This window comes from Frankia umida (genome assembly GCF_023242945.1).
Classification (GTDB): domain Bacteria; phylum Actinomycetota; class Actinomycetes; order Frankiales; family Frankiaceae; genus Frankia; species Frankia umida.
Map to the genome: position 1 here is coordinate 115,343 of NZ_JALKFT010000011.1, position 57,671 is coordinate 173,013.

Below are 57,671 nucleotides of genomic sequence, written 5' to 3' on the forward strand. Positions count from 1 at the left end.
GGTGGCCGCCGGCCTCGACGTGGATACCGTGCGGGCTGATCGACAGCGCGGGTCGGCGCAACCCGTACCGTAGCCGCCACCAGGCCATCGGCATGGCGATCAGGCTGGCGATCAGCACGATGCCGGCGCCGACGACCCGGTTGGCCACGGCCTGATCGTCGACGGTGCTCTGCTGGGCCTGCCGCATGCCCTCGGATGCGGCGGTGGCGATGGTCGACACCGCCCAGGCGGCCAGGCCCACACTCGTCACGGCCAGGATCAGGCCCACGATCAGGAACAGCTGCCAGCGGCCGGCGAACACCGCCGCCGGCGGCCGCGGCGGCGTCGGCTGCGGCGGTGGGGTTGGCCGCGGTGGTGGGGTGGGCCGGGGCGGCGGGGTCGGTCCGGGTGGCGGGGTTGGCCGCGGCGGGAAGGGGGGCGGTGTGGGAACGGGGTGGGCGTTGGCCTCGGCGGCGCGCTGGTCGAGCAGGCGGGTGACGCCGGCGGGCCAGCTGGGGCCGGCGAGGGGGACGTCGGTGGCGAGCCAGGCGAGCAGGGACTCGGGGGCGGGGCGGTCGGCGGCGTCCTTGGCCAGGCAGGACTGGACGAAACCGTGCAGGTCAGGGGGGACACCGGTGAGGTCGGGGTCGGCGTGCACGACGCGGTACAGGACACTCGCGGGGGAGCCGCGGCCGAACGGGCTGCGGGCGGTCGCGGCGAAGACCAGGACGGCGCCGAAGGCGAAGACGTCGCTGGCGGGGCTCGCCGGGTCGCCGCTGGCCTGCTCGGGCGACATGTACGCGGCGGTGCCGACGATGTCGCCGGAGCGGGTCAGTTCGGTGTGGTCGGCGGCGCGGGCGATCCCGAAGTCGATCAGGCGGGGGCCGTCCGCGGCGAGCAGGACGTTGCTCGGTTTGAGATCGCGGTGGACCAGGCCGGCGCGGTGGACGTTGATGAGCGCCTCGAGCAGGCCGGCGCCCAGACGGCGCAGTACCCGCGCCGAGAACGGGCCGCTGTGCGCCACGGCCTCGTGTAACGACGGTCCGGGGACGTACTGGGTGGCCAGCCACGGGGTGGGGCTGTCGGGGTCGGCGTCCACGACGGGGGCGGTGAACGCGCCGGAGACCAGCCGCGCCGCGGCGACCTCACGGCGGAAACGATCGCGGAAGACGTCGTCGGCGGCGAGTTCGGGCCGGATCAGTTTGACGGCGGTCAACCGCCCGGAGGCGGAGTGTGCCAGGTAGACCCGGCCCATACCGCCCTCGCCGAGGCGCGCCCGCAGGATGTACGGGCCTACCGCGCGCGGATCGCCCGGCTCAAGATCCCGCATGCCCGGCCGGACGATGGTCGACAGACATCATGCTCCGGGCGGGTAGGCGACGGTGGCAGCGGAGGATCTGCCGCAGACTAGTACAGAGTGCCACCGCGCGACGACCCAGGGGGGTGTGTGCGGCGGCCGGTTCGGCGTCGCCGGGGTTGGGGCCGGTTCAGTATCGCAGCAGCTGGAACAGGAGGCCGGCCAGTGCGGGGTAGGCGCGGGGCAGGGCACGGGCGGTGAGGTCGGCGATCCGCGCGTCCAGGCCGATGAGGACGCGGGGATGGTCGGCCTCGACACCGCGGACGATGGCCTGGGCGGCCTGGCGGGGGGACAGCCGCAGCAGGTGGTCGTTGTAGAAGCGGATGCGCGCCTCGTACTCGTCGGTGATCGGCTCGCCGCGTCCGCGGGCCTCGGCCAGGGCGGCGCTGGCGATGTTGGTGCGGACCCCGCCGGGGTGCACGAGGGTGACCCGCACCGGATGGCCGGCCTGCAGCATCTCCAGTCGCAGGGTCTCGGTGAAGCCGCGGACGGCGAACTTCGACGTGCAGTACGGGGCGAGTTCGGGCTGGGCGAGCAGACCGTTGAGGCTGGAGATGTTGATGACGTGGCCGTCGCCGGAGGCGACCAGATGCGGCAGGAACGCGCGGGTGCCGTGCAGGACGCCCCACAGGTTCACCGCCAGCACCCGGTCGTAGATCTCCCAGTCGGCGTCCAGGATGGTGGCGCCGCCACCGGCGATGCCGGCGTTGTTGTAGAGCTGGTGGACCTGACCGAAGTGGGCGTGGACGTCGGCGGCGTGGGCCCGCACGGCGGCGCGGTCGGCGACGTCCACCCGGCTGGTGTGCACCTCGGCGCCGATGGCCCGGGCCAGCGCGGCGGTGTCGGCCAGACCCCGCTCGTCGACGTCGGACAGGGCCAGCCGGCCGCCGCGGCGGGCGACGTCGAGGGCGAGCGCACGGCCGATCCCGCCGGCCGCCCCGGTGATGACGACGACCTTGTCCCGAACGGTGCTCATGGCGGGATTCCTCTCAGCCGCCCAGCAGTCTGGGGCGTCCGGACACCGGCCGTCCAGTACGGGCGGATCACGGTTTAACGGGTGGTGGGTCCGGGCGATGTTCTGGGGTATGACAGCACCGACGCCACCAACGCCAGAACCCGCGCTGCCAGAGGGACCGGAGATCGCGAGGCTCGCTGATGGGACCCCGTCGGAGCGTAGCGTGCGGGTCGCCCGGGCCGCAGGGTTGTCACCGGAGGCGGTGGCCGACCCGGGCGCGCTGCCCGCGGCGGCACGCAGCGCCATCCCCCTGCAACAGGACGGCGGCGCCGAGCACGGCGACAGCGTTCTGACGGTCGCGATCGCCTTCGTGGCCAATCTGGTGATCGCGATCGCGAAGTCGGGGGCGGCACTGCTCACCGGGTCGGCGTCGATGGTCGCCGAGGCGGCGCACTCGTGGGCCGACACCGGCAACGAGGTCTTCCTGGTGGTGGCGCAGCGGCGGTCGCGGCGTCCACCGGAGCCGGGCCATCCGCTCGGGTTCGGCCGGGAGGCGTACATCTGGTCGCTGTTCGCGGCGATGGGCCTGTTCGTGGCGGGCGGTGCGGTGTCGATCACCCACGGGGTGCAGGAACTGTTCGCCGAGAAGGGCGAGGGTGGTGACTACCTGATCGGCTACATCGTGCTGGCGGTGTCGTTCGTGCTGGAGGGCACCTCGTTCCTGCAGTCGGCCCGGCAGGCCCGCAAGGAGGCCGCGTCGATGGACCGTGACCTCATCGAACACGTCCTGGACACCTCCGATCCGACCCTGCGGGCCGTGTTCGCCGAGGACTCCGCGGCGCTGGTGGGCATCGTGATCGCCGCCCTGGGGCTCGCGCTGCACCAGATCACCGGTGAGGCGGCGTTCGACGCGATCGGATCGATCCTGGTCGGGGTGCTGCTGGGGCTGGTCGCGCTCGTGCTGATCGGACGCAACCGGCAGTTCCTCATCGGCCAGGAGGCCGACCCGCGGGTGCGTTCGGCGACGATTCGGGCCCTGCTGGCGCTGCCCGAGGTCGATCGGGTCACCAAGCTGCGGGTCGAGGTGGTCGGTCCGCGGATGGTCACCGTCGTCGGTGACGTCGACATCGTCGGGGACGAGAGCGAGTCGCGGGTCGCGGTCCGGCTGCGCGCGGTCGAGGCGAAACTGATGGCCTCGCCGGCGGTCGTGCACGCGGTGCTGAGCCTGTCCGCTCCCGACGAGGTGTCGATCGAGCCGTCCGGTGAACCGGAGACGTCGCAGCCGGTGTGAGCCGGGCACGGAGGGGACGGCGACCAGCCCATCATGTTCGAACATGTGTTTGGTACGATGGTTCTCGTGGGAGTCGCACCGTTCCAGTCCTCGCTGCTTGACGGCGCCGCGGAGGTGTCGCTGCGGCCGCTGGGGGCCGCCGTGCGCCGGCACCCGTTGTCCCACGGCGCGTGGGTGGATGTGCGCCGCGGCTGGGTCGAAGGTGCCGATCTGCTGTTCACCCGGTTGGAGGCCGAGGTGCCCTGGCGGGCGGAGCAGCGCCCGATGTACGACCGGGTGGTCGCCGTGCCACGCCTGTTGGCCTGGTACGGCGAGGGAGCGGGCCTGCCCGATCCGGTGCTCGCGCAGGCCCGCGGAGCTCTCGGGGAGCACTACCGCGAGGAGCTCGCGGAGCCGTTCGTCACCGCCGGGCTCTGCCTCTACCGCGACGGGCAGGACAGCGTGGCCTGGCACGGTGACCGCATCGGCCGGGGCGCGCGGGTCGACACGATGGTCGCGATCGTGGTGCTGGGCAATCCACGTCCGTTGCTGCTGCGCCCGCGTGGCGGCGGGCCCGCCCTGCGCTACGAACTCGGCCACGGCGATCTGCTCGTCATGGGCGGCAGCTGCCAGCGCACCTGGGATCACGCGGTCCCCAAGACCACCCGCCCGATCGGCCCCCGGGTCAGTGTCCAGTTCCGCCCGCGGGATGTCCGATGACCAGCCCTTCGCCGCTGCCTCGACGCCGTGGTGAGCCGCCGGCTCGAAGCCGAAACGGCCGTGGTACGCCGGGGCGGCGGGGGAGTCAGGCGGCGTAGGGCTCGATCTCGCGGGCGTCGCGCAGGGCACGACCCCACCAGGCGAGCTGGTCGAGCAGGGCGCGGGCGGCGACGGCGACCTGCGGGTCGGCCGCGACCCGGCCACCCGCGGCGAAGTCCGCGGCCTGGACGCCGTGCAGACTCACACCGTCGCGGACACCGACGGAGTGCAGCTCGGCGAACACGCCACGCAGGTGTTCGACGGCGCGCAGGCCACCGCTCATCCCACCGTAGGACACGAAACCGACGGGCTTGGCGAACCACTCGCGTCGATACGAGTCGAGGATGTGCTTGAGCGCGGCCGGATAGGAGTGGTTGTACTCGGGCGTGATCACGATGAAGGCGTCCGCCGCGGCGAGGCGCTCGCCGAGGTCGGCTCGGGCGACGGCGACGCCGGGATCCGCCGGGTCGGCGCCCGGGTGGTCCAGGGGTGTCGAGGCCGGGTCGACCAGGGTGAGGCGCAGGTCGTCGCGTCCCGCCGCCTGGTCGGTGAACCAGGCGCCCACGGTCGGCGCGAGCCGTCCCGGCCGGACACTGCTGAGCAGAACGGCGACCTCCAGCGTGCGGGAGCGCCCCGCCAGCCGGGACACGTCCGGGGTCGGGGCTGCGCTCGGGGGCGTGGTCGGTGCGGTGAGCTGTGCCAACGCGGGCTCCTACGAGATGATCGGGGCGAACTCCCAGGCGGAGTCCGGCGTTGGACCGAGCATCGGAGATGAAGTCAACTTCATGTCAAGCGACGTGTAACCCGGCGCGGTTACGATGCCGCCAGGCTGGGCCGGGAGGAGGCACGGTGGTCGGACGGGGTGGAATCCTGCTGTCGGCCAGCGCCGCGGGTGGCGGCGCCGTGGTCGGCGCGGGAGTGGGACTGTGGCGGCTCGCACTGGTGCAGGGCACAGCGGCGGATCGCAAGGTCAGACCGCTGACCACGCCCGCCCCGCCGGTGCGTGAGTTCTACGGCAATCCGACGGATGCGCCGTTCGTGCTGGCCATGGTCGGTGACTCCAGCGCCCAGGGCACGGGCGTGCACCACTACGACGACACCCTCGGCGGCTGGCTCGCGAGCAGCCTCGCGGCGACCGGTCGGCATGTGCGGGTCGTGAGCACCGCCGTCGACGGTGCGCGGGCCGAACATCTGGACGCACAGATCGCCGGGATCGCCCGGGCCACGTCCGCACCGCCCGACCTGGTCGTGATCTCCATCGGCGTGAACGACATCCGGGCCCGCACGCCCGCCGCGACGGCCGCCCGCCAGCTGGGTGCGGCCGTCGCCGAGCTGCGCCGCGGCGGGTCCACGGTGCTCGTGGGCACCACACCGGATCTCAGTGTCATCGCGGCGGTGCGGGCCCCGCTGCGGCAGGTGGTGTGGCTGCTGAGCTGGCAGCTGGAACGCGCGCAGACCCCGGCGGTGCGCGCGGCGGGTGGCACCCCGGTGCGGATGCGCACGTCCATCTCGCAGGCGTTCGCCGCCGATCCGGCCCTGTTCGCCGCGGACGGCCTGCATGCCTCGTCCTACGGCAACGCCTGTATCGGTGCCGCGATGTTCGACACCTACCAGCGTGAACTGGCCGCCCGGGCGGAGCAGATCGCCGCTCAGGCCGATCCGGCGGTCCACGGTGGCCCGGCGGCCCAGCCCGACCAGCCCGACCTCGCCGACCTCGGTGGGCTGGCGGTCCACGGTGGGCTGGCCGTCTCGACGGAGCTGGCCGTCCACCAGGGGAGCGGGCGGGCCGTGCGCCGTCAGCGGGCCGGCCAGGCCAAGGGAGCCGAGGGAGCCGTCCAGGACGGGCAGGACGGGCAGGACGGGCAGGACGGGCAGGACGGGCAGGACGACGGTGAGCAGATGCGGGGCGGGGCCGGTCAGGGGGCGAGGTCGGCGAGGCAGATCCGGATGAGGTGGCGGGGTTGGACGTCAGGACCCGCGACAACCGGCGATGTGGACTGGCTCATGCGCACCCCGGACTGGCGACATCCCGACGGATGATGCGTGCCGACCGGACGTCTCGCGTGGACGTCGGCGAGGACCGCGCGGGCCGGACCGGGGCCGGCGCGGATCGTTTCGACGGGCGATGCCCGCGGCAACTGAGCCCGCAGTGAACCATGGCCGTCCGCCGGGACGCGTGCGAGATTCCGTTACCTCGAGGTAAACCCTCAGAGGGGGAGCGCGAGGACGATCACGTTGTCGCGGTAGCTGTGGGTCGTCCGGTTGAACGAGCCGCCGCAGGTGATCAGAGCGAGGCGGGGCGGTCCGTCGGTGCGGAACACCCCGGTGTCGGCCAGTGACGTCTTCGCCACGTGCCGGCGGGTGACGACCTGGTAGCGATGGGTCGTGCCATCGGCGCTGGTCACGGTCACCACACTGGACGTCGGGAGTTCCGCCAGGGAGAACAGTGCGCCGGGCCGTCCGTCGTAGTCGACATGCCCGGCCAGCACGACCGTTCCGGTGGCGCTGCCCGGGGCGGCGCCACCCGCCCACCAGCCGACGATCGCCGGATCACGCGGCACGTCGAGGGCACCGCCGCTGTCGACGAGACTTGTCACCACAGGTGCGGCGATGTGCTCGTCCGCGATGGCCACCGCCGTCGGTCGACGTTCCGCGTTCAGCGCGGCCTGGTCGGCGGCGGCGGCGGGGGCCTGGCTGGGGCCGGGGGTGGGACCGCTGGTCTGGCCGGCCGCCGTGGCCCCCGGGGACACGGATGTCCCCGGGGACCCGGTAGCCGATGTGCCGGCGTCGAACGAGCCGACGTCCGCGGGTGGCCGGGAGGTCATCCAACCGGCCAGCCCCGTGACTCCCACGACACCTGAGAGCACCGCCGTGGCGATCACCATGTGCCGTCCGACGCGTAGCAACCGGACCCGCATGCTCCGATGCGGACGCCGGTGCGCGCCCGCCTGGGACGTCTGCGGCTCCCGGTCGGACTCCGCGTGGCCGGTGTGGTTCTCGTCGTCGGACTCCACGGCGGTTTCCCCGCCCGTTCCCCGATGTCCGCCCTCGGGCCGCTCGGGGTGTTCGGGCCGCTCGGGGTGTCCTGGGATGTCTGCTCGCTCCGCGCCTGGCATCATCCCCGGCGGCGGGCCAAGGACGTCCGACGACGCTGCAGACCGAGCAGCGCGCCCGCGGTTCCGAGGGAGATACCCAACGCGCTCAGCGGGATGATCGGGAACCGGTCACCGGCCACGAGCAAACCACTGTTACCGGCGTTCACCGCGGTCGGCACGCCCACGGCGGGCGCAGCGCCGAGCGAGGCCGGCTGCGGGCTTCCCGCACCCGGCGCAGCCGGCGCACCCGCACCGGGAGCACCCGCACCGGGAGTGCCGCCACCTGGGGCGCCGCCACCGGGAGTGCCCCCACCGGGAACGCCGCCACCTGGGACGCCGCCACCGGGAACGCCCCCACCGGGAACGCCGCCACCCGGAGTGCCGCCACCTGGGGCGCCGCCACCGGGAGTGCCCCCACCGGGAACGCCGCCACCTGGGACGCCCCCACCGGGAGTGCCGCCACCTGGGACGCCACCGCCCGGGGTGCCCCCGCCGGGAACGCCGCCACCCGGAGTGGGAGTGCCAGTGCCGGGAACGCCGCCACCGGGAACGCCACCACCGGGCGTGCTACCGCCGGGAACGCCGCCACCCGGTGTGTTGGTACCGCCGGGAACGCCGCCACCTGGGACGCCGCCACCGGTGGTGCCCCCGCCGGGAACGCCGCCGACACAGGTCGGGTTGTCCTTGGTGGGGATGTTGTCCTTGCACTCGGTGGGCGCCGGCGCGGGAACGCCGCCGACGCAGGTCTCACCGTCCTTGATGGGAACACCGTCCTTGCACGGGACCGGCCCGGGTCCCGGAATGACGATGGGGCCGACGATCGGCCACGGGATGATGATCGGGCCGACGATCGGGCCGGTCCCCACGATCGGGGCCGGCGTCGGGCAGGGCTGGCCGTCCTTGTCAGGCTGGCCGTCCTTGATGGGCTGGCCGTCCTTACAGGGCAGGGCCACCGAACCGTCGGCGATGGCGGCACTGGCACTGGGTGTGCTGGTGGCTTCGGGGGTGGTGCCGATCCGAGGCCGTCCCGCCTCGTCGACAGCCGAAGCGATAATGCCTCGGATCACATCCTGTTGTTCGGGGGTTATGGTCGCTGTGGCTGCTGCAGCAATGCCCGAGGATGTGGGCGCGACACCAACATCCTGTCCCGGTACGGACGCTGACGCCATGCCGGCCATGCCCAGTGACAGGGCCACCGTTGCCGTCGCCGCGCCGATCGTTCGGGCGCCCGCTTTCGGGAGAGAGCGCGTAGTCCGTTGCATTTTCGTAGGAGCTCCCGGCACGTTATCCAGATAGCTGGTCGTTCGCACCATACAGCGGGCCCCGGGAAGTCAAGATAGTCGCGACCGGGACCTCTTCCCATGATTGTTGCCCCGCACACATATGGCCGGTTGCCACGAGAGTGCCGGCGACATGGGCAACGATGTCACAAGCAGCCGGACAGTCCCGCAGCTCCGCGCCCTGCAAGCGGCCTGAACTGGCACTTTCTGGCGAGATGCGGCGGGTCGGGTGGGCCGATACGGCGCCGCGGGCGGACTCCCTCACCGCAGATTTCGACCACGCCACCCATGGTGGGGGGTCGGGGACGGATATCAGCGCAGGTCAGGAGTCGTAGGGCCGGACCGACCTGGTCCATTCGGCTCGGAAAGACAGACTGAGTTTCGATTAACCAATCGCCGGACGGTGCCGCGCACCCATTGCCGGCCCGCCGGACGTCGGCCACCGAGCGCCGCCAGCCGCGGACAAGGCGCCGGTGGAACACCCCCGGAAAATGAGTAGCCTGTTCGCGCCGAATCTATGAGGACGATGGCGCGCGCAGCCGGCCGTGCGCCGTCGCACGCGCGACGTCGCCGGGACATTCAGGCATTGCCCGCACAGGGCTTGGATACCGAAAATGGCACTCCCAGGTGGCCGCCCGGTTCGTCCGACGGCCATTCGGCCGCGAGGGGGGCTGGCACCTCCGGGCCTGGTGGGGTGCCCGCCGGCGTAACCACGTCAGAGGATCCCCGCCCGCGGCGCCACCAGCGGCGCGACCCGCGGCCCCGCGATCTATGCCGACCGGATGCCGAGGTCTCCGTCCGGCCAGCCGTTGCGACCGGGCGGCCCGCCCGGCTTGGACGGCCCGCCCGGCTTGGCTCGCCCGCCCTGTTCGGACGGCCCCACCTGCTTGGACGGCCTCGCCTGGCTGGATGTCCCCACCGCGGCTGGCCCGGCCGGTGTGGACGGCGCGGCCTGGACGGCGGGTTCGGGCGTCGACCGGGGTGTGCTCGCGCGGGTGCTCGGCGCCCGCGCGGAGCCGAGGGTCGATTCGGTCGCGCGTCCAGGCTCGGCGGTGTGGAACGTGCCATAGCCACCGTCGTGGTAGACGAGGGGCGCGACCGGGCGCTCGAGCTGACTGTCGAGGACCTCGGCGATCACCAGCCAGTGGTCACCGGCGGAGATCCGCTCCCGGATGCGGCAACGCAGCCAGACGGCGGCGTCCGACAGCAGCGGTTCGCCGGTCTCAAGGCGTCGCCACCGGGTGGGCGGGGCGAAACGGTCGGCGCCGGGTTCGGCGAAGCGCATCGCGAGTTCCCGCGTGTCATGGCCGAGCAGGTGCACCACGAGTGTCTGCGCGGCCAGCAGCGCCGGGACCAGCGACGAGGTGGTCGCCAGCGCCAACGACACCAGCGGCGGACGATGCGAGAGCGAGGTCACCGACGTCGCGGTGAACCCGACCGGTTCGTCGCGCCGGGTGAAGGTCACCACCGCCACACCCGCCGCGTGCCGGCGAAACGCCTGCCGCAGCCCCTCGCTCGACGCCGCCGTCCGATCCGGGCGAGCGGCCAGCACCGAAGCCGAAGCCGGGGCCGAAGCCGGGTCCTGAGTCGAAGTCCGAGCCAGGGCCGGGGCTGTGACCTGGGCCGGGGCCGCTGCCGGGGCCTGGCCCGACGGGGGCGCCGATGCCGATGCCCGGGGTATGGGCGGCGGGACGGACCTGTGCTTCGCCATGGCACCACCCTCCTGCACCGACGGGCCTGTGTACACCAAGCCGTCACCGTCGCGATCTGGATCGCGGCTCGCCGGGGCATATACCCCGCTTGGGCGGCGCACACGTCGGAGGATGGGTGCATTGCGGTGACATCTCTGAAATGAGGGGGGCAGGGCGAGTCATGCCGACACCGATCGACCGTGGCGCCAGCCAGGAGCGCAGCCTTGCCGGCCGCTACCGACTCGGGCGCATCCTCGGCCGCGGTGGCGGCGGGATCGTCCGTGAGGGCGAGGACATGCTGCTGCGCCGACAGGTGGCGATCAAGGAGCTGCGTCGCCCGCCGGCCGCCTCGGAGGCCGAGGGAGAGGTGTTCGCCCAGCGGGTGCTGCGCGAGGCCCGCGCCGCCGCCCGGCTGCGCCATCCGGGCCTGGTCACCGTCTACGACGTTCTGCACGCCGACGATCGCACCTGGATCGTGATGGAGTACGTCGACGGGGCGTCGCTGTCGGACCTGATCCGTGAGCGTGGCCGGCTGCCGGCGCTGGAGGTCGCGCGGATCGGGATCAGCCTCGCCTACGCGCTGGAGGCCGCGCACCGCTCCGGGGTGGTCCACCGCGATGTGAAACCCGGCAACGTCCTGGTCACCTCGGACGGCCACGCCCGCCTCACCGACTTCGGCATCGCCGTCACCGAAGGTGATCCGACCCTGACCGCGACCGGGATGCTCGTCGGTTCACCCGCCTACATCGCCCCCGAACGGGCCCGCGGCGCCCGGGTCGGTATCGCCGCCGACGTCTGGGGTCTGGGGGCCACGCTGTTCACCGCCGCGGAGGGCGTCCCGCCGTTCGACGGTGAGGGTCCGCTCGGTGTTCTCGCCGCCGTCGTCGCCGACCGGCGCCGTCCCTTCCGCCACAGTGGCCCGTTGCGGGGTGTCGTCACCGAGCTGCTCTCCGCGAATCCCGCGCACCGCCCGTCCCTGGCCGAGGCCCGCGGCCGGCTGCGCGAGGTCGCCGAACGTCTCGCCGACGTCCAGACCAGCCGCACCCTGCTCGACATCCTCCCGCCCGATCGGATCGGCCCCCCACCCGAACCCGACACCCCCCCGCCGGACGAGGCCAGCTCCCCACCCCTGGCCACGCCCAGCCTCCCTTCGCCGGACGAGGCCGCCCCCACCGCACCGGCCGAGCCCAGCTCCCCGTCCCCGGAGGACCCCGGCCCCCCTTCGCCGGACGAGCCCAGCCCCGCCTCCTCGCCCAGGCCCGGCACCCCACAGGTGGACGAGGACGCCTCGACCCCGCCCGATCCGACCAGCGCCTCGCTGGAGTTGGTCCCCGTCCAGGCGGACAGCGCGCCGCCACCGCCACCAACGTCAACGCCGCCACCAATGTCAACGCCGCCACCAACGCCAACGCCGCCACCAACGCCAACGCCGCCACCAATGTCAACGCCGCCACCAACGCCAACGCTGACACCGGCGCCGACCAGCCAGCTCACGGCCAACGTCGACTCGCCCGCCACCGACGCCGCACCCGTGGTGCCCACGGCGCGGCCCGAGCCCACCGTGGCAGCCGCGGTCCCGGCTGGTACCGCCGTCCCAGCTGGCGCCGGGGTCCCCTCCGAGCAGGCGCCGGATGCTGGCCCGGTCGGGGGAGGGCGGGCGCGGCACCGGGGGTGGTGGGTGCTGGCGGGTGTGTCCCTCGCGGTGCTCGTCGTCGCGGGCATCCTGTTGGGGTTGCTGTTCACCGGGGGTGACGATCCGACCCGGGGGCAGCTCGCCGCGCCGGGCCGTTCCGGCACCGTGATCGGGGCGGCCGGGGCGCCGACGCCGACGGGCACCGCCAGCGCACCCGCCTCCCACACCGGACCCGCCGCACCCGCCGGGTCCGGCGCGACCTCCCCGGGACGCGGCGGCGCGACGCCCACCGCCGCGGGTGCCTCGCCGTCCGCGGGGCGAACCGGCGCGAACGCCACCGACGACCCGGGCGGCGCCGATGACGACGGCGGTGGCTCCGCCAGCCTCGATGATCTGGGCCTTCTCGTTCCGAGCTCCACCAGGCCCGCGACCGTCCCGGCCGGCTACACCGCGCATCGGGACGGTCTCGGCTGGTCGGTCGCGCTGCCCTCGGGCTGGCGGACCTCGGGTGGCGGTGTGAGGTTCACCGCTACCGCCCCCTCGGGCTATCCGGACCTGCTCGTCGAGACCCAGACCAGGGCCGGACCCTCGTCCATCGGTGCCTGGCGTGACCTCGAACCCGCCGTGCGCACGACGACCTCCGGCTACCGGCGCCTGGCGATCGACCCGGCCGACGGCGGCACCGGCGCCACGTCCGCTGCCTGGGAGTTCACCTTCACCTCGGGTGGACGCACGATCCACGTCCTCGATCTCGGTGTGGTCCGTAACGGGCATGGCTACGCGCTGCGGTGGCGGGTGCCCGAGGATCAGTGGGCGGCCAGCGCCGCCCAGTTCCGCACCATCGTCGCATCGTTTCGACCAGGGTCCTGACCGCGACCGACAGGTCGACGCGGGGCACGGGAGCGGCCGCGGGACGCGGGGTCGGACCGGTGATCACGGCGCGTGCGGCGAGCGGCGGCCAGAATGCGGAGAGCTCGCGGCATATCGTGATACCCAGACGGACCAGACGTGAAGCGGAGTGTCGGTGACTGAGTCAACGATCGTCTATACCCTGACCGATGAGGCGCCGGCCCTGGCGACGTACTCTTTCCTGCCGGTGGTGCAGGCGTACGCGGCGGCGGCGGGTGTCCCGGTCGACAGCCGAGACATCTCGTTGGCCGGGCGGATCATCGCGAGCTTCCCCGAGCACCTCGAGCCCGCGCAGCGCATCGACGACGCGCTCGCCGAGCTCGGTGAACTGGCGAAGACGCCAGGGGCGAACATCATCAAACTGCCGAACATCTCGGCGTCGATCCCCCAGCTGCGGGCCGCTGTCGCGGAGCTGCAGGCCAAGGGCTACGCCCTGCCGGACTACCCGGATGACCCGAGCACCGACGCCGAGCGCGAGATCCGGGCCCGCTACGACCGGATCAAGGGCAGCGCCGTCAACCCGGTGCTGCGCGAGGGCAACTCCGACCGGCGCGCCCCCGCCTCGGTCAAGGCCTACGCCCGTGCGCATCCGCACCGGATGGGCGCGTGGAGCTCCGAGTCGAAGACGAACGTCGCCACCATGGGCGCCGACGACTTCCGTTCCACCGAGAAGTCGGCCATCATCGCCGCGGACGACACGCTGCGCATCGAGCACGTCGCCGCCGACGGCACCACCACGGTGCTGCTGCCGGCCCTGAAGGTGCTCGCCGGCGAGGTCGTGGACGCCTCCGTGCTGCGGGTCGCCGCGCTGCGGGAGTTCCTCACCGCGCAGATCGCCCGGGCGAAGGCCGAGGGTGTGCTGTTCTCCGTGCACCTCAAGGCCACCATGATGAAGGTCTCCGACCCGATCATCTTCGGCCATGTGGTCCGCGCGTTCTTCCCGAAGACGTTCGCCACCTACGGCGCCACCCTCGCCGCCGCCGGCCTGACCCCCAACGAGGGCCTCGGCGGCATCTTCAAGGGCCTCGAGGGCCTCGAGGGCGGTGCGGCGATCCGTGCGTCCTTCGACGCCGAACTCGCCGAGGGCCCGGCCCTGGCCATGGTCGACTCCGACCGCGGCATCACCAACCTGCACGTGCCCAGCGACGTCATCGTGGACGCGTCCATGCCCGCGATGATCCGCACCTCCGGCCACATGTGGGGCCCGGACGGCGCCGAGGGCGACACCCTCGCGGTGCTGCCCGACTCCAGCTACTCCGGCATCTACCAGGCCGCCATCGACGACTGCCGCGCCCACGGCGCCTACGACCCGGCCACCATGGGCTCGGTGCCCAACGTCGGCCTCATGGCGCAGAAGGCCGAGGAGTACGGCAGCCACGACAAGACCTTCGAGCTCGCCACGCCCGGCAGCGTCCGCGTGGTCAACACCGCCGGCGAGACCGTCCTCGAGCAGGCGGTGGCCGCCGGCGACATCTTCCGCGCCTGCCAGACCAAGGACGCGCCGATCCGCGACTGGGTGAAGCTCGCCGTCACCCGCGCCCGCGCCACCGGCGACCCGGCCATCTTCTGGCTGGACGAGACCCGCGGCCACGACGCCAAGCTCATCGAGAAAATCCGCGCCTACCTGCCCGAGTACGACACCAGCGGCCTCACGATCGAGATCAAGGCCCCGGTGGACGCGATCGCCTTCTCCCTCGAGCGCATCCGCCGCGGCGAGAACACCATCTCGGTCACCGGCAACGTGCTGCGCGACTACCTGACCGACCTGTTCCCGATCCTCGAGCTCGGCACCAGCGCCAAGATGCTCTCGGTGGTCCCGCTGATGAACGGCGGCGGCCTGTTCGAGACCGGCGCCGGCGGCTCGGCCCCCAAGCACGTCCAGCAGTTGGTCAAGGAGAACTACCTGCGCTGGGACAGCCTCGGTGAGTTCCTGGCACTCGCGGTCAGCTTCGAGCAGTTCGCCACCGTCACCGGCAACAGCCGCGCCAAGGTCCTCGCCGACACCCTCGACCGGGCCACCGCCACCTTCCTCAACGAGGACAAGTCCCCGGCCCGGCGCGTCGGTGGTATCGACAACCGCGGCAGCCACTTCTTCCTGAGCCTGTACTGGGCGCAGGAACTCGCCGCCCAGACCGACGACGCCACCCTCGCCGCCACGTTCGCCGCACTGGCGAAGACCCTGGCCGAGTCGGAGGAGGCCATCACCGCGGAACTGCTCGCCGTCCAGGGCAAGCCCGCGGATGTCGGTGGTTACTACCAGCCCGACCCGGTGAAGGCCACCGAGGTGATGCGCCCGTCGGTCACCTTCAACGAGGCCCTCACCCTCATCACCACCTGAGCCGTTTCACCCGTTTCACCCGTTTCACCCGTTTCACCCGCTCCACCGTTTCACCGTTTCGTTTCCGCCACGACGCCCCATCCGTGCCGCACGGGTGGGGCGTCGGCCTTGGCCCACGGTCTCGGTGCATCGCCGCGCTGGTCGTTGGCATGGTCCGAGGCCATCCGCCTATCGTTGCCGGCGGACCTCCGTCCTGCCATCGGCTGATCCTGATTCTGGACGGGACCGGTCAGGACTGAAAAAGAGTAGAAGAAGGCTAAACCAGGATTGCGGAAAAATGGGCGTGCGGCGGAATCGGGTGTGTGGCGCTCGCGGTCTGGTGCCGAGCGCATGGGCATGATGGGGCCGGCACCACGGGTGGCGTACCGGTTCGTCGGAAGTGGTTCTTCCGCGACCACGGCGCCCGATTGTCCGAACCGGTCGTATCAGGGCCGGTTACCTCATGACCAGAAACGGGGTTGACCGTGGGAAAAATCGCTGATGGTGTCTACCGGATCAGAATCGACGGCCGGGAGAACCTGACTCTGAGCTCGCCCGACCGGAAGAACATCTTCCTGCTGCCTGGCGAGGGTCCCGGTCAGGACTGGGAGATCAGGCAGAGCGGCGGCGGTAACAACGGCGACAGCACCTACACGATTCGCCAGGCCACCGAGCCGCTGTTCGTCGGCTTCGACGGCGAGCCGGACGTGTTCGAGCGGGTCCGTCCCCTTCCCGAGGCCCGTGAGTGGCGGATCAGCGACGGCCCACGGCCGAACACCGTCACCATCGGTGTCGTGGAGAACGAGCTCACCCTCGGCCTGCACCCGGCTCTGATCTTCCCGCCGATGGTGGCCCTGTCGCCGGTGTTCGGCGAGGACCGCGGCTGGGCGCTCGAGCCCGCGAGCTGATCTGTCCTCGGCTTGGCTGCCACCGACCGCTGGGGGCGGATCCACAGCGCCCAGCGGTCGGTCGGCGCCCGGCTGCCGGCTGGCAACCCGACTTTCGTGGCGTCTCAGGGTGCGGTGGGGTCCTGCCCCGCGGAGGGCTGGCGGGCCCGGGCGCGGCGTATCGCCTCGTCCACCAGCCGCTGGGCCAGTTGGGCGACCTTGAGATGCTGGGACCGGCTCATCGTCCGTAGCCGCTCGAACGCCTCCTCGGGGCCGCTGCCCGTGCGGCTCATGATGACCCCCAGTGCCTGGTCGATCACGGCCCGACTGGTCAGCGCCTCCTGCAGCTGGACGGCCAGCCGCTGTGACTGGGCCAGGACCTGGGCGTTGTGCGCCGAGACCGCCGCCGGCCGGGCGAACAGCTCGCCGACCCGCACCGCGTCCGGCCCGAAGGCGTTCTTGGCATGGGCGTAGACGGTCATGGCGCCCACCACCCGATCGGGTAGCAGCAACGGCAGTGACAGCACGCTGTGCACCCCCATCCGCCCCACCCGCGGGCCGAAACGTGGCCAGCGTGCCTCGCCACCGAGCGACCCGGACACCTGGGTGCACCCCGACTCGACCGCCAGCAGACACGGCCCCTCGCCCAGCCGGTACTGCACGTCGTCCACCGCCTGCACGAACTCGGCGCTGGCCACCACCGTCCGGGGCTGGTCGTCCGTCCGCATCGCAAGGCCCGCGCCCTGCGCCCCTGGAATCGCCTGCACCGCGAACTCCGCGATGTGGAGCAATGTCTCGCGTAGGGACCGGTGCCCGATCAGCAGCCCCGACAGTCCCGCCAGGCTCGCCGCCAGATCGTCGTCCGTCACCGCAGCCCCTCACCGGCCAGTGCCGAACCACGGGCCTTGACCCAGACCGTAGACCAGAGGGCGGACGGCGACGGTGTCCGATCACGCCCGCTCCTCACGGTTCGAGTGGCGGTGTGGGCGTAGAGTGAGGATGCTGAGTACCAGCCGACCCGGAGCGGGGATCGCCGCATCCATGCCGCACCCCGTGAGCATCACCGCTCACCGCCGGGTGTCCCGGTGATCTCCTCGCGGGAGCCACCCATGCCCTCCAAAGACGTGCTCGCCGAATCCCCACCGACGCCCGCTGCGGCGCCGGCCCAACCGGCAGCGAAGCTTGGCAGCTACTACGGCACCTACCAGGGCAAAGCCGCTTATGCCCGGGAGACCAGCGCCGGCAGCTGGCAGGTCAAGGTGCACGATCCGACGAACCGGCTCGCCGGCCATGACGGCTGGCTGATGCTCGGCACCGGGTGGCCGACGCTACCCGACGCCTGCGCCGCCACCGGCGTGCACTGATGCCGTCCCGCCGCCTGCGGCGGGCTGAACCCCCTGGCCGCCCACGATCACGTACGGTCCACGCCGGCCGGTAGCGTCAGCCGGAGCGCTGGACGGCCCGGCCGCCGTGGCCGGGCCGGCGGTAGGCCAGGCGGCTGCCGGGCTGGTGTCGCTTCGCGGTGTACATGGCCAGGTCGGCGGCGTTCAGCAAGGCGTCGGCGTCGTGGAGATCCCGGTCGGACAGCGCCATTCCGATGCTGCCGGTCGACACGGTTGACTGCTCGAAGAGCCGGCACGGCGTGGCGATGGCGGCCAGGACGCGGTCGGCGATCGCTTCGAGATCGGCGATGCTGGGGATGTCCTCGCACACCACGGCGAACTCGTCGCCGGCGAGTCGGCCGACCACGTCGCCGGGCCGCACGGCCGTGTTCAGTCGCGCGGCGGTCGCCCGCAGCAGCCGGTCGCCGGCCTCGTGGCCCAGGGTGTCGTTGACCTTCTTGAACCCGTCGAGGTCGATGAACAGCACCCCGATCCGCCGGTCGGTCTGGCGGGGCTGGCGCAGGGCCTGCTCGAGGTGGTCCAGCAGCGCGGTCCGGTTCGGCAGTCCGGTGAGCCCGTCGTGGAGCGACCGGTAGCGAATCTCGTCTTCCATCCGAAAGCGCAGCGCCGCGGAACCGAGCACGGCGGCCACGGACCGCGCGAACCGCTGGTCCTGCTCGGTGAAGGGTGCCGCGCCGGGCTGCCGGTGTATCTCGATCTTCGCCAGTGGGCTGGTGGGGCGCCCGATCGGCACTGTCAGACGGACGTCGGGCCGGGGTGTGTCAGTCCGCTCGGACGCCGGCTCCCGGCGCCGATCCGCCCGGGCCAGCAGGGCACTCCGGCCTTCCTGGGCGTCCAGGTCGTGGATCTCCACAAGGTCGGCCCGCAGCTGGTCGGCCAGTGCCAGCACCGCCTGGTTCCACAGCGCCGCCGGCTCCCGGGCCTCCAACGCCGACTGGCCGAGGTCCGCCACGGTCGCCTGCTCGGCCGACCGCAGACGCAGATCGGCCAGGGCCTGCTGCCACTCGGTGATGTCGGTGGCCACCGCGGCGACGGAGCCCACCTGACCGTTGGGATCCGGGATGGGCACGAGATGCAGGTCGAGGCAACGGCCGAACGTCTCGATCATCTGATCGACCCGCTCCCCGGCCAGCGCCCGTCGCACGGCTGAGGTGACCTGGGGCTGGTCGGCGAAGATCCGCAGGATGGACAGCTCCCGGGTCTCCCGCAGGCCGGCCGCGGTCTGCGGGGTCGCGGACCCCGCGCTCACCAGGACATGACCGTCCCGGTCCAGCAGGAACATCGACACCGGGGTGTTCTCCACGACCAGCCGCAGCTGGTCCTGCGCCGCGATCTCCTCGGACACATTCTGCAGATGGGTCAGGAAGTACGGCTCGCCGTCGGCGTCCGTCCTGAGCACGGAGGTGGCCACGGCATGTATGGTCGCGCCGTTGCGATGTCGCAGCCGAATCAGCCGCCGAGTCCTACCCTGCCCCTGGGCGAGGTACATCCGGGCCTGGGCGTCCATGCGTGCGTGGTCGGCCTGGAAGCAGCTGCCGCCCCAGGACCGGCCGATGAGCTCGTCCGGTGTGCTACCGGACAGCGCGCAGGCGGCCGCGTTGGCCCGCCGGACACGATGATCCAGTGCGCCCGTCTCCACGATGGCGATATCGAGAACCTCGAATATGTCTGCTTCCTCCGGCTGTGTCACTACTTCTCACCCGCCTGGACCGCGACTGGTCGATGAGCGTCCTACCCGATCGGCACATTGGTAATCAGATGACTACCTGAGGTGGAACAGCTGGTGATGTGTCCGTATTCCGGCTACAGCCTGGCAGGGTCGGGATCGCGGAAAGCGACGCGGATTGAATACTGCTGGTGCTCAGGCGGGTGGGATCTGGTCTTTGTGAAGGTCTTTCGTGAAGACGACGCGGGGTGTGTCGGGGCCGTCGTGGTCGGAATGGATCGGTGTCCCGTTTTTCGTGCTGTCGCCAGGGACGAGGGTGAATCCGTGACTGGTGTGGAAGGCGACGGAACGGGTGTTCTCGGGGCTGGTGATCGCGTGTATCCAGCGCCGCTGGTGGGCTGCGGCGTGCGCGAAGAAACAGCGGTAGAGGTGGGTGCCGAGGCCGCCGCGACGGGCGGTGGGCGCGACTCCGACGAAGTGGATGTAGGCGCTGGCCGGGTCCGTCTGCGACAGGAAACCGATCAGGAACGCGAGCAGCTCCCCGTCGTCCGACTCGACGAGGCGGCTGCTCGGGGTGAAGTGCTGGAAGAGGTAGCGGGGCAGGAGCAGTCGGCGTTCCTGCGCGCCAGCCGGCCCCTTCAGGCCTTCCCACCAGTGGTCCAGTACCGCGAGCACCCGCGGGTGGTCGCCCTCCCGCGGCTCACGGGTGTGCATCCCGGGCGGAATGTCACATGTCATGTGTCAGTACTATGCCCGGCGCGCAAGGACGGCACCTGGATATCGGCGTGGCGGGTGCGCCGATATCCAGCAGCCGCAGATCATGCGTGGGCGAGATCGGCGGCCATCGGCGCGGCGTCGGATGGCGCGTCGGTGGCACCTGCGGCCTCGGTGGGCACGGGCCCGGTCCGCGCGGGCGCGCCACCGTCGAACGGGTCGGCAGGCTGCCAGGTGCCGTCGGTCTGGGCCCAGCCGTGGGCCGCGTCGAAGGCGGCCTTCTGGTCGGCGGACAGGCGCGCACCGCGGGACGGGACGGGGGCGTCGTACTCACCGGCGTGATCGCGCAGCCAGGCGCGGACCTCGTTGGTGGAGGCGACCTGATGTGGCCGCCGGGCCTGCTCCCCAGCGGCCACCGCCGGCTTCCGTTTACGCGGGGCCCCCGAGACGGACGAGGCCGCCTCGGGGGCGTTCGCCGCGTCGTTCTCCTCGATCGCCGCCCAGGCGGTGTCGATGCGGGCGCCGCGGGCGAGTGGGGTCGCCTCGCCGAACTCGGCGTACTCACCGAGCACGGACGACAGCTCGTCGCGGCATTCGGCGCACAGGTCGAGCCGTACGAGCTGACCGTCGAACGCGAAGGCCGCGTTCGAGGTGGCCGCGGCCCGCTCATGCGGATGACGCCCGCTGTTGTCGCACCACACGTTGACGATGGAGATGACCTCTCGCGCCACTGTCGCACCCCCTGTACAGGTTGCTGTGAGTTCTCATGATCCGGCGCGGCCGAGCCTAGCGAGCGGGTCCGACATTCTCGGCGCCGGTGGCAGTGATCAGCCAGTCGGCGCCGACGCGGCGATGATCGGCGGCGGTGCGGCATTGACTCACGTCCCGTCGAGCGGGGCGGCGGCCGGCCGCCGCATGGGAGCATCGGGGCATGCCTGCGCCCGCGCTCGTCCTGTGGGACATCGACCGAACCCTGCTCAACGCCGGTGGGATCAGCCGGGAGCTCTACGTCCGGGCGTTCGAGCGGGTCGTCGGGCGTCCGCTGGACATCGAGGTGGACCTGACCGGCAGAACCGAACGGGCGAGCGTCACCGAGACGCTGCGACGCTCCGGCATCAGTGACGTCACGCCGTTGCTGGCCACGTTCTACGCCGAGATGGCGCTGGCCGCGGCTGCCCTGCGCGCGGAGATGCGTCGGCGCGGGCGAGCCCTGCCCGCGGCCCGGGAGACCCTCGCGGACCTGGCCGCCGACGGGGTGGTGCAGACGGTGGTGACCGGCAACGTCCGTCCCGTCGCCGAGATCAAACTGGCCGTGTTCGGCTTCACCCAGCATCTCGATCTCGATCTGGGGGGCTACGGGGATGTCAGCGCCGACCGGGCCGACCTGGTGCGCCGTGCCATCGGACGGGCCGAGGCCGCCCACGCGACGACCTTCGACCCGGCCCGGGTGATCGTGGTGGGCGACACCGTCCACGACGTGCGTGGCGCCCTCGACGTGGGTGTGCGCGCGGTCGGCGTCGCCTCCGGCACGACCAGCCTGGCGGAGCTCACGGCGGCCGGTGCCAGTGCCGTGCTCCCCGGGCTGACCGACCTCGCCGCCGTACGTGCTGCCCTGTTCGGCCCCCAGGCTCCGGCTGCTGGTGCCCCGGTCCCGGTCCCGGTCCGCCCGGGCGGTTAGTGCGCTGTCGACGAATGTTCGTGGACAGCGCGCTGGGCACCCCGGTACCAGCCGCTGCCGGCCGACTGCTTCGGACTGCCGCTGACTGCTGACGGGTAGGGCGTCCCGGTGGGGGTCGTGGTCGTCCGTCGGTGCGACGGTGGTGCCCTGACGCCGAGACCACATGTAAACCCGGGTGCTGGCCGCTGGTCGGTTCTCCGGCGCCCTGGGCGGGTTGCGATACTTGGCGGTCGCAGGGTCGATCGGCGGGAGAGACGTGTGGGCAGCCAGAGCCGGGAACGACGTAAGGCCAAGGAAAAGGCGCGCGCGAACCGGGCCCGTAACGCTGGGACCAAACCGGGTCCGTTCGGGCCGCCGGGTCCGTTCGGGCAGGCAGGGCCCTTCGGGCCGCCGGTGCCGCCGCGGGAGTCGCTGGCCGAACTCACCGAGAAGATCATCTCCGATGCGCTGACGGCGCTGCTCGCCGAGGACGACGCGTCGTTCATGGCGTTCCTGAGCGCCCTGGCGGACCCGCCGAACGGGCCCAGCGGGCGTCGGACCGTCAACAAGGCGCTGGTCGGCTGGTTCGACCGCGCCCTGGAGGGCCTCTGGCGGCGCGGCTGGCAGCCGGTGGACCTGCACCGGATCGTCGGCCGCCAGAGCGACCAGCGCCACGTCCGGCTGGTGCTCGACGCGATCGCCGGCCAGCTGCGCCGTTACGCCCCGGCGACCGTCGACGAGCGGTGGCCGGCCCAGCTGAGCAGCCTCGGCGCCCACGTCTGGTGGGAACACGACGACCAGTGGCTGGACGCCTGGGGCGAGCGGGAGGGACGCGTGCGGGTCATGGTCCTCAGCGACGCCATCGAACTGCTCCGGGCGCTGCACCTGCTGCCCGAGGTGGAGATGCTCGGCCCCCCACCGGGCACCGCACGGCGGGAGACCTCGTCGCGCGGCAGCGGCCCCGGCAGCGGCCCCGGGCCGGCGGGCAACGCCGCGGCGAGCACCGGTGAAGGCGCCGACACGCGCATCCTGGACAAGGTCCGCGCGCTGTTGGCGAAGGCCGAGTCGACCGAGTTCACCGACGAGGCCGAGGCGCTGACCGCCAAGGCCCAGCAGCTCATGGCACGCCACAGCATCGACGAGGCGCTGCTCGCCGCCGGCCAGGGCTCCCGGGAGCAGCCGTCCGGGCGCCGGGTCGGCATCGACAACCCCTACGAGATGGCCAAGGCCACCCTGCTGGACGTGGTCGCCGACGCGAACCGCTGCCGCACGGTGTGGTCGAAGCACCTCGGCCACTCCACGGTGGTCGGTTTCGAACCCGATCTGGACGCTGTCGAACTGCTCTACACGTCGCTGCTGCTGCAGGCGACCACGGCGATGACCCGGGCCGGCTCCCGCCAGGACCGCATCGGACGATCCCGCACCCGCTCGTTTCGCCAGTCGTTCCTCGCGTCGTTCGCGATGCGCATCGGCGAGCGTCTACGGGCCGCCTCCGAACAGGTCCGCGACGAGGCCGTGGCCGAGGCCGGTAACAGCCGACTGCTGCCGGTGCTCGCCGCCCGCACCGACTCCGTCCAGGCGGCGACCACGGCGATGTTCCCCAGGATCACCTCCCGTTCCATCCGGGCCAGTGACGGGGAGGGCTGGGCGTCGGGCCGCGCCGCCGCCGACCTCGCCTCCCTGCACACCCGCGAGGAGGTCGTCGCCGACCGTTCCAGGTGACCAGCCAGGGGCTCAGAGCGGTTCAGGGGCTCAGAGCGGTTCAGGGGCTCAGAGGGTGTCGACGGGCAGGACGTGCAGGCGGTCCTCCAGGCCACCCGAAGCACGGATCTGGACGGCCCCGAGTCACAGATCTGGAGGGGTTGTCAACTGCCGCAGTTTGAGTATGCGGTATGATGCATGAGTGAACTTGAAGCAGTGGGCTGAGCGTGAGGGCGTGCATCACGTCACCGCGTACCGCTGGTTTCGAGAAGGCAAGTTGCCGGTACCTGCCCGGCGGGTAGGTCGGTTGATCCTGGTGGAGCCGGAAGCCGTGGAACGGCCGACCGGGCTGACCGCGGTGTACGCCCGGGTGTCATCTGCCGACCAGAAATCGGATTTGGACCGGCAGGTCGCTCGGGTCGCCGCATGGGCTACCGGGCAGGGCCGGCCCGTCGACCGGGTGGTCACCGAGGTCGGTTCCGCGTTGAACGGCGACCGCCGGAAGTTCCTCGCGTTGCTACGCGACCCGGCGGTGTCCACGATCGTCGTGGAACATCGCGACCGGTTCGCCCGTTTCGGCGCCGAATATGTCGAGGCCGCGCTCGCGGCGAACGGCCGCGAACTGCTGGTTGTCGACCCCGCCGAGGGTGATGACGACCTGGTCCGGGACATGACCGAGATCCTCACGTCGATGTGCGCCCGGCTGTATGGCCGCCGGGCTGCCGCGAACCGCGCCCGGCGTGCGGTCGCCGAGGCGACGAAGGACGGCCCGGCGTGAAGACGTTGCAGGCGTACCGGTTCGCGCTCGACCCGAACGCCGCCCAAGGCGCGAACCTGCATCGCCACGCGGGGGCGGCTCGGTTCGCCTACAACTGGGGTCTGGCCCGGGTGAAGGCCGCGTTTGCCCAGCGCGACGCCGAACAGTCCTACGGGCTGGGCGGCGATGCGCTGACTCCGGTGCCGTGGACCCTGCCCGCGCTGCGGCTCGCCTGGAACGCCGCGAAGCGGGACGTCGCCCCATGGTGGGACGAGTGCTCGAAGGAGGCGTTCTCCGCCGGGCTCGACCAGCTCGCCCGCGGGTTGAAGAACGTCACCGACTCCCGCAGGGGAAAGCGGAAGGGCCAGCGGGTTGGTTTCCCCAGGTTCAAGAAGCGTGGGAAGGCCCGCGACTCGTTCCGGTACACCACCGGCGCCTATGGCCCGGCTGATGACCATCTGGTGACACTGCCTCGGATCGGCCGGGTGAAGGTCCACGAACCAATGGGTGCGCTCACCGGCCGGCTGGCCCAGGGGCGGGCCCGGCTGCTCGGCGCGACCGTGTCCCGTACCGCCGGGCGCTGGTTCGTGTCGTTCACCGTCGAGGTCGACCGGGAGATGCCTGGCGGCCCGTCGCGGCGGCAGCGCCGTGCCGGGCCGGTCGGGGTGGACCTGGGCGTGAAGCACCTTGCCGTGCTGTCTACCGGGGAGATGGTGGCGAACCCGAAGCATCTCGCCGGGTCGCTGCGCCGCCTGCGGAAAGCCTCGCGGGCCTACGCCCGGTCGAAGTCCGCCAGCGCGGGACGGCGCCAGCGTGTCGCCCGGCTCGCCCGCATCCACGCCCGCGTCGCCCACCAGCGCCACGACGGGCTGCACAAGCTCACCACCGGGCTTGCGAAGACCCACAGCGTGATCGTGGTGGAAGACCTGCACGTCGCAGGGATGGTCCGCAACCGGCGGCTTGCCCGTGCCATCGCGGATACCGCCATGGCGCAGGTCCGCCGCCAGCTCCTCTACAAAACGCGCTGGTACGGCTCCCGGTTGATCGTCGCGGACCGCTGGTATCCCTCGAGCAAGACCTGTTCCGACTGTGGCGGGCGAAACCCAAGCCTGACCCTGGCCGACCGTACGTTCATCTGCCCGTCCTGCGGGCTGGTGGTTGACCGCGACCTGAACGCCGCAGTCAACCTGCGTCACCTCGTCGCCGGCAGTGCGCTGGAGACGGAAAACGCCCGTGGAGGCGACCGTGAGACCGCGCTCGCGCGGCAGGTGCCCACGAAGCGGGAACCCGGCACCGCGCGAGCGGATCAGACCGGGAGCGCCGTCCTGTCGAGGACGGCTGCGAGACAGAGGCTTACTCATGCTCCATGACTCGCAACGGTGCAAGCTACGGATGTGGACGGGTGCGAAGAACAGATCTGGACGGGCCTGGAACACGGGTCTGGCGGGTGTCGCCGGTGGAGGCGCGGGTCAGAAGTCGCTGCCGCCGTCGACGTTGATGTTCGCGCCGGTCATGTAGCTGTTGAGGCGGGAACCGACGAAGGCGATGACCGGGCCGATCTCGGTCGGGTCGCCGGCGCGGGGCAGGAAGGCCGGATGGTCGTAGTCCTCCCGGATGACGCGCATCGCGTCGGCGAGGCTGTCGGGGTCGATGCCCCGCTCGGGCGGGAGGGTGCGCAGATACCCCTTCAGCGCGGGGGACAGGAACGACCCCGGCGACACCGTGTTGACGAGAATCCCGTCGGGCGCGAGCGACTGCGCGAGGTTCTTGCTCAGACTGGTCAGCGCCGACTTGGCCGCGGTGTAGGCGACCAGCCGCGGGGACTGCCGCCGGGTGGAATGGGCGCTGACGTTGACGATGCGCGCCCACTCGGCCGCCCGCAGCGCCGGCAGCGCCGCGCGCACACAGCGCACCGCGCTCAGCGTGCCGATGTCGAAGGTGGCCAGCCATTCGGCGTCGTCGAGCTCGTCGAACGGGCGGACGCCGACCTCGACCGGGCCGGCGGCGTTCACCAGGACGTTCAGGCTGTCCCACCGCTCGGTGACCGTGTCGAAGGCGGCCTGCACGGAGTTCGCGTCGGTCAGGTCGGTGGGGATCCCGAGCGCGTCCGGCGAGCCGAGCCCACGCAGCGCCTCGACGGTCTCCTCCAGCGCGTCCTTGCCGCGGGCGAGCACCGCGACCTGGGCGCCGTCGGCGGCGAAGCGCTCCGCGGCCGCCCGGCCCATCCCCTTCGAACCGCCGCTGACGACGACCCTGGCCCCGCCCAGTCCGAGATCCATCTGCCCCGCCTCCGCCGCGACGCCGAGCTGACGCGACCTCGATGTGAGGTGCCTTACGTCAGATATAGCCGCTGCGGCGAGCGTGGCACAAGCGGTCGCGCTGCCGGTATCCGCCGGTGCTGTTGGTGTCGGCTGCTCAGTTCCACAGGGCGGCGTGGCTGGTGTCGCCGGGGAGCAGGATGGAGCCCACCACCTGGCCGCGGTTGTTGATCGCCGTCGGATTGGCGGAGCCGCCGAGCTGGACGGTCCGGCCGTTGGCGCGCCGGAAGGCCGCGGTGCTGGTCGCGACGATGACGTCGCCGCGTTCGTTGAGGGCGATCGGCCGGGCGAACAGGCCGCCGAAGGTGCCCAGGTCGAACCGCTGGCCATGGTCCCAGAGCAGGATGCGTCCGATGTTGGTCACGGGATCGAACGTGTCGCCGAGGATCTGGCCGGCGTCGTTGACGGCCACCGCCTGACTGAGCGGATCGCTGGGATCCAGGTCGATGGCGCGGTCGCCCTGCCACAGCATGGCGTGGGTGACGCCGTCCGCGTTCGTGGCCCAGCCGACGACATCACCACGGCTGTTGATGTCCGAACCGTAGCCGGACGGGGTGGGCAGCGGCACCCAGCGGCCGTGGATCCAGCGGGCGAAGTAGTCGTCGCTGCGGCTGCTGTTCTGGACCTCGCCGAGGATCCACCCGTTGGCGCTGATGGCCCGGGCGTCGCTGGTGTGACCGGCGGGGGCGCCGAGGTCGAAGGTGTGGTTGTCGCGCCAGAGCTTCGCGTGCGACCCACCGCCGGCCACCGGACCCGTCCCGACGACCTCGCCCCGCTCGTTCTGGTCGGACGTGGAGAAGTCGAGGGCGACCACGGTGCCGTCGGGACGGCGCACGAAACCGGGGGAGTAGAAACGCCCCGGCAGGGTGCCGGCGATCTGCCCGGCGTTGTTGATCCTGAACGGCGCCCGCGCGGTGTCGGGCAGTGCGGTGAGCACCCCGTGCGACCAGCTGAAGCCATGGCTGTCGTAAGACCCGCTGTAACCGGAGCCGACGACGTCCCCACGATCGTTGATCGCGGTCGCGCTGCTGTAGCGCAGACCGGGCAGACCCCCGAGATCGACCGGCGGCACGGTCCGGACGACGGGCACACTCGGGACGGGTGGCACGCGCGTGGCCGGCGGTGCGCCTGCCGTCGTCGTCGGCGCGGCGGTCGGCGTGGACGAGGTGGGCGTCGCGGCGACGGCCACTCCGGCGGACACCGCGGCGACGGTTGCGGCCACCAGCGCCGTCGTTGCTGTCGCCGCCGCCGTTCTGACCGCATGCCTCGAGCGCATCGCAGCCTCCAGGACGGATGCCCGGCCGCCTTCATGGCGACGCTATGAAATTAGAAAATCACTCTCCGGCGTCCAGGTGGGGGAGTCGCCCGCCGACACGCCCCCATCCGATCCGCCGTCGGCGTCAGCGTCGGTGTTGGCGTCGGTATCAACCCACCGGGCTGAGGACGATGCCGGGCGGGGCGTCGGTCGAGGCGCTCTGCAACGTCCGCATGACCCGCCGAGGGTCGTCGTACGGTCCGGAGATGTAGAACGGCCGGCCGTCCTTGCCGAACGTGATCGCGGACGGCCCCGCCCACGCACCGAGGTGGCCGACGGCGGCCGCGAGGTCGGGATGCGGTTCGAACCCGAGCCCGCGCGCGTACTCGACGGAGCCCAGCACCAGATCGGCGGCCAGCTCGAGCGGCGCCTCCTGCCACCCGTCCTGGCTGCTGAAGTACTGCTCCCGGAAATGCGGCAGCTCGACGTCGGTCATGACGTCCGGCCCCATCGCGTTCTTGACCCCGAGGCAGTAGACGTCCGCCAGGTACCCGCACACCGACACGCTGCCCCAGCGGTGCGCCCGGGCGACCAGCACCGTCACCAGACCGCCGAGGCTGTCACGGGCGTCGATGACGATCGGCTCCACCGCGCCGCCGGCCCCGGCCCCGTCGCCGTGGGCGTCGCCGCTTTCGAAGGCCGCGTCCACCCAGCCGCGCGTCGGATCCACCGTCAGACCCCGACTCCACCCGGTATTGATCCAGCAGCCGACCAGCGCCGGCTCCCCGGCCGCAGCCTGCGCCTGGACCGCCGCGGCCCGCACCAACGGCGCCACCACGGACGGCGCCACCCCCAGGATCCGCGCGATCTGCTTCGGCGACTTCCCCTCGCCCCGCAGCGCCGCCACCCGTTCCCGCAGCTCGACGTCACTCATGGACGATCACCCTAACGGGCCCCGCGCCGCCCCTCGCGAACGGGCGGGCTCGTCTGTGCACGGCGTGACATGGACGCAAAGTGTCCGGATATGTTCCTTTGCGGCACAGGTCGGGTCGGCAAAGCGAAGGCCCGGCTACAGGCCGCATCATATTGTCGTTAAAATCAATAAAATGACCGTTTCCGCGAGTCCGCGCCCTGATGCTGCCGCTGGAGGATCGGCGCCGGCAGTACCGGAGCAGGGGCAGGTCGTCGAGGTCCGCGGCTCGACCTGGGCGGTGGCCCTGGTCGCCGAGCAGGGCCTTCCGCGCAGCCCCGGCGATGAGGCGGTGCCCGGGCTGAACCACGTGGTCACGTTGCAGGCGCTGGACGAGGACCGGCTCGGCGAGGAGCTGACCGTTGTCTGGGAGCTCGAGGTCGGCCACACGATCACCCCGGACCAGGGCCTGCCGACAGTGCTGAACGCCGACGGCTTCGACGACCCGAACCTGCTCGCCGGCTTCGTGGACGCGATGCGCTGGGGTGCGGTGACCTCCGCCGACGACCGGAGTTTCCAGGCGCCGTTTCGCAGCGGCGTCACCGTGGAGGCTTACCAGCTCGAACCGTTGCGCCGGGCACTGTCCTCAGCCCGGACCAACCTGCTGCTCGCCGACGATGTCGGCCTCGGCAAGACGGTCGAGGCGGGCCTTGTCATCCAGGAACTGCTGCTGCGCCACCGGGCCCGCACGGCGATCGTGGTCTGCCCGCCGAGCCTGGCGCTCAAATGGCAGGACGAGATGCGGGACAAGTTCGGCCTGGACTTCACCATCATCAACAGCGAGCGGCTGCGGGAGGTCCGCCGAGCCTACGGGCTGCACGCCAACCCGTTCCTGCTGTTCCCCCGGGTGATCGTGAGCCTGGCCTGGCTGCCCGGGGTACGGGCGCAGCGGATGCTGCGTGACGTCTACGGCCAGACCACGCAGATCAACAGCGCGAAACGGTTCGCGTTCGACATTCTCGTGGTGGACGAGGCGCATCACGTCGCGCCGGCGAGCCCGTCGGTGGTCGGCGGTGGACGCGGCTACGCGGTCGACACCCAGCGCACGGAAGCGGTGCGCGGCCTCGCGAACAGGTGCGAACACCGCCTGTTCCTGTCAGCGACCCCGCACAACGGGCATCCGGAGTCCTTCACCGCTCTGATGGAGATGATCGATTCCAGGCGGTTCTCCCGCGGGGCCCGGCTCGACGAGTCGGCCCTGCGCGACGTGACGGTGCGCCGGCTGAAGAGCGACCTGCCCCACAAGGATTTCCAGCGCCGGCAGTTCCGAGCTCTACCGGTGCAGCCTGACCCGGGTGAGCAGGAGATGTTCGCCCTGCTGGCACGCATCCTGCACGACAGCGCCCGGGCGAACGGACGTGGACCGTCCGGCGACATCACCACGATGCTGTTCAAGAAGCGCTTTCTGTCCAGCCCCTGGGCGTTCACCACCACCCTGGAGCAGTATCTGGCCGCCCACGTCGTTGGCCAGCTCCTGGCCGATCCCGACTACGACGACATTCTCGGCGAGGGGCAGGCCGACGAGGAGGAGGGCCTCTGGGAGCAGCAGGAGGCCAACCACATCCGGGCCAGCAAGTCCACGGATCCGCTGGTCGCCGCCGGGCCAGGCGAGCTGGAGCGGCTCGCGGCCTGGGGTCGGGGATACGAGAACCGCCCGGACGCGCGTCTGGAAGCGTTGATGGTCGAGCTGGACGCGATCTGCCGGCCGGCCGGGACATGGTCCAACGAGCGGGTGGTGGTGTTCTCCGAATACGCCGACACCATCGACTGGTCGCACCGGGTGCTGAGCCAGTTCGGCTACGCGGATGTCCTCGCGGTCATCCAGGGCTCGACACCACCGGAGGAACGTGAGGTCATCCGGGCCCGGTTCACCGCCGACCCGGCGCAGGAAAAGGTGCGGGTTCTGCTTGCCACCGACGCGGCCGGCGAAGGTATCGACCTGCAGTGGTACTGCCACCGGCTGGTGAACCTGGATGTGCCGTTCAACCCGTCCCGCCTGGAACAGCGGATCGGCCGCATCGACCGCTGGGGGCAGAACCGACGGCCGGAGATCTTCTACTTCGCGCCCCCGGCCTCGTCCGAGACCTACGGCGCCGATCTCGCGTTCATGGGGATGATCGCGAAGAAGGTCGCGACGATCGCGTCCGATCTGGGTTCGGTCAACCAGCTGATCAGCACCGAGATCCAGGAACACTTCACCGGACGGGCACCCGCGCGCCGTCGGCGTGACCCCGTCGATGGAAACGCCGTCATCAACCGGGCGCTCAAAGGCGGAATGGACCTCAACGCCCAGCTCACAGCGCTGGAACGTGGATATGACGACGAGCGTGCCCGGCTGCACCTGACACCGGCGAACCTACGCCGGGTCGTCGACACCGCCCTGCGCATCGACCACCAGCCACCGCTGGTGGAAACCGGTGACCAGGACACCGACGCCGCCGTGTTCACCGTGCCGCAACTGAGCCCCGCCTGGCTGCCGGCGCTGACCGGCCTCGACACCGTGCTCACCCCCGGCCAGCTGCGACCGATCACCTTCGACGAGGAGGCCGGCGCCCTGCACCATCTCGTCCACGTGCACCTGGGCCATCCGCTGGTGACGCGGGCGCAGCGGCTGCTGCGCCGCTCGCTGTGGAGCGCAGACGCGCCGCTGAACCGGGTCAGCGCCGTCGTCGTCCCCGACCTGCCCGAGTCGTTTGTGGCCGCGGTGACCCGGATGGTGCTGGTCGGCCGGGGCGGGCTGCGCCTGCACGAGGAGGTCTTCCTCGCCGGCGTCCGGCTGCGTGGACGACGGGCGATGGCAGAGGAACGCGCCGAGCGGCACCTCGACCAGGCCCTGGACGCCACCGACCTGCGCATCGCTGACGCGGAGATCCGCACCGCGCTGGCCGAGACCTGGAACGAGCCGGACTCACCGCTGCGTATCCGACTGCTGGAGTCGATGACCACCCGGGCGGACGCCCACCACCGGCGGGTCAGCGACCAGCTGGCCCGGCGCGAGGAGTCCGACATCCGGCGGGTCCAGGGGATCTACAAGGCATTCGCCCGCAACCTCACCGAGTCGCTGGAGCAGCTGACGACCGCGGAGATGGAGGCGGAGCTGGCCCTGTTCCCCGACGACCAGCAACGCCAACGTCGCCGCGACATCCAGGCGATGCGGGAACGCCTTGAATCGCTCGTCGGAGAGGAGACCCGCGAAGTGGCGACGATCAGCCAACGGTACGAAGAGGTCAAACCACACATCAGCGCCGCCGCTGTCGTGTTCGCTCTGACCGAGGCCGACGCGGCCCAGGCCGGTTCCTGGTGAGCGCCCCTCGCGCGTCCGGTCGCGCCCTCCGCTCCCGTCTCGCCAGCACCCGCCCGGCCAGCAACATTCGCCCTGCCGGCGTTTCCCGCGGAGCCGGGACGGCGTCCGCTCGGCGCCGCGAGCCCAGTGCCGCGGAGCTGCACCGGTCATGGCTGGACCTCGTCGACACCGACGGCCCGTTCCTCGCCGTCCCACCGCTGAAGCGGCTGTGGCCGCAGGGAGTCCCCACGCTCGACCAGGACACCCGCGACACCCTCAACGCCGCCCGCGCCATCTTCGAACGGGCCTGGGAGGCGCTGGACCGCGCCGACGACCCGAGCAGCGAATCCACCCGGACGGTGTTCGGTGAGGCCCAGACCACATGGGTCCGCACGGTCCTCGCCGCCGTCGCCGGCTGGCAGGACATGCTCGCCTGGGGCGCCGCCGCCGCGCCGCAGGCCACGGCACAGTCCCCGAACCGGCAGATCCAGGTGACACCCACCGCCGCGCTGGCCGGCCCGGATGGCCTTGGCGCTCTGGTCAGCGTCATCCCGGCCACCGAGGACCTGCGGGCGGGTGGCACGGACGGCTGGGCCGCGGGCCCGCTCGACCGGATGGCGCACATGTTGCACGAGGGTGGCGTGCCGATCGGCATCGTCACCGACGGCCGCTGGTGGGCGCTGGTCTGTGCCCAGCCCGGCGTCATGGTCGCCTCCGGCATCGTGGACGCCTTCGCCTGGACTGAGGAGACCCGCACCCGCGACGCGTTCCTCACCCTGATCCACCGTCGCCATCTTGTCGGTGGCGCCGCGAACGAGCGGCTCCCGGTGCTGTTCGCCGAATCCGTCGCCGCGGCGGAGGAGGTCACCGAGGCGCTCGGTTCCCAGGTTCGCCAGGCGGTGGAACTGCTCGTCGCCGCGTTCTCCGAGGCACAGTCCGACGCGCGCCGCCACGGTCGCGCCGCCCCGCTGCCCGCCGACGGGCACATCGTCTACGAGGCATGTGTCACGGTCATGATGCAGGTGGTGTTCCTGCTGTTCGCCGAGGAACGCGGCCTGCTCCCGCAGAGCCATCTGTTCACCGCCGGCTACGGCATCAGCGGCGAGCTGGACGCGCTGGAACGCCGCGCCCTCGACGACGGGGAGGAGGCCCTCGATGCCACCTTCCTCACCTGGCACCGGCTGCTCGCCACCGCCCGGGCACTGTCGCGCGGCGCGTCCTTCGAGGACGTGCGCATTCCCGCCTACGGCGGATCCCTGTTCGGCCAGGGCCGTTTCCCGTTCCTGCGTGCCGTCGGCGAACGCGGCTCGCTCGCCACGCCGATCCCCGACCGGGTCATGCTGCATGTGCTGCGCTCGGTGCAGATCGCCAACCTCAGCGGTTCCGACGCCCGCCGGATCTCCTTCCGCGACATCGACGTCGAGCAGATCGGTTACATCTACGAGGGCCTGCTCGGCTACACCTGCACGGTCGTCACCGACATCGCCCTGCTGGGTCTGGCAGGTGCACCAGGCGCCGAACCAGAAATCCCGCTGGAGGTGCTGGAAGACCTTTCCCGCCAGCACGAAACCGATGCCGCACTGGTCGCGGCGGTCCTTGCCTGGGTGAAGACACATCAGCCAGCTGCGAAGGCCGCCAGCGCCTCGGCACTCACCCGGGCCCTGGCGAAAAGCGACAGCCAGGACGCCGCGGAACGTCACCTGCGTGCGGCCACCGACAGTGCCGGGCTACGTATCCGGTTGCTGCGCTGGATGCCGATCGTGCGGCGGGACCTACGTGGCCGGCCCACCGTCATCCTGCGCGGCGGGATGGCTGTCACCGAGACCCCGTCACGGCGCAACGCCGGCGCCCATTACACCCCTCGTAACCTCGCCGAAGAAGTCGTCTTCCACGCCCTCCAGCCGCTGTGCTACGCACCGGGTCCCTATCAGACGCCGGACGAGACCGGATGGAAGCTGAAGACCTCGGACGAGCTGCTGTCGCTGAAGGTCGCCGATATCGCCGCCGGCTCCGGCGCCTTTCTGGTCGCCGCCGCCCGCTATCTTGCCGACCGGGTGGTCGAGGCGCAGGTTAGGCAGGACCCAGCCCTCCGTGGTCGCACCGACCTGCGTATTCGGGCGATTCGCGCCGTCGTCGCGAACTGCCTGTACGGCGCGGACATCAACGGCATGGCCGTCGAGATGTGCAAACTGTCGCTGTGGCTGGTGTCCCTCGACCGGGACCTGCCGTTCTCCTTCGTCGACGACAAGATCCTGCACGGCAACTCGTTGCTCGGCCTCACCGACATCCGCCAGCTCAAGGCCCTGCACATCGACCCGACCCGCCCACAGCAGGCCCGGTTCGGCGACGAGCCGCTGGACGACGTCATCCAGCAGGCCATCGAGATCCGCCGCCGCCTGGCCAGCGAGGTCCAGGAAGACGACCCCCAGCGCAACGCCAACGCCAAACAGCGCCAGCTGGCCCGGCTACACGAGGTCACCCGCCAGCAGACCGTCGTCGCCGACGCCATCATCGCCGCCGGCCTCTGGCTCGGCGGCAAACCAGGCCGCCAGCTCGACGAGGCCTACGGGAATCTCCGGACCGCCGTTGCCGAGGCGTTCCCGGGGCCAGGCAAGAAGCCAGACTCCACCCTGCTCGACGCCATCACCGCCAAGGGCCTCACCCCCACCGTCCCCACCGACTACGACCGCTGGAAGCCCCTCCACTGGGTCCTCGAAGTCCCCGACGTCATGGTCGACCACGGTGGCTTCGATGCCATCATCGGCAACCCTCCGTTCCTCGGTGGCCAGAAACTCACCGGGGCAATGGGAACCAACGTCCGCGACTGGTTCGTGCACCAAATCGCCGGCGGTGCCCGAGGCAGCGCAGACTTAGTCGCCTATTTTCTTCTCCGGGTGGCCGATATTCTTGGCGAAATCGGAACTCTTGGCCTTGTGGGCACTAACACCGTTGCGCAAGGTGCTACTCGCGACGTGGGCCTTGAGCAAATTTTGGATCGCGGATTTGTCATCACTCGTTCAGTTCAGAGCGGAACTTGGCCTTCCGCAACAGCACATCTGGAGTACGCGGAGGTTTGGGGACTCTTGGTAGCGTGGATAGTTCTGTTCCGCGTGAAGCCGATGGTATATACACGGCAAAAATCTCCAGTCTTTTGGAGTCGACGGGGCGTCTTGATCGGAACCCTGTGGGATTGAAGGAGAATGCAAATCTTGCTTTTCAGGGGTGCGTTGTCCTAGGGCCTGGATTCGTTCTAGATCCTGAAACTGCGCTGGCCTGGATCGAATTCGATGATCGATATGGGAAAATTATTCGCCCATATCTGAACGGCGAAGACCTCAACTCGCGTCCTGATCACTCCGGATCTCGCTGGGTGATCGACTTCAATGATCTAGATTTGGATACTGCGGCGTCGTACGTAGATCCGTACCGGCGAGTCCTTGAGACGGTTAAGCCTGAGAGGAGTCGGAATAGCCGCAAAATATATCGAGATTTTTGGTGGCAGTTTGCGGAGAAGAGGCCAGCCTTGCGGAGGGCGATCGGAGGCATGGAGTCCGTGCTTGTTATGGCGCAGGTGAGCAAGACGGTCATGCCGACGATGGTCTCGAATGGTCAGGTATTTGACCAGAAGCTTGTTGTATTTGCAACCGACTCATTTTCCGATCAAGCTGTGTTGTCGTCGAGTTTGCATCAATTGTGGGCTGTTAAATACAGTCCGACTATGCGCCTCGATGTTAGCTATTCTCCTAAGGGGGCGCTCTCGACTTTCCCCTTCCCTGGTTCTACGCATCACCTTGAAGGTCTGGGTGTTAAGTTGAATGAGAGGAGGGCGGATATTCTGATTTCGCGGGGCCTTGGGCTAACGAAGCTATATAACTTGTTTAATGATCCGGATGTGGTCGGAGACGAGGACGTCGAGCTGATGCGGGCGTTGCATGTGCAGGTAGATGAGGCTGTGGTGGCGGCGTATGGGTGGTCGGATGTTGAGTTGGGGCATGGGTTTCATACGTATCGGCAGGTGCGGCGGTGGACGGTGAGTCCGGCGGCGCGGGTGGAGCTGATGGATCGGTTGCTGGAGGAGAACCTGCGGCGGGCGAAGGAGGAGCAGAAACTGTCGGTGCCCGCTGGTAGGAAAGGGCGTGGCGGGCAGAAGGCGGCGGCTGAGGTGGATGGGCAGCACGCACAGGAAGGGTTGTTCTGATGGTGGGTTCGGCACCGCCGTCGGGGGCGCGCTTGGTGCCGGAGTACCGGTTGGCGCACCAGCCGGACGGGTCGTCGGTGACGGTTCGGGAGAACCTCGTCGACATCCTGGAGCGGGAGTTGTTGGGGCCTGCAGGTGGGCCCGAGGAGCTGCTGTCGATCAGCCCGCGCCAGATGTACCTGGTGGGGCATATCGCGCCGGTGAAGCTCGCGGAGAACCGGATCGATGAGGCCGCGGTCGAGGACGGTGAGGCGCTGGCCGCTGCCCGCGATGACCTGTCGGGGCCGACCACGCAGCAGGGCATCCCGGCACTGTCGGCGGAAGACGGTGCGGCCGACAGCGAGGATGGCGACGGTAACGAGGACAGAGCACCCCAGCAGGGGCTGATGATCCCCGCGTCGATGGGGCTGCGTTTTCAGGTGCCCGCCGATCTGGCCGAGGTCACGGTGACCGCGTCGTGGGGCATCTACGAGGGCGTCGCCACCGAGGAGGTCGATCGCAAGGGCCGTCCGCTGCGGGCCTACCGGCGCACTCCGGTGGAGATCGTCGAGCCCGTCCGGCTCGCCGAGCTCACTCCGGGCCGCACCCACACCCGGGTGCTCAGCCAGCAGGTGTGCCTGCGTATCGACGTCTACGAGGACGAGCGGTTCGGCCGCCAGCTGGTGGAGATCGCCCTGTGCAATGACAAGGTGACCCCGCCGACGATCCCGGTCGCCGAGTGGATGTTCCAGACCCGGCTGCACGTGGCCGCCGGGGGCGAGGCGGTGTTCCTACCGGTCCGTGATGTCCTCGAGCAGGACCGCGCCGAGGACGACGAGGAGGTCCGCCGCCTCGACCTGCAGTACCGGCACCGGTTGGAGTTCGCCATTGGCCGCACCTGCTCGGCCGACTGGGCGGCCGAGCCGCGCGGGCGCCGGGCGAGTGCGGTGTGGACGACCTGGCTGCCGACCGCGGAGACCCCGCAGACCAGAGCCGGCTCGGTGGCCGACGCCCTGCTGTCCATGGACGCCTTGGCCCACGCCACCACCGACGAGCTGCGCCATGGGCTCCGTCCACTGGTCGAGGGCTACGGCAACTGGCTCGACGCGCGCGCCAACGAGGCTGCGACGCTGCCGGCCCATCTGCGCACCGACGCCGACGAGGCTGTGCACGAGGCGCGGAGAATTCATGCCCGGCTCGCGGCAGGGCTTGAGCACCTGGTCATCGAGCCGCAGGCGCTGGAGTGCTTCCACTTCATGAACGCCGTCATGCGCGACCAGCGGCTGCAGTCGCAGATCGCCGCCCTGCGTAGTTCCACCGCCGGGCTGTCCCTGGCGGAGGCCAGAGAGCGGGTGCAGGCGCGTGGGCCGGCGGCGGCGTCCTGGTTCCCGTTCCAGCTCGCGTTCATCCTGCTGCAACTGCCCGGCCTGACCGACCCGACGTCGCCGGCGCGCAGTGGCGACATGGCCGGTGTGGAGCTGCTGTTCTTCCCGACCGGTGGTGGCAAGACCGAGGCATACCTGGGGCTCGCCGCCTACACGCTCGCGATCCGCCGCCGGCAGGGTGTGCTGCAGACCGCGGACGGCCCGCTCGACGGGCGCGACGGTGTCAGTGTCCTCATGCGGTACACGCTGCGGCTGCTTACCTCCCAGCAGTTCCAGCGGGCCACCGCGATGATCTGCGCGGCCGAACTGGCCCGCCGCGCCGACGAGGCACGCTGGGGCCACGAGCCGTTCCGGATCGGACTGTGGGTCGGCACCGACGTCAGCCCCAAACGCTGGAACGAAGCCAACGAACAGCTTCGCAAGGCCAACGAGTACGGCAGCGGCTACCGGCTGACCGTCCTACAGATCCAGCGCTGCCCCTGGTGCGGTACTCCGATCACCCCGGCGCAGGTCCGGGCGGATGCCGCCACCCGCCGGGTGTTCGTCTACTGCGGGGACGACCTGGGCCGCTGCCCGTTCTCCCGCGGCGGCGGCGTCGACGAGGGCCTGCCGGTCCTCACCGTCGACGAGGAGATCTACCGGCTCACCCCTGCCTTCGTCATCGCGACGGTGGACAAGTTCGCCCGCCTCGCCCGTGAGGGCGAAGCAGCCTCGCTGTTCGGTTACGTCTCGGGTCGCTGCGGCCGGCACGGCTACGCGCACCCCGACTACGCCGGATGCTCGATCAAGACCAGCCACCGGGCCGAGAAGGGCCTCCCGGCGGCCGGGGTGCGGCCGGTGGCGCGGCTGCGCCCGCCGGATCTGATCATTCAGGACGAGCTGCACCTGATCACCGGGGCGCTGGGCACCACGGTCGGCCTGTTCGAGGCCGCGGTCGAAACGCTCTGCAGTTGGCGGGACGCGGCCAGCCGACCCGTTCAGCCCATGATCGTTGCGTCCACGGCCACCGTCCGCAACGCCGAGGAACAGGTGCGCGCGCTCTACGGCCGGCGCGTGCGGATGTTTCCGCCGCAGGTGCTGGATGTCGCGGACACCTTTTTCTCCGAAGAGGTCCCGATCAGCCCGGACAACCCCGGCCGGCGCTATATCGGCATCAGTGCGCAGGGGGTGCGACTGTCCAGCGCGGAGATTCGGGTGGCCGAGGTGCTGCTGTCCGCCGGGCAGTTGCTGTTCGACCGCAGCGGAGCCGCCGCCGACCCGTACATGACCCTCGTCGGCTACTTCAACGCCACCCGCGAACTCGCCGGCATGTCCCGTTACATCGGCGACGACGTCCAGACCCGGGTGCGCAGCCCCAAGCGCGGTTCTGGTTTCCCTCGCCGCTACGGCTCCTTCGGCTACCTGAACACCGGGGAGCTCACCGCCCGGATCGCCTCCGCCGACATCGGTCGAACCCTCGACGCGCTCGCGCTCGAATTCGACCCGGGCTACTACACCTCGGCTGCGCTGCAGGCCCGGATCGCGGCGGAGGCCGCCGGGCACCCCAGCCCGAAGCCATCCGCGAGTCCGCTCGACGTCGTGCTCGCCACCTCGATGCTGCAGGTCGGCGTCGACGTGCAGCGCCTCGGTCTGATGCTCGTCGTCGGCCAGCCGAAGAACACCGCCGAGTACATCCAGGCCTCCTCCCGGGTCGGGCGCGACCCGCAGCGGCGCCCCGGCCTGGTCGTCGCGCTCGGGAACTGGGCCCGCCCTCGCGACCTTGCCCATTACGAACAGTTCCGCTACTACCACGAGACCTTCTACGCCCAGGTCGAGGCGCTGTCGGTCACGCCGTTCTCACCCACGGCCCTGGAACGCGGCCTCGACGGCGTACTCGTCGCCGCGGCCCGGGTCATGCAGGGCCACCTCGGCGAGCAGGGTCTGTCGCCGGAGCGGGACGCCTGGCGCGTCGAGCAGGAACGGGACGCACTCGACGCACTGGTGACCCGGCTGCGCGCCCGCATCCTCGCCGCGGCGCAGAGCGACACCATCGCCGATCAGGTGGGCCAACGCCTCGCCAACCGACTGGACCAGTGGAGCGCCCGGCGCCAGCATGCGGTGGGTGCCGGGCAGACCCTCGTCTACGAGCATGTCGGCGACTCGAAGGCGCTGAGCGCCCTGATGATCAGCCCGGAGCACAGCCGGGCGCATCCACCGGGACTGCCCCGGCCCCCGTTCGTCGTCGCCAACTCCATGCGCGAGGTGCAGCCGGAGATCAACCTGCTCGTCTCCCCGCTGCCCCAGCGCCTGGCCGTCATCGACCCGCCGGACGCCCCCACCTGGCAGCTACCGGCGCAGGGAGACTGAGATGACCACACCCGACCCCGGCACGCCCCCGGCAGGCGCACCCGCGGCGACACCGATGGACGCGCCGACGATGCTGCTGGCCTCGTCCGGACCGCTGGACCCGCTCGGCGACGCCGAGGATGCCCAGGTCAAGAACCGGGCCAAGGTCGGCTCGGCCCGCCCGTCCGCCCTGCTGTACACCTTCGGCGTCGGATCGATCATGGATCTGCCGCAGTTCTCCATCATGCCGGCGGGCCTGGAGGACTGGGAGCCGATCTGGCGGCGCCGGCAGTTCGTCCCCCAGATCGACGAACCGCGGCTGCTCGACGCCATCCGGATCCTGCTGCCGAAGGTCAGACAGCTACGCCCGTTTCCCTGGCAGCCGGTGCCACACGCCCGCTCCGCCGACGGCAGTGACCTGGGCATTCCGGCACGGGTCTTTCCACAGTGGATGCGCTGCACCGGCTGCGACTTCCTCGGACCACTCGCCCGGTTCGAATACACCAACACCCATCCCTTCCGGCCCGACCTCGCCTGCTTCGAACATGTCGGCTGCCCCGGCCGGCGCCGTCAGACGGACAACCAGCCCAGCGCGGCTGGGAAGGGCAAAGCGCCGAAGAAGCGGCAACGGCGCAGCCCGGCGGTGCCCGCGCGCTATCTGCTGGCCTGCCACGACGGCCATCTGGACGAGTTCCCCTACGCGTTGTGGGTCCATCGGGGGAACGACTGCCCGAAGGGAGCCGAGGCACCACAGCTCAAGCTCATCGACACCAACATCGGGCAGGGCGCGAGCGCCATCATGCGCTGCGAGGCGTGCCAGACGACCCGCGGCATGGGTGAGGCCCGGGGCGACTCCGGGCAGCGCAAGCTCCCCACCTGCCGGGGCCGCCACCCGCACCTGAACGCCTTCGACCGCAACTGCGAGAACCAGACAAAACTGATCATGATGGGTGCGTCGAACCTGTGGTTCTCCGCCACCCAGTCCGTCATCGTCATGCCGCGCACCACCAGCGAACAGCGCACCATCCTCGCCGACACCCTGCGGACCGCCTGCTCAGCTGAAGAGATCACGGCGGTCGCGACACTCCCGGGCATCCTGCGCACCATGCTCGACCGCCGCACCGACCTGACCGGCGTCAGCGACGAGGACCTGCTCGCTGCCGCCGTCCAGGCGCTCGCTCCACCCCCCGACGAGGAGGAACGCGAGGAGCGGCTGCGTACCTGGGATCCGGTGGACCTGCTCGTCCCCGAATGGGAGTACCTGCAGAAGCCCAGCCTGTTCGCGCGCCAGGAGAACGCCAGCGGACTCATGGTCACCGAGCAGCCCACCGGCGACCGGCTGCCCGCGCCGATCAGCCGGGTCATCGCCGTCAACCGGATGAAGAAGATCAACGCCATGATCGGATTCACCCGCATCGACGAGCTCGACCGGGTCGCTGATGTGAGCGGTCGGCTGGTCAAACTGTCCACGCGGCCGCCGACCTGGGTCCCGGCGACCGAGGACCGTGGCGAAGGCGTGTTCCTGCAGCTCGACGAACCCGCCGTGGCCGCGTGGGAAGCCCAGGTGCTGCAGACCAGCGTCTGGAAGGCCCACCAGCAGGCGCACGAGCGCAACTTCACCCGCCGCTTCTCCGTCACCGCGGCACTCGTCGACCCCGCCACCCGGCTGCCAGCTCCCCGCTACTGGCTCGTGCACACCCTCGCCCACCTGCTGATCCGCGAGATGGCCATGGCCTGCGGGTACGGCGCGGCGAGCCTCAGCGAACGCCTCTACGCCTGGCCGGCCACCGACACCCGCCCGGCCGCCGCCGGCCTGCTCATCGCCACCACCGCCGCCGACAGCGAAGGCACCCTCGGCGGCCTGGTCGCCCTCAGCGAACCGGAGCGCCTGCAGTCACTGGTGGTCTCGGCGTTGCGTCGGGCCAGCCGCTGCTCGTCCGACCCCGTCTGCGCCGGCCGGGTGCCGCGCGATCCCGAGGACTTCCTGCACGGCGCGGCCTGCCACTGCTGCTGCTTCGCCTCCGAGACGTCCTGCGAGAAGGCCAACCGCTTCCTCGACCGCCGTTTCCTGCTGCGCCTGCCGACCAGCAACGGCGAGACCGTGCCCGCGTTCTTCGGCACCACCGATGCCGTCTGATTCGATGCCGTCTGACCCCGCTGATCCGCACCGGGCCCTCGGGGAGTTCCTCACCGCGCACGAGGCCGAGCGGCTCGCCGTGGCGCTCGAAGCCGGCGAAAGCACGGCCGGCGCCCTGCGGGAGATCACCCGGATTCGTCGTCCTGAGGCGGGACGATTACTGCGCGCCGCCGGCCTTGGCCATGCCGACGTCTCCTCCTCCGTCGCGATTCTGCACGCCATCGCCGGAGCGCGCTCCATCCGCACCACCATCACCCCGGTGTGGACCATGCCCGGACCCCAGACCACACACGGCCGGCTGACCAGCGAGGTGCTGCGCCTCATCGACGGCGCGCGGATCTCGGTGACCTGCGCCAGCTACAACTTCACCCCCCGCTCCAGAATGTGGGACGCGCTGCGGGCCGCGTCACTGCGCCCCGAGACGACGGTCACCGTCTACGTCGACGCCGTCGCGGGCACCCCACAGCAGGTCGCCGACCACCTCCCAGCCGCCACGGTGTTCGCCACCACCACGCTGCCCGGCACGCCCCGCCCCCTGGTCAGCCACGCGAAAATGATCGTCATCGACCATGCGGTGGTGCTGACGACCAGCGCGAACTTCTCCTACCGAGCGGAAACCACCAACATCGAACTTGGCCTGCTCGTCCACGACACCACCCTCGCCGCCACCGTCGAATCCACCCTGCGCGCCCAGCACGGAACCCTCTTCGGCCACGTCACGCCCGCCATCGCTGCTCGCCAGCGGCGGTGAAATTGCCGGTACGTTGGTTTCTTTGCGTTGTCCACCGATGCCGCACGTGTAACTCGGGGCGCTGGGATATGAGAACTTGACACGGTCTCTCAATATCGCATATATGATATATCGAGATATGTGATATATGATGACCTCTGGCCTGGCCGTCGGAGGGAGACATATGTCGAAGGCTGATGATTCGACGGATGACCAGTCCGCTTCCGACGCTCCCGGAAGTGAGGCCAAGGTACTGGACGGGAGTAGCACGTCGCTGCGTCCTGTGGACTGGGACGGCGGGTCCAGCAGAATCTGGGATTCCCGCCACGGCAACGACGTGACCAACCAGCTTGCTGCCGAGGCCGACGAGCGATGGTCTGAGGAGATCCTGCAGCAGCTTCGGGAGGAGCGGCAGGAGACTGAGCGCGAAGAGGGCGACGACCGAGGCTGAGCGGGCTGCTAGAAACCGGCCTGCACGCGGTCGCTCACCAGTGGTCCCGTCTCGGCTCGGGCTGGAACGGACGCTCGGCGGGACCACGCTCCTGCCGGATCGCCTGGATCGCGTCACCCAGGGCCCGGCGGGCCCTGATGGTGTCCGGGTGGAACGGGCCTTCCTCGCGCATCCGCTCGCGCGACGCGTCGCGGTAGAGATCGACGGCGGCCTGGGGCCTGCCCGCCAGGCGATACAGCTCGCCGAGGCTGTGCTCGTTGTCGCGGGTATCCGGGTGGGGGCGGCCGAGAACCTCTCTGCGGACCGCGAGGATCTGCTCACTGAGCCCGATGGCGCGCGGCAGGTGCCGCCGGTCGGCGGCGCGATAGATGGTGATGAGGTCGTCCGCGGTGCGCAGTGTGCGGGAGTCCGCCAGGCCAGTGGTTCGGGCGCGATGTTCCAGTGCCCGCTCCACATGCGGTATGGCCTCCTCGTACTGGCCGTTGCGGCGTAGCGCGGTGGCGAGGTCGGCTCGGGTTTCGGTCGTTTTGCGGTGCGCTTCACCGAGGACCTGCACGTGTCGGTCAAGTGCGACTTCGAGGTGGGGCACGGCATCGCTGGGCCGGTCGAGCCGCAGGTAGGTCGCGGCAAGCAGCTCCCGGGCAGGATTCGTCGCCGGATACGCCGGGCCATCCCTGCCTTTGCCTGCAGCGAGCACCCGCTCGAGGCGGGGTACCGCCGTCTCCAGCCTGCCACTGATCACATGTACCTGGGCGAGGCGGAAGACACTCTCGACGGTGTCGGAGTGCTCTGGGCCCAGTACCCGGTCGCGTCGCCTGGCAGCGTCGTCGAGCACCCCCTCGGCCTCGTCGCGACGCCCGGCCCGGGCGAGGTCGACGCCCAGGCGGTGCTGGGTGTGCAGGGTGTCGGGGTGGTCTTCGCCGAGGACCGTGGTGCGGGCGGTGAGGGTGCGTTCGAGGAGGGGGAGGGCGTCGCCGGAGGCGCCGCGGCGGCTGTAGGTGACGGCGAGCTGGTGGGTGGTTTCCAGGGTGGCGGGGTGGTCCTCGCCGAGGAGGCGGCGGCGGTCGGTGCGTACGGCGCGCAGCAGCTCGAGGGCCTGGTCGGGGTGGCCGGCGCCGTCGTGGGCGCGGCCGAGCTGGTGGCGGGTGGCGAGGGTGTCGGGGTGTTCGGCGCCGAGCAGGCGGGTGCGGTCGGCCAGGGTGTGGGGGATGAGCTCCAAGGCGCGGTCGAACCGGCCGACACGTTCGTAGACGGTGGTGAGGGTGGCCTCGCTGGCGAGGGTGTCGGGATGGTCCTGGCCGAGGATGCGGCGGCGTTCGGTGAGCAGCTGGGTGGCCAGTGGGCCCGCTTCGGCGAGGCGGTCGGCGGCGATCGCGGCGTGGATGACGGTGGCGCCGGCGGTGAGGGTGTCGGGATGCTCGGGGCCTTGGAGGCGTCCGCGGGTTTCGACGGCCCGCAGGGCCAGTGGCAGGGCATGCCGGCCCTGGCCGTGTTCGACCAGGTAGGCGGCGGCATGCTCGGCGAGCCAGGCGGCGTGCAGGTCGTCGTCCGCGCCGGTTCTGGCCGCAGCCAGACGGCCCTCGGTGCCGTCGGTGTCGTCAGCGTCGTCGGGGCCGTCCAGGGAGGCGAGGACGTGGGGGAGCAGCTCCCGCCAGGCTGGCCAGGCGTCGGGGGTGGCGGTGATCTGCTCGGGCAGGGCGGTGCGCAGCAGGCGGCGCAGCGTGTGGGTGAGGTCGGTGGCGTGGTCGGGGTCGGTGTCGGCGCGGACGGCGGCGCGGACCAGGCGGTGGGCCGTGACCGACGGGCCGTCCCGGTGCGCGAGGCCCGAGCGTTCCAGGGCGCCGACGGTGTCGGCGAGGGCGAGCGGGTCGGTGAGGGTAAGCGGGTCGGCGGTGAGCAGGCGTAGCGGCAGGCCCTGGGCGTCGGCGCGGGCGACCAGGCGGAGCAGTTCGACGGCGGTGGGGGAGTCGGCGGCGAGCGCCCGCAGCGACTCGTCCCACAGGTTCGCGGCGGTGATGCCGGGGCGGCCGGGGGCCTCGCCCTCGGCGAGCAGACGCCGTGGGGCGCGGATGAGTTCCGCCAGGTAGGTCTCGGCGGGTAACCGTCCGGCGAGGATGCGGTGCGCGGCCTGGTCGAGGGCGAGGGGATGGTCGCCGAGCTGCTCGGCGATGCGGCCGGCGACGGTCGCCTCGATGCTGGTGACCCGGTCGGTGAGCAGCGCGACGGACTCCCGGCGTTCCAGCGGCGCCAGCGCGACGGTCATGCCGAGCCGTTCCCAGTCGGGATTGCGGGAGGTCACCAGCACCCGGCCCGACCCGGACGGCCCCGGGACGGGCAGCCACCGCGGCAGGGCCGCGTCGGGTGCGTTGTCCAGGACGATCAGCCAGCGGGCGTCGGCGCGGTCGAGCTGGGCGAGCACGGCGGCCGGCTGCGCGTGGGTGGGCAGGCCCAGCTCCGGTGCGAGGGCGCGGATGCGTTCGTCGAGCAGCTGCGGCCGGGCGGCGGGCACCCACCAGACGGCGTCGAACTCGGCGCGGTGCGCGTGGACGTACGCGGTGGCCAGGCTCGTCTTGCCGACCCCGGCGAGGCCGGTGACGGCGACCAGCGGCGCCCGGGCCAGCGCCGCGTCCACCCGGGCGAGGGAAGCTTCCCGGCCCACCAGCGCCGCCGGTGGCGTCGGCACGTTCCACACCGCGGGCAGCTCGCTGGGATGCGGCGCCAGGTAGGGATGCCGGGGCGGAGCGCCGACGCGGGCCTCGCGGGTGTCGCGGCCGGGGCGATCCCCCCACACGGCGCCGAGCAGCGCCTCCCGTCCGACGCGAGCGCTCAGGTTGGCCAGGTCGATCGGTGCGATCTGGCCCAGCAGCCCGGGGATCGGCTGGTCGGTGACCCGCGCGACCAACAGTCTCCGGCCATGTTCCTCAGGCCCGCCGTCACCTTTCGGACGTCCGGGGGAGTCGCGCCGAGCGGACCAGGCCACCGCCCACTCGTCCACCGCGGTGGTGGAACGCAGATAGCCGTCGGAGACCACGGCGATGGTCTGGCGGGCGTCGCTGGTGGACCGGTCGAGCCAGGCGATGCGGTGGGTGCCGGGCACCACGTCCCAGCAGTCGATGGCGACCCGCAGGCCCTCGCTTTCGAGGGTGTGGGCGATCCACTCGGCCCAGGGACGCGCGTCCTGCGCGTACGACACGAAACAGTCGGGAGCGCCCTCCCCGCCCCCGCCGGTCACCCGATCAGCATGACATAGTCACGTGAATTGACATATCTGCCCGGTGTAATCCATGACGGGAGGAGCATGCGCTCTCGCGGATGGGGACAGTCTCAAGGCGGCGGACAGGGGCCGGAGCTGGTGGCGGGTGCGCAGAAGCGTCGGGTGCTCGGCGCCGAGGAGCTGGATATCGTGAAATGCAGAAGGGAAAGCCATCGTGGCCACCAGCTCCGCCGACCCCGATGACCTGGGCATCTATGTCACGGATGCCACCGCGGCCCGCACGACGCTGTCGACGGCGGCGGCCGGTGTGCGGGCTTATTACCACGAGGTGGTTGCTCGGTTCGGGGCGCAGTACAGCCTTTCGCATCCGGATCTGTGGGCGAAGCTCGATACACATCTGGCTGATGCTGAGGAGCGGGATCGTTTCGTCGGGACGGTGAAGGACGCGTTCGTCGCCGCCGACCGGGGCTCAGCGGGTACGGCTGCTGGAACGGTCACGGTCGACGACAGCCGGATCGCCGCCGGCCTCGCGGTAGCCGGCATCGGCTCACTGCCGACGGCTTCCCTGACTGTCGACGCCCCGGAGCTGCTGGCCCGCACGCCGGACAGCGGTTTCGCGGCTGATCCTGTGTGCACAGCGACCGGCAACCTCGTCGAGCAGGAGATTGACCTTCCGTTGCCTGGTCGGGTGGGGCCGGCCGGGTGGCGGCGGACGTACAACTCCCGTGCGCACGACCGGCCCGGCGCGCCCGGGGTGGATCGGCCGACCCAGCTGCCGCTGCTGGGCGCGACTCTGCACGCCGACGGCGCTGGTTTTCGTTTCACCCGGGGGCCGGGGGAGACCTGGTGGTACGACGAGGCGGGCCAGCCCCCCTCGGCGGGCAGCGCATCTTCGAGTGGACGCCCGGCGGGTGCCTCGCCGCCGTCACTACCCCGATGGCCCGCCGTGAGACCTACGGCTATGACTGGGCCGGTCGCTGGGTGTGGACCAGCAGCCCGTCCGGGGCACGCACTCTCTACCGCCGCGACGACGCCGGCCGGTTGACCGCCCTGGTCACCCCCGCAGGCCGTGAGACGACCTGGGAGTACGACGCCCGCGGCCAGCTCGCCGCCTGGACCGACCCCCTCGGCGGCCACCACCACGGCAGGAGTCAACACCCCGCGGCACCGAAGCCACCATCGCAAAGGACGTGGGCGGGGCAGCCAGGGCGCGTAACTTCACCTTCAGGGACCTGCCTTATGGGAAGCTGGGCGAGACCGACGGGAACGGCAACATCTTTATTCGGCGCGGCCTGACCGGTTGGGTGTTCATGGAAACTCTCCGGCGCGAGACTGTTTATTCGATTCTGACGCCGCCAGCGCCACTGAACAAAATCACTCTGGCCTTGTATGAAAAATCAAGGAGCTACCGGTATGTAGAGGAGGTTGCGGCCGAGGCATACGGAACGGGAAGTCTGTGGCAGGGCCTCAGGTTCCCGATCGCCGGTGGGTATGTGGGGATACCCGGGCTGGCCGCAGAGCTGGCGGGAGTTGGCGCGGCGACCGGCGCCGCCGGATATGGAATTTACGAAGGTGTGCGATGAGGCGACTTGCACGATTTCTTTGCCTGTCGAAGGGAAATATTAGCAAAAATGGTGCCGCGGAGCTTGCGCAGGCCGAGTGCGCCAGGCGCGGCCTCCCCTGGGAAGAGCCCGTCAAGGTGCGTCGCGACTTCGGGGGCTGGGAAGTGTTGTGTGGCGGGGTGTGGGTGGCGATATCATCCATCGTGCAGAAAACCTGGAAGTCGTTCTGAGTCCGGAGGGTCAAGTGGTGGCAGTGATGACGAAGTGAGTAATCTGAATCTTCTCCAGCCTGGCCAATTTACTTGAAAATGTGGTCAAGGCGGACGAGCAAACTCTTCATGATCTGGTTAATGACGTTGAAAGGATTCGCTTCACTCTCCTTCCTGAGGGCCAGCGGCCTGCCGTGTGTGATGTTCTTGTGAAAGCGGAGGTGATTTTTATGCGTTACAGCTAGCTTATGAACAAGATCGAGTATCCTGATGTTCGGTACCCGGCGACCTGAACGTCGGCCAGCTCACCTTTGGTAGCACGCGAGTACTCGCGGTCAAGATGACAGGTGCCCAGGGGTGGCCAATGTGAATCCTCATGTAGATCCCGTGTCGGAGAACCTGGCTGTCCGGTTCGCAGCCCGAGGCGGTAGGATTCCCGAGAACTGGGAGATGCGGTAGTGCACCGCATAGGGCGGCAGAGAAAGGGCTACCGGAACAGGTATCCCTCGGGTTCTCCGATAATTGGCCAGGGTGGAAGCTGAAATGGTGGCACTGATACCGATGGCGGAGCTCCCGGAGGGTTTTTCCTACCCCGAGGATTACTTGCGAGTCATAGAGCTCGGGCTGACTGATCTCGAGCCATGGTGGATCATGGACGGCGCCATTCTCTTCAATATATACCGCGGACTCGCCGAGCGTTATCCCGATGACAGTTTTGTGCCTTTTGCGAAAAGGGAGGACAATGACGATGTTGCCTGCTGGGATCTGGCCGGAAGGAACATTGTCATAGTGCATGACTATGCAAGCCCGGGTCGGCATCGGCGCGGAGAGTTCAAGGACTTCTACGCCTGGTTCAGGCAGGCAGTCGAAGACCTGATCGAGTTCGACGGATAGGGTGAAGAGCGGCCTGCTGGCAGCGGCCGGGTCGGATGCCGCTTCGCGGTGGTGATCGTCGGGTTGGTAGGGACGAACGAGGCGTTCCCACCGGCTACACCGCGAGCATGCCACGAGCCCTGGCGGCGCCTCCCGTCCGGCGCGGGGCTCAGATCGGCCAGGTTGATCGGAGCGATCTGCCCCAGCAGCCCGGGGATCGGCTGGTCGGTGACCGCGCGACCGCAGACAGCCGTCGGAGACCACGGCGATGGTCTGGCGGGCGTGACAGGTGGACCGATCGAGCCAGGCGGTGTGGTGGGCGCCGGGCACCACGTCCCAACAGTCGAGAGCGCCCTCGTCATCAGGCCGTTACCGGCCGGGCGACGGTGAGGTCGAGCCGGGCCTCCGGACGCTCGAACCGGACGACCTCGAGGCCCGCCTCCCGCAGCCGGGTGTGCAGCTCCTCGATCGGCGGCGTCCAACGGGCCAGCTGGTGCCGGTCGGAATCCTGGTAGATCGCCAACATCGCGTGCCGGTCGCGAGCGAGCTGCGACCAGGTCCCGAGGATCAGCAGGCCGTCGTCCGCCAGTAGCGAGCGCATGAGGACGAGCGCGTCCTGCAACGCGTCATCGTGGTCAAGAGCACGGTTCCAGCCGAAGTGGGACAGGGTGCCGAGCATGCAGGTGATGGTGTCGAACGGGCCGGTGTCCGTCGGCACGGTGAGGAAATCCGAGCATTCGACCCTGATCCGGGTCTCCTGTGGGCAGTGTCGGTCCAGGGCGGCCTCGGTGAACCGGACACAGTCGAGATCCTCGTCAATGCCCACGAGCTCGCCGTCGGGGCGCACCGCGTCCCGCATGAGCAGGAGGTAGCGGCCGGTGCAGGTGCCGACATCCAGGTAGCGGCCCACCTCCCCCCAGCGGCCCGCAGCGGTGAGGACGGCGCGCACCCGCGCGGCCTCCGCGGCCTTGAGGCGGGAGTCCACCCGGTCGAGGTCGAACTCGTAGTCCACCAGCCAGTTCGACGTGTAGCTGATGTGGGTGCGCGCCGAGTCGAACGCCCGCTGCATGGCCTCGTGATCGCCAGCGGCTCCGCTACAGGCGGTACCGCACTCCTGGCCCGGGATCTGACATGGGCCTCGAGGTGAGCTGTGCGTGGGTTTGCGGCGGGGGGGGGACGGTGCCGGGTGGCCCACAGGGGGGTCCGGCCGGACCACCAGCGTCATCCGAACCAGCAGCGGTGCGGTTCAGGGTTGGCGTGGTGCGGATGGCGTCGGCTGGCGGTGGTGGCACGATCCCGGTGGGCGGCTGACGGATGGGCTCTGCCCGACAGCGAGCAGCCACAGGCGCGGTACAGCTATGACCCGGCCATCACAGTCCGATCGGCGAGATCAACGCGTCTGGCCGGACGACGCGGCTCGCCGTGGACACGCTCGGCATTCCGTCGTCCGCGCCGCATCGGCCATCGGTATGATCAGCCCGGCGACGCCGCGCACCCGTACGGACGGATCGGGCGAGAGCGCGAGGCAGGGGCGACAGCGGACCGACGTGGCCAGAAGGACGCCTTTGTTGCCAACGAGATGTGCCCGCCGGCTACTTCCGGCCGGCCGCCACCGCGGATGCGGCGGGGCTTTCCAGGCTGGACTTGAGATCCGACAGCTTCAGCGGCCAGCCGTTCGTGACCATGCGCAACACCGCGCTGTCGGGGTCGAAGCCGTCGTGGATGACGGTGAGGCGGACCTGGTCCTCGTGGGGTTCCAGCTCGAAGGCGACCCTGGAGCGTGGTTCCGCCGCGGCGGCGGCGAAGGTCGCGTCGTCCAGGCCAGTGTGCTGCTGCACCTCGGGCGTGAACGTGTGGAAGGTGAAGGCCAGACGCCGGTACGGGTCGTAGTCGAGGACGACCTGCTCCGGGCTTTCGATGCGTAGCCGATCCTCGTCCCAGACATAGGGCGAACCGATCTTCCAGTCGGTCACGAGACCCATGCCGAGATAACGGCGGGCGAAGACGGGATTGGTCAGTGCCTCCCACAGCCGCTCCGGCGTGGTCCTGATGTAAGTCGTGTACACGAACTCGGGACGGGACATCGGTTCCTCCAGAACGCGTCTGAGATCCGCGAGCGCCTCCATGCGCTCGCGGCTGTACCGGTCGATCCACCGTTCCGCGATCCGGTTGATCGGCTCGGCGTTGAGGTAGTGCAGCTTCTGTCGGCCCTGGCGCACGGTCGTGACCAGCTGGGAGTTCTCCAGCACGGCCAGGTGCTTGCTGACGGACTGGCGGGCCATGTCCAGCTGGGCGCACAGCTCGCCGAGGGTCTGCCCGCCGTGGGCGTTCAGGCTGTCCAGGAGAAGGCGGCGGCTGGGATCTGCCAGCGCTCGGAACACGTCATCGAGCGTCGCGTCCAGTGCGCTCACCTCCCGCCCGGATCGGAGCTCCGCTGTCACCCTCATGCAGCCGACTAGCTGCCTGTTAAGATTATGTAGCCCATCGGCTGCATGTCAAGGATGGAAGGGGTGGCCGCTGAGGCCGGTGATGTGGGTGCGCAGTACTTCCAGCCCGGTGGCGGTGCCGTTCTCGATCTGACTGATGCTGGCCTGGGTGAGGCCGAGCTGTCCACGGATCTCGGCCAGCTGCGCGCCACTGACGGAAGCGAGCATCCGCCCCCGCATCTCGGCGCGGCGGGCTGTCCGCGCGGCGCTGTCCCATGCGGGATCGGCCGCGCGGGCGCGGGCTTTGACGTCACGCCAGTTCGACGGTGCGGTCATGACCCCTCCTGCTCCTTCGGGTCTTTCGGATAGTCGCTGATTCTTTCGTCAGCATGCGCTGCTGCACGCTGACCCGGGATCTGGAACGGCATCGAGCGTGATCTTTGGATGGGCCTGGGTGGGTGTCGGGAGGCGGTGCCGGGTGGCCCACAGGGGGCGGTCCGGTCGGACCCGCGGCATACCCTTGCCGATGGACGAGGACGCCGACGAGTCCGGGCGCGCCCCGTGAACACGGGCGGGCACGGGTGCGAGGAGTAGGGACGTCGATGAGGATCGCCGAGGACATCACGCACCTGGTGGGGAACACCCCGCTGGTGCGGCTGCGCCGGGTCACCGAGGGTGCGGGGGCGCAGGTCGTCGCCAAGCTCGAGTCGTTCAACCCCGCGCACAGTGTGAAGGACCGGCTCGGTCTCGCGCTCATCGACGCAGCCGAGGCGGCCGGCGCGATCGGGCCGGGCACCGTCATCGTCGAGCCGACCAGCGGCAACACCGGGATCGCGCTGGCGATGGTGTGCGCGGCCCGCGGTTACCAGTGTGTGCTGACGATGCCGGAGACGATGAGCGTCGAACGCCGGATGCTGCTGCGGGCCTACGGCGCGCAGCTCGTGCTCACCCCCGGCCCGGAGGGAATGGGCGGCGCGATCGCCAAGGCGGAGGAGCTCGCCAGGAGCGACTCCCGCTACTTCATGCCGCAGCAGTTCGAGAACCCGGCGAACGCGGCGATCCACCGGGTGACCACCGCCGAGGAGATCTGGCGCGACACCGATGGGCAGATCGACATCCTCGTCGCCGGCGTCGGCACCGGTGGGACGATCACCGGTGTCGCCGAGGTCATCAAACAGCGCCGGCCGTCCGCGCGGTTCGTCGCCGTGGAGCCGGCCGCGTCCCCGGTGCTCTCCGGTGGTGCGAAGGGGCCGCATCCCATCCAGGGCATCGGCGCCGGCTTCGTCCCCAAGGTCCTCGACACCGCCATCGTGGACGAGATCATCCAGGTCGAGGCCGAGGACGCGATGGTGCTCGCCCGCCGGCTCGCCCGCGAGGAGGGGCTGCTCGTCGGCATCTCCTCGGGTGCCGCGGCGGTGGCGGCGCTGAAGGTCGCGGGCCGGCCGGAGAACGCCGGGAAACTGGTCGTCGTCGTGCTGCCCGACTTCGGGGAGCGGTACCTGTCCACCCCGCTGTTCGCCGGCCTCGAGGACTGATCATGTCCAGGCCCGCTCCGCGCAGGCTCTCCCCACCCCTGCCGACCCGGTCCCGGCCAGCCGGCTCCGGATCCGTGTCCGCATCCGGTGTCGGCTCGGGGTCCGGCTCCGCTTCGGGCGCTGGTGCCGGTGCTCGTCCGGCGGCGGCGACGGACCGAGCGGCCACGTCCGGCTCGACGGGACCCCGCCTGACGGCCGCTCGGCTGGGCGGGCTGGGCCGTGCCGGGCTCGGGCAGCTGCGCCGCGACCTGCGCGCCGCCCGTGACCGTGACCCGGCCGCCCGCTCCAGCCTCGAAGTGGCCCTGTGCTACCCGGGCGTCCACGCGCTGTGGGCCTACCGGGTCAACCACTGGCTGTGGACGCACGGCCTGCCGCTGCCCGCCCGCGTCGGTGCCACCGTCGCCCGGGCGCTCACCGGCGCCGAGATCCACCCGGGCGCCCAGGTCGGCGACGGCGTGTTCATCGACCATGCCACCGGCGTCGTCATCGGCGAGACGGCCGAGGTCGGCAACGATGTGACGATCTACCACGGCGTCACCCTCGGTGGCACCAGCCTCGAGCCCACCAAACGCCATCCGACGATCGGAGACCGGGTCGTCATCGGCGCCGGCGCCAAGGTGCTCGGCCCGTTCACCGTCGGCGCGGACAGCCGCATCGGCGCGAACGCCGTCGTCGTGCGCAAGGTGCCGCCCGGTGCGGTCGTCGTCGGCGTGCCCGGCCAGATCATCACCCGCAGCCGTCCGCAGCCCGCCCACCACGACGACTCCCTGCCCGACCCGCTCGGTCTGAGCCTGCAGTCCCTGCTCACCCGCGTCGACCGGCTCGAGGCGACCGCCGCCCTCCAGGCCGCCACCGCCACCGCCACCACCGCCGGGGCCGACGGCGACGCCAGTTCCGGCGCCACCGGCACAACCGGAAGTGGGGACGGCGGTGCGGCTCGCCCGGCGCGCACGGGTGGGGCTCCCGGCATCGGCCGGGCCGCGGGGGTCGGGGGCTCAGGCGGTCGAGGCCGCTCCGGCTCGGGCGGCAACCCGCCCCGGGTGACGATCCGCCCCCCGAAGGGCGGCGTCTGGCAGGGTGAGGACTTCGCGATCTGACGGCGGTGGCGGGCTGACGGCTCAGGTGAGGTGATGCAGCTCGTGCAGGAACAGACCCGGTAGCAGGTCCGCGTTGGAGACACTCTCCGCCACGGTGAAAGCGACGCTCACCTGCTCGTCCAGTCCGCCAAGGACGACGCTCAGCGGCCCCTGGCCGCGCAGCGGGAAATGGGCCAGCCCGGTGATCCGTCGCCCGCAGACGGCGAGCGGGCCGGACATACCACGCGGATTGCTGACCGAGATCGGGTATTTCGCCTTTTTCGGATCGCCGAGACGCGTGGAGGTCGTCGCGATCTGGCGGACCAGCGACGCCGGCAGTCGGGCGACGACGGTCCGCTCGAGCAGCGCCGGCTCGGTGTCCCTGAGTACGCGGGTGTGGTTCGAGACATGCTGCAGGCGCAGGTGACGATCCGGTTCACCGACGGGCAGCGGCACCCAGACGACTGACGAGTAGTTGCTCAGGGTCCGCGCCTGGTCGGGCGGCCGGACGCTGAGCGGCATCGCGGTGTGCAGGAGTGGATGGGCGGCGAGATCCCAGTCCCGCGGTGCCCAGGCGCGGACGGCGCCGGCGAGTGCGGTGAGAAAGATGTCGTTGATGGTCACGCCGTGGCGCCGGCCTGCCCGACGCAGGGTCGTCAGGGTGGTCCCGGCCAGATGATGCCGGTTCGGCCCCGTGGGGCGACCGCCCCAGATCGTCAGGTCGTTGCGCCCCAGCGGGTTGTGCCGGGCCCGGTTGGCCTCGGCGAGCAGATCACGCGGTCGCACCTGCGGACGGGCCCGTAGCCGGCCGATCGACACCGGTTCCGAATCCTCGCCGAACAGCATCCACAGTGCACTGTGCATGGCCGCACCGTCCTGCTGGATGTGGCTGCAACGGTAATGGATCATAAAACCGTCGGCGTTCCCACCGCCCCGGCGAACGAGGAAGACCCTCCACGGTGGTCGGCTCAGATCAAGACGGGTGGAGGCCGCGATCTCGTCAATCACCTGTGGCCCGGATCTCCGCGGGTCCGACCCGGTCGGCTCAGGCCAGACCGCGGCGTGGTAGTCGATGTCTGCGTCGTTCATCGGAATTGTTGACCACACCGGTTCCCCGCGCCGGTTCGTCGCGAGCCGCTCCCGCAGCGCCGGCTGGCGGGCCATCTGCCCGGCCACGTGGGCCCGCCATTCCTGGTCGCTCGGTGGGCGTCCGTCGACGAACAGCAGGGTCCCCTTGTCCAGGGCGACGCTCGGCGCGCCCTGTTGAAACCCGAGAAAAGCCTGGTCGTACGGGGAAAGACGCCGGGATTCAGGCTCCTCGTGGCTGGTTGGGGAATTCCGTTTCATGGTCTTGATGGACATGTGCGCTCCTCGGCGGGAGATGACCTTCCAGCGGTACGAGACGCTAGCTTTGTGCTCGTGACCCATGCCTTGGATGCAACACGTTCGACATAGCCCGACCGGGCCATTAGCGCTCACGTTCGGCGGTGTCCGGTCCGACCGTATTCAGTCGGAAATATCGTCGTTCCGGGGTGGTCGAAATCAATGACCGGTCTTCTTCGTTGATCGCTGTACGCAGACCCGGCCTGGCCCGGTCCGGCAGCGCGCCCCGGGTGCCCCGGGGCTCAGTGACGGTGATCGGTGGTGGCGGCGAGCAGGGTGCGTACGAGGGCGGTCGGGAGACCGATGACGGTGTCGAGGTCGCCCTCGACACCGATGACGAACGCGGCGGCGCCGCCCTGGATGGTGTAGGCGCCGGCGGCGTCCATCGGCTCGCCGGTGGCGATGTAGGCGGTGAGTTCGGCGTCGCTGACGTCACGCATGGTGACCATGGTGGTGGCGACCCCGGCGTGGGACGTGTCGGTCGCCGGGTCCAGGACGAAGACGGCGGTGACCACGCGGTGGGTACGTCCGCGTAGGTCACGCAGCATGGCTAGGGCGTGGTCGGGGGACTCGGGCTTGCCGAGGACGCGGCCGTCCAGGTCGATGACGGTGTCGCTGCCGAGGATGATCCGGTCGGGGCGTAGCGCGGCGACGGCGCGGGCCTTGCGTTCGGCCAGTTCGGCGGTGAGACCGGGCGCGTCGGTGGCGACGGTGGACGACTCGTCCACGCCACTGACGACCACCTCGAAGGGCACGCCGAGCCGGGCCAGAAGCTCCCGGCGCCGCGGTGACGCGGAGGCGAGCACGAGCCGTGCGTCGGCGGTCATGCCACCGGAGGCTATCCCGATCGGGCCATTGTGCGGGGCCGTTCGTCGGGTCGGCCGCGGGGCCGATGGTCGGGGTGGTAACGGGGCGGTCGTCGCGGTGCGGGTGGGCCGGCAGGCCCTCGACGAGCTGCGAACTCCCCTCTCCACCCGCGGGGGAAGGCGTGCGGGAGAGCCGGGAGAACGCCAGGCGCGGGCTTTGGCCGCCAGGCCGGTGCCGCCGGGCGCGCGTCGATCGTGAATGTCGACGATGAGGCCGCGCGACCTGCGTGAATGACGCCGGGGAACGTATCTGTGCCAGGAAAACAGGCGGGTGCCGGTTAAGTATCTCTCACCGGCCCGGGAGTCTGGATTCGGCCATCGCCGTACTTACACTGGCGGCACCAGGGCACCATCCCACCCACCCGGCGAATCCACATCATCACCAGGAGGGTGACAATGGCTATTCCACCGCGTCAGGCGATTCGGGTCGGCGCCTATCTGGCGAAGCAGAAGATCCTGCGCCGCGAGAAGTTCCCGATCACGCTCGAACTGGAACCGCTGTTCGCCTGCAACCTGTCCTGTGAGGGCTGCGGGAAGATCCAGCACCCGGCGGACGTGCTCAAGCAGCGCATGCCGGTCGAACAGGCGCTGGCCGCGGCCGACGAGTGCGGAGCGCCCGTGGTGTGCCTCGCCGGCGGCGAACCGCTCATGCACCCGCAGGTCGAGCAGATCGTCGAGGGCCTGGTCAAGCGCAAGAAGTTCGTCTACCTGTGCACGAACGCGCTGCTGCTGCCGCGTAAGATCGACAAGCTGACGCCGTCACCGTACCTGTCGCTGGCGGTGCACATCGACGGGCTCGAGGACCGCCACGACGAGATCGTCGCCCGCAAGGGCGTGTTCGCCCAGGTCATCGACAACATCAAGGATGCCCAGCGGCGCGGTTTCCGGGTCACCACGAACTCGACGTTCTTCAACACCGACTCCCCGCAGAACGTCATCGAGGTGCTCGACTTCCTCAACAACGAGATCAACGTCGACGGGATGATGCTCTCCCCGGCCTACGCCTACGAGAAGGCGCCGGACCAGGACAACTTCCTCGGTGTCGAGGAGACGAAGGAGCTTTTCCGGAAGGCCTTCGCGGAAGGTCGCCGCAAGAAGTGGCGCCTCAACCACTCGCCGCTCTACCTCGACTTCCTCGAGGGCAAGGTGGATTTCGGGTGCACCGCGTGGGGAATCCCGTCCTACTCGCTGTACGGCTGGCAGCGGCCCTGTTACCTGATGAGCGACGGGTACGCGAAGACGTACAGGGAACTCGTCGAGACCACCGACTGGGACCGGTACGGCCGCGGCAAGGACCCGCGGTGCGCCAACTGCATGGCCCACTGCGGGCATGAGCCGACGGCCCTGGCCGCCACCCTCGGTTCGCTGCGCGAGACGATCCGCGCCGCGATCCCCGCGTAGACCCGCACGGTCAGGGTGTGATCCGTGGTCGCTGGGCGCGGTGTGGAGCCGGGCTGAGCGACCAC

The 57,671-nt window shown here is 70.6% G+C and carries 43 protein-coding genes (1 of these 43 cut by a window edge); 24 read left to right on the forward strand and 19 right to left on the reverse strand.

What is annotated here, in order from left to right; genetic code table 11:
• Nucleotides 1–1,309: the 5' portion of a serine/threonine-protein kinase gene (locus MXD59_RS13255; protein WP_248824964.1), read on the reverse strand. Its footprint begins 284 nt before the window's first position; the window shows 1,309 of its 1,593 coding nt (coding positions 1–1,309); it begins with the start codon at nt 1,307–1,309; its stop codon lies beyond the left edge, outside the window.
• Nucleotides 1,310–1,466: 157 nt separating this feature from the next.
• Entirely contained in the window at nt 1,467–2,312 is an 846-nt protein-coding gene (locus tag MXD59_RS13260; protein WP_248824966.1) for an SDR family NAD(P)-dependent oxidoreductase, read from the reverse strand.
• Between the two features lie 202 nt (nt 2,313–2,514).
• Between MXD59_RS13260 and MXD59_RS13265 the strand changes: the two genes are divergently transcribed.
• Both MXD59_RS13265 and MXD59_RS13270 read left to right on the forward strand, forming a co-directional pair.
• Nucleotides 2,515–3,582: a cation diffusion facilitator family transporter gene (locus tag MXD59_RS13265; RefSeq protein ID WP_248824968.1), complete on the forward strand. Its 1,068-nt coding sequence runs from the start codon at nt 2,515–2,517 to the stop codon at nt 3,580–3,582.
• A gap of 66 nt (nt 3,583–3,648) precedes the next feature.
• The gene (locus MXD59_RS13270) at nt 3,649–4,281 is read left to right on the forward strand and encodes an alpha-ketoglutarate-dependent dioxygenase AlkB (protein ID WP_248824977.1); all 633 of its coding nucleotides are present in this window, start codon (nt 3,649–3,651) and stop codon (nt 4,279–4,281) included.
• A gap of 85 nt (nt 4,282–4,366) precedes the next feature.
• On the opposite strand, the gene MXD59_RS13275 is transcribed toward MXD59_RS13270, so the two are convergent.
• Entirely contained in the window at nt 4,367–5,023 is a 657-nt protein-coding gene (locus MXD59_RS13275; RefSeq protein ID WP_248824979.1) for an NADPH-dependent FMN reductase, read from the reverse strand.
• 146 nt (nt 5,024–5,169) lie between these two features.
• On the opposite strand from MXD59_RS13275, the gene MXD59_RS13280 reads away from it, so the two are divergent.
• Nucleotides 5,170–6,360 carry an SGNH/GDSL hydrolase family protein gene (locus tag MXD59_RS13280; RefSeq protein ID WP_248824981.1) on the forward strand — a complete coding sequence of 397 codons (1,191 nt, stop codon included), beginning with the start codon at nt 5,170–5,172 and terminating at the stop codon, nt 6,358–6,360.
• 167 nt (nt 6,361–6,527) lie between these two features.
• Here the strand turns inward: MXD59_RS13280 and MXD59_RS13285 are convergent, their stop codons facing one another.
• From MXD59_RS13285 to MXD59_RS13295, 3 genes are all read right to left on the reverse strand, one after another.
• Entirely contained in the window at nt 6,528–7,334 is an 807-nt protein-coding gene (locus tag MXD59_RS13285) for a class F sortase (RefSeq protein WP_248824983.1), read from the reverse strand.
• Between the two features lie 101 nt (nt 7,335–7,435).
• Nucleotides 7,436–8,482 (reverse strand): hypothetical protein, encoded by a 1,047-nt coding sequence (locus MXD59_RS26425; RefSeq protein WP_308301700.1) that lies wholly within the window; start codon nt 8,480–8,482, stop codon nt 7,436–7,438.
• Between the two features lie 982 nt (nt 8,483–9,464).
• Nucleotides 9,465–10,163, reverse strand: coding sequence for a flavin reductase family protein (locus MXD59_RS13295; protein ID WP_372512058.1), 699 nt, complete (start codon nt 10,161–10,163; stop codon nt 9,465–9,467).
• A 404-nt stretch (nt 10,164–10,567) separates the two neighbouring features.
• Here MXD59_RS13295 and MXD59_RS13300 point away from each other — a divergent pair, with 404 nt between their 5' ends.
• The 3 genes from MXD59_RS13300 (at nt 10,568) to MXD59_RS13310 (ending at nt 16,153) form a co-directional block, all read left to right on the forward strand.
• On the forward strand, nt 10,568–12,889 hold the full coding sequence (locus MXD59_RS13300) for a serine/threonine-protein kinase (protein WP_248824986.1): 2,322 nt from the start codon (nt 10,568–10,570) through the stop codon (nt 12,887–12,889).
• 154 nt (nt 12,890–13,043) lie between these two features.
• Entirely contained in the window at nt 13,044–15,266 is a 2,223-nt protein-coding gene (locus tag MXD59_RS13305; RefSeq protein WP_248824987.1) for an NADP-dependent isocitrate dehydrogenase, read from the forward strand.
• A gap of 464 nt (nt 15,267–15,730) precedes the next feature.
• On the forward strand, nt 15,731–16,153 hold the full coding sequence (locus MXD59_RS13310) for a ricin-type beta-trefoil lectin domain protein (RefSeq protein ID WP_248824990.1): 423 nt from the start codon (nt 15,731–15,733) through the stop codon (nt 16,151–16,153).
• A gap of 104 nt (nt 16,154–16,257) precedes the next feature.
• On the opposite strand, the gene MXD59_RS13315 is transcribed toward MXD59_RS13310, so the two are convergent.
• Nucleotides 16,258–17,001: a GAF and ANTAR domain-containing protein gene (locus MXD59_RS13315; protein WP_248824993.1), complete on the reverse strand. Its 744-nt coding sequence runs from the start codon at nt 16,999–17,001 to the stop codon at nt 16,258–16,260.
• Between the two features lie 240 nt (nt 17,002–17,241).
• Between MXD59_RS13315 and MXD59_RS13320 the strand changes: the two genes are divergently transcribed.
• A complete protein-coding gene (locus MXD59_RS13320; RefSeq protein ID WP_248812385.1) occupies nt 17,242–17,496 on the forward strand; it encodes a hypothetical protein in 255 nt (84 codons plus the stop codon).
• Between the two features lie 76 nt (nt 17,497–17,572).
• On the opposite strand, the gene MXD59_RS26960 is transcribed toward MXD59_RS13320, so the two are convergent.
• From MXD59_RS26960 to MXD59_RS13335, 3 genes are all read right to left on the reverse strand, one after another.
• The gene (locus MXD59_RS26960; protein ID WP_248825000.1) at nt 17,573–19,225 is read right to left on the reverse strand and encodes a sensor domain-containing protein; all 1,653 of its coding nucleotides are present in this window, start codon (nt 19,223–19,225) and stop codon (nt 17,573–17,575) included.
• 171 nt (nt 19,226–19,396) lie between these two features.
• A complete protein-coding gene (locus tag MXD59_RS13330) occupies nt 19,397–19,939 on the reverse strand; it encodes a GNAT family N-acetyltransferase (protein ID WP_248812381.1) in 543 nt (180 codons plus the stop codon).
• A gap of 80 nt (nt 19,940–20,019) precedes the next feature.
• The gene (locus MXD59_RS13335) at nt 20,020–20,646 is read right to left on the reverse strand and encodes a hypothetical protein (RefSeq protein WP_248825001.1); all 627 of its coding nucleotides are present in this window, start codon (nt 20,644–20,646) and stop codon (nt 20,020–20,022) included.
• A 200-nt stretch (nt 20,647–20,846) separates the two neighbouring features.
• Here MXD59_RS13335 and MXD59_RS13340 point away from each other — a divergent pair, with 200 nt between their 5' ends.
• From MXD59_RS13340 to tnpB, 4 genes are all read left to right on the forward strand, one after another.
• Nucleotides 20,847–21,593 carry an HAD family hydrolase gene (locus tag MXD59_RS13340; protein WP_248812379.1) on the forward strand — a complete coding sequence of 249 codons (747 nt, stop codon included), beginning with the start codon at nt 20,847–20,849 and terminating at the stop codon, nt 21,591–21,593.
• Between the two features lie 258 nt (nt 21,594–21,851).
• The gene (locus MXD59_RS26965) at nt 21,852–23,294 is read left to right on the forward strand and encodes a DUF2786 domain-containing protein (protein WP_248825002.1); all 1,443 of its coding nucleotides are present in this window, start codon (nt 21,852–21,854) and stop codon (nt 23,292–23,294) included.
• Nucleotides 23,295–23,475: 181 nt separating this feature from the next.
• Nucleotides 23,476–24,051 carry an IS607 family transposase gene (locus tag MXD59_RS13350; RefSeq protein ID WP_248825003.1) on the forward strand — a complete coding sequence of 192 codons (576 nt, stop codon included), beginning with the start codon at nt 23,476–23,478 and terminating at the stop codon, nt 24,049–24,051.
• Complete coding sequence (tnpB, locus tag MXD59_RS13355) at nt 24,048–25,400, forward strand: IS607 family element RNA-guided endonuclease TnpB (protein WP_248825004.1); 1,353 nt, start codon at nt 24,048–24,050, stop codon at nt 25,398–25,400. The genes MXD59_RS13350 and tnpB overlap by 4 nt, the downstream gene beginning before the upstream one ends.
• Nucleotides 25,401–25,499: 99 nt before the next feature.
• Here the strand turns inward: tnpB and MXD59_RS13360 are convergent, their stop codons facing one another.
• From MXD59_RS13360 to MXD59_RS13370, 3 genes are all read right to left on the reverse strand, one after another.
• On the reverse strand, nt 25,500–26,309 hold the full coding sequence (locus MXD59_RS13360; protein ID WP_248825006.1) for an SDR family NAD(P)-dependent oxidoreductase: 810 nt from the start codon (nt 26,307–26,309) through the stop codon (nt 25,500–25,502).
• A gap of 136 nt (nt 26,310–26,445) precedes the next feature.
• Nucleotides 26,446–27,570, reverse strand: coding sequence for a hypothetical protein (locus MXD59_RS13365; protein ID WP_248825007.1), 1,125 nt, complete (start codon nt 27,568–27,570; stop codon nt 26,446–26,448).
• Between the two features lie 202 nt (nt 27,571–27,772).
• Nucleotides 27,773–28,537, reverse strand: a complete 765-nt coding sequence (locus MXD59_RS13370; RefSeq protein ID WP_248825008.1) for a helix-turn-helix domain-containing protein — start codon at nt 28,535–28,537, stop codon at nt 27,773–27,775.
• Between the two features lie 172 nt (nt 28,538–28,709).
• On the opposite strand from MXD59_RS13370, the gene drmD reads away from it, so the two are divergent.
• From drmD to MXD59_RS13405, 7 genes are all read left to right on the forward strand, one after another.
• Complete coding sequence (drmD, locus tag MXD59_RS13375; protein ID WP_248825009.1) at nt 28,710–31,877, forward strand: DISARM system SNF2-like helicase DrmD; 3,168 nt, start codon at nt 28,710–28,712, stop codon at nt 31,875–31,877.
• Nucleotides 31,874–35,050 carry an Eco57I restriction-modification methylase domain-containing protein gene (locus MXD59_RS13380; RefSeq protein WP_248825010.1) on the forward strand — a complete coding sequence of 1,059 codons (3,177 nt, stop codon included), beginning with the start codon at nt 31,874–31,876 and terminating at the stop codon, nt 35,048–35,050. Before drmD ends, MXD59_RS13380 begins: the two co-directional genes overlap by 4 nt.
• A complete protein-coding gene (locus tag MXD59_RS26970; protein ID WP_308301701.1) occupies nt 35,041–36,054 on the forward strand; it encodes a type IIL restriction-modification enzyme MmeI in 1,014 nt (337 codons plus the stop codon). Before MXD59_RS13380 ends, MXD59_RS26970 begins: the two co-directional genes overlap by 10 nt.
• On the forward strand, nt 36,054–39,764 hold the full coding sequence (drmA, locus tag MXD59_RS13390) for a DISARM system helicase DrmA (protein ID WP_248825012.1): 3,711 nt from the start codon (nt 36,054–36,056) through the stop codon (nt 39,762–39,764). The genes MXD59_RS26970 and drmA overlap by 1 nt, the downstream gene beginning before the upstream one ends.
• Nucleotide 39,765: 1 nt before the next feature.
• The gene (gene drmB, locus MXD59_RS13395) at nt 39,766–41,880 is read left to right on the forward strand and encodes an MrfA Zn-binding domain-containing protein (RefSeq protein WP_248825013.1); all 2,115 of its coding nucleotides are present in this window, start codon (nt 39,766–39,768) and stop codon (nt 41,878–41,880) included.
• A gap of 4 nt (nt 41,881–41,884) precedes the next feature.
• Nucleotides 41,885–42,631 carry a DISARM system phospholipase D-like protein DrmC gene (gene drmC / locus MXD59_RS13400; protein ID WP_248825015.1) on the forward strand — a complete coding sequence of 249 codons (747 nt, stop codon included), beginning with the start codon at nt 41,885–41,887 and terminating at the stop codon, nt 42,629–42,631.
• 163 nt (nt 42,632–42,794) lie between these two features.
• On the forward strand, nt 42,795–43,061 hold the full coding sequence (locus MXD59_RS13405; RefSeq protein WP_248825016.1) for a hypothetical protein: 267 nt from the start codon (nt 42,795–42,797) through the stop codon (nt 43,059–43,061).
• A 34-nt stretch (nt 43,062–43,095) separates the two neighbouring features.
• On the opposite strand, the gene MXD59_RS13410 is transcribed toward MXD59_RS13405, so the two are convergent.
• Nucleotides 43,096–46,293 (reverse strand): tetratricopeptide repeat protein, encoded by a 3,198-nt coding sequence (locus tag MXD59_RS13410; protein ID WP_248825018.1) that lies wholly within the window; start codon nt 46,291–46,293, stop codon nt 43,096–43,098.
• A 196-nt stretch (nt 46,294–46,489) separates the two neighbouring features.
• Between MXD59_RS13410 and MXD59_RS26975 the strand changes: the two genes are divergently transcribed.
• From MXD59_RS26975 to MXD59_RS13430, 3 genes are all read left to right on the forward strand, one after another.
• Nucleotides 46,490–47,320, forward strand: a complete 831-nt coding sequence (locus tag MXD59_RS26975) for a DUF6531 domain-containing protein (protein ID WP_248825020.1) — start codon at nt 46,490–46,492, stop codon at nt 47,318–47,320.
• Between the two features lie 145 nt (nt 47,321–47,465).
• Nucleotides 47,466–47,858, forward strand: coding sequence for a hypothetical protein (locus MXD59_RS13425; RefSeq protein ID WP_248825059.1), 393 nt, complete (start codon nt 47,466–47,468; stop codon nt 47,856–47,858).
• Nucleotides 47,859–48,577: 719 nt separating this feature from the next.
• Entirely contained in the window at nt 48,578–48,940 is a 363-nt protein-coding gene (locus tag MXD59_RS13430) for a hypothetical protein (protein WP_248825024.1), read from the forward strand.
• A 340-nt stretch (nt 48,941–49,280) separates the two neighbouring features.
• Here the strand turns inward: MXD59_RS13430 and MXD59_RS13435 are convergent, their stop codons facing one another.
• The 3 genes from MXD59_RS13435 to MXD59_RS13445 form a co-directional block, all read right to left on the reverse strand.
• On the reverse strand, nt 49,281–49,988 hold the full coding sequence (locus tag MXD59_RS13435) for a class I SAM-dependent methyltransferase (protein ID WP_248814561.1): 708 nt from the start codon (nt 49,986–49,988) through the stop codon (nt 49,281–49,283).
• A gap of 523 nt (nt 49,989–50,511) precedes the next feature.
• A complete protein-coding gene (locus MXD59_RS13440) occupies nt 50,512–51,330 on the reverse strand; it encodes an ArsR/SmtB family transcription factor (protein ID WP_248814562.1) in 819 nt (272 codons plus the stop codon).
• Between the two features lie 84 nt (nt 51,331–51,414).
• Entirely contained in the window at nt 51,415–51,681 is a 267-nt protein-coding gene (locus tag MXD59_RS13445) for an XRE family transcriptional regulator (protein WP_248825025.1), read from the reverse strand.
• Between the two features lie 266 nt (nt 51,682–51,947).
• On the opposite strand from MXD59_RS13445, the gene cysK reads away from it, so the two are divergent.
• Both cysK and cysE read left to right on the forward strand, forming a co-directional pair.
• Nucleotides 51,948–52,880 carry a cysteine synthase A gene (gene cysK, locus MXD59_RS13450; RefSeq protein ID WP_248814564.1) on the forward strand — a complete coding sequence of 311 codons (933 nt, stop codon included), beginning with the start codon at nt 51,948–51,950 and terminating at the stop codon, nt 52,878–52,880.
• Nucleotides 52,881–52,882: 2 nt separating this feature from the next.
• Nucleotides 52,883–53,977, forward strand: coding sequence for a serine O-acetyltransferase (cysE, locus tag MXD59_RS13455; protein WP_248825027.1), 1,095 nt, complete (start codon nt 52,883–52,885; stop codon nt 53,975–53,977).
• A gap of 21 nt (nt 53,978–53,998) precedes the next feature.
• Here cysE and MXD59_RS13460 read toward each other — a convergent pair whose 3' ends face one another.
• Complete coding sequence (locus tag MXD59_RS13460) at nt 53,999–55,318, reverse strand: WS/DGAT domain-containing protein (RefSeq protein WP_248825029.1); 1,320 nt, start codon at nt 55,316–55,318, stop codon at nt 53,999–54,001.
• A 263-nt stretch (nt 55,319–55,581) separates the two neighbouring features.
• Nucleotides 55,582–56,166: a Maf family protein gene (locus MXD59_RS13465; RefSeq protein WP_248825031.1), complete on the reverse strand. Its 585-nt coding sequence runs from the start codon at nt 56,164–56,166 to the stop codon at nt 55,582–55,584.
• Between the two features lie 435 nt (nt 56,167–56,601).
• Between MXD59_RS13465 and hpnH the strand changes: the two genes are divergently transcribed.
• The gene (gene hpnH / locus MXD59_RS13470; protein ID WP_248814568.1) at nt 56,602–57,606 is read left to right on the forward strand and encodes an adenosyl-hopene transferase HpnH; all 1,005 of its coding nucleotides are present in this window, start codon (nt 56,602–56,604) and stop codon (nt 57,604–57,606) included.
• The last annotated feature ends 65 nt before the right edge of the window (nt 57,607–57,671 follow it).

Excerpts from the sequence above, each read along its gene's own strand:
- MXD59_RS13320 (WP_248812385.1), top strand. The coding sequence starts at position 17,242 with ATGCCCTCCAAAGACGTGCTCGCCGAATCCCCACCGACGCCCGCTGCG.
- drmB (WP_248825013.1), top strand. The coding sequence starts at position 39,766 with ATGACCACACCCGACCCCGGCACGCCCCCGGCAGGCGCACCCGCGGCG.
- drmD (WP_248825009.1), top strand. The coding sequence starts at position 28,710 with ATGACCGTTTCCGCGAGTCCGCGCCCTGATGCTGCCGCTGGAGGATCG.
- MXD59_RS13445 (WP_248825025.1), bottom strand. The coding sequence starts at position 51,681 with ATGACCGCACCGTCGAACTGGCGTGACGTCAAAGCCCGCGCCCGCGCG.
- drmA (WP_248825012.1), top strand. The coding sequence starts at position 36,054 with ATGGTGGGTTCGGCACCGCCGTCGGGGGCGCGCTTGGTGCCGGAGTAC.
- MXD59_RS13435 (WP_248814561.1), bottom strand. The coding sequence starts at position 49,988 with ATGCAGCGGGCGTTCGACTCGGCGCGCACCCACATCAGCTACACGTCG.
- MXD59_RS13460 (WP_248825029.1), bottom strand. The coding sequence starts at position 55,318 with ATGTCCATCAAGACCATGAAACGGAATTCCCCAACCAGCCACGAGGAG.
- cysE (WP_248825027.1), top strand. The coding sequence starts at position 52,883 with ATGTCCAGGCCCGCTCCGCGCAGGCTCTCCCCACCCCTGCCGACCCGG.
- MXD59_RS13360 (WP_248825006.1), bottom strand. The coding sequence starts at position 26,309 with ATGGATCTCGGACTGGGCGGGGCCAGGGTCGTCGTCAGCGGCGGTTCG.
- MXD59_RS13370 (WP_248825008.1), bottom strand. The coding sequence starts at position 28,537 with ATGAGTGACGTCGAGCTGCGGGAACGGGTGGCGGCGCTGCGGGGCGAG.
- hpnH (WP_248814568.1), top strand. The coding sequence starts at position 56,602 with ATGGCTATTCCACCGCGTCAGGCGATTCGGGTCGGCGCCTATCTGGCG.
- MXD59_RS13300 (WP_248824986.1), top strand. The coding sequence starts at position 10,568 with ATGCCGACACCGATCGACCGTGGCGCCAGCCAGGAGCGCAGCCTTGCC.
- drmC (WP_248825015.1), top strand. The coding sequence starts at position 41,885 with ATGCCGTCTGACCCCGCTGATCCGCACCGGGCCCTCGGGGAGTTCCTC.
- MXD59_RS13405 (WP_248825016.1), top strand. The coding sequence starts at position 42,795 with ATGTCGAAGGCTGATGATTCGACGGATGACCAGTCCGCTTCCGACGCT.
- MXD59_RS13330 (WP_248812381.1), bottom strand. The coding sequence starts at position 19,939 with ATGACATGTGACATTCCGCCCGGGATGCACACCCGTGAGCCGCGGGAG.
- MXD59_RS13465 (WP_248825031.1), bottom strand. The coding sequence starts at position 56,166 with ATGACCGCCGACGCACGGCTCGTGCTCGCCTCCGCGTCACCGCGGCGC.
- MXD59_RS13260 (WP_248824966.1), bottom strand. The coding sequence starts at position 2,312 with ATGAGCACCGTTCGGGACAAGGTCGTCGTCATCACCGGGGCGGCCGGC.
- cysK (WP_248814564.1), top strand. The coding sequence starts at position 51,948 with ATGAGGATCGCCGAGGACATCACGCACCTGGTGGGGAACACCCCGCTG.
- MXD59_RS13340 (WP_248812379.1), top strand. The coding sequence starts at position 20,847 with ATGCCTGCGCCCGCGCTCGTCCTGTGGGACATCGACCGAACCCTGCTC.